General features: G+C 35.9%; 55 protein-coding genes (2 of these 55 only partly in view). 29 read left to right on the top strand and 26 right to left on the bottom strand.

Features of this window, described 5'->3' with window-relative positions:
• Together P177_RS13185 and P177_RS13180 are read right to left on the bottom strand one after the other, a co-directional pair.
• Positions 1-149, bottom strand: the beginning of a protein-coding gene (locus P177_RS13185; protein ID WP_036155466.1) for a universal stress protein. Its footprint begins 685 nt before the window's first position; 149 of the gene's 834 nt are visible here — the first part of the coding sequence; it begins with the start codon at positions 147-149; the stop codon falls past the left edge of the window.
• Between the two features lie 16 nt (positions 150-165).
• Positions 166-1,011, bottom strand: coding sequence for a universal stress protein (locus tag P177_RS13180; protein ID WP_036155464.1), 846 nt, complete (start codon positions 1,009-1,011; stop codon positions 166-168).
• A 167-nt stretch (positions 1,012-1,178) separates the two neighbouring features.
• Between P177_RS13180 and upp the strand changes: the two genes are divergently transcribed.
• Positions 1,179-1,832 carry a uracil phosphoribosyltransferase gene (gene upp / locus P177_RS13175; RefSeq protein ID WP_036155462.1) on the top strand — a complete coding sequence of 218 codons (654 nt, stop codon included), beginning with the start codon at positions 1,179-1,181 and terminating at the stop codon, positions 1,830-1,832.
• Between the two features lie 8 nt (positions 1,833-1,840).
• Here upp and P177_RS13170 read toward each other — a convergent pair whose 3' ends face one another.
• Entirely contained in the window at positions 1,841-2,299 is a 459-nt protein-coding gene (locus tag P177_RS13170; RefSeq protein ID WP_036155460.1) for a pyridoxamine 5'-phosphate oxidase family protein, read from the bottom strand.
• Between the two features lie 194 nt (positions 2,300-2,493).
• Between P177_RS13170 and P177_RS13165 the strand changes: the two genes are divergently transcribed.
• The 4 genes from P177_RS13165 to P177_RS13150 all read left to right on the top strand — a co-directional run bounded on the left by P177_RS13165 (position 2,494) and on the right by P177_RS13150 (position 7,396).
• On the top strand, positions 2,494-4,641 hold the full coding sequence (locus P177_RS13165; protein ID WP_051941834.1) for a VIT and vWA domain-containing protein: 2,148 nt from the start codon (positions 2,494-2,496) through the stop codon (positions 4,639-4,641).
• A gap of 235 nt (positions 4,642-4,876) precedes the next feature.
• Positions 4,877-5,440, top strand: coding sequence for a hypothetical protein (locus P177_RS13160; protein ID WP_036155458.1), 564 nt, complete (start codon positions 4,877-4,879; stop codon positions 5,438-5,440).
• A 21-nt stretch (positions 5,441-5,461) separates the two neighbouring features.
• Positions 5,462-6,355: an SH3 domain-containing protein gene (locus P177_RS13155; RefSeq protein WP_157486561.1), complete on the top strand. Its 894-nt coding sequence runs from the start codon at positions 5,462-5,464 to the stop codon at positions 6,353-6,355.
• 9 nt (positions 6,356-6,364) lie between these two features.
• On the top strand, positions 6,365-7,396 hold the full coding sequence (locus P177_RS13150) for a hypothetical protein (RefSeq protein WP_051941833.1): 1,032 nt from the start codon (positions 6,365-6,367) through the stop codon (positions 7,394-7,396).
• Between the two features lie 84 nt (positions 7,397-7,480).
• On the opposite strand, the gene P177_RS13145 is transcribed toward P177_RS13150, so the two are convergent.
• On the bottom strand, positions 7,481-8,380 hold the full coding sequence (locus tag P177_RS13145) for a hypothetical protein (RefSeq protein WP_157486559.1): 900 nt from the start codon (positions 8,378-8,380) through the stop codon (positions 7,481-7,483).
• Positions 8,381-8,541: 161 nt separating this feature from the next.
• Here P177_RS13145 and P177_RS13140 point away from each other — a divergent pair, with 161 nt between their 5' ends.
• From P177_RS13140 to P177_RS13080, 13 genes are all read left to right on the top strand, one after another.
• A complete protein-coding gene (locus P177_RS13140) occupies positions 8,542-11,574 on the top strand; it encodes a sensor histidine kinase (protein WP_157486558.1) in 3,033 nt (1,010 codons plus the stop codon).
• Positions 11,575-11,580: 6 nt separating this feature from the next.
• Positions 11,581-12,330, top strand: coding sequence for a LytR/AlgR family response regulator transcription factor (locus P177_RS13135; protein WP_036155451.1), 750 nt, complete (start codon positions 11,581-11,583; stop codon positions 12,328-12,330).
• Between the two features lie 103 nt (positions 12,331-12,433).
• Complete coding sequence (locus P177_RS13130) at positions 12,434-12,793, top strand: DUF4844 domain-containing protein (RefSeq protein ID WP_167333113.1); 360 nt, start codon at positions 12,434-12,436, stop codon at positions 12,791-12,793.
• A gap of 180 nt (positions 12,794-12,973) precedes the next feature.
• Entirely contained in the window at positions 12,974-13,270 is a 297-nt protein-coding gene (locus P177_RS13125) for a type II toxin-antitoxin system HigB family toxin (RefSeq protein WP_036155447.1), read from the top strand.
• Between the two features lie 9 nt (positions 13,271-13,279).
• Complete coding sequence (locus P177_RS13120; RefSeq protein ID WP_036155446.1) at positions 13,280-13,651, top strand: helix-turn-helix domain-containing protein; 372 nt, start codon at positions 13,280-13,282, stop codon at positions 13,649-13,651.
• A 361-nt stretch (positions 13,652-14,012) separates the two neighbouring features.
• The gene (locus P177_RS13115; protein ID WP_036155444.1) at positions 14,013-15,653 is read left to right on the top strand and encodes a TldD/PmbA family protein; all 1,641 of its coding nucleotides are present in this window, start codon (positions 14,013-14,015) and stop codon (positions 15,651-15,653) included.
• Between the two features lie 25 nt (positions 15,654-15,678).
• Positions 15,679-16,995: a TldD/PmbA family protein gene (locus P177_RS13110; RefSeq protein WP_036155442.1), complete on the top strand. Its 1,317-nt coding sequence runs from the start codon at positions 15,679-15,681 to the stop codon at positions 16,993-16,995.
• 96 nt (positions 16,996-17,091) lie between these two features.
• On the top strand, positions 17,092-17,712 hold the full coding sequence (locus P177_RS13105) for a DUF4159 domain-containing protein (RefSeq protein WP_036155440.1): 621 nt from the start codon (positions 17,092-17,094) through the stop codon (positions 17,710-17,712).
• Between the two features lie 12 nt (positions 17,713-17,724).
• Positions 17,725-18,729, top strand: coding sequence for an AAA family ATPase (locus tag P177_RS13100; protein ID WP_036155438.1), 1,005 nt, complete (start codon positions 17,725-17,727; stop codon positions 18,727-18,729).
• A 22-nt stretch (positions 18,730-18,751) separates the two neighbouring features.
• Positions 18,752-19,651 (top strand): DUF58 domain-containing protein, encoded by a 900-nt coding sequence (locus tag P177_RS13095; protein WP_036155436.1) that lies wholly within the window; start codon positions 18,752-18,754, stop codon positions 19,649-19,651.
• Between the two features lies 1 nt (position 19,652).
• Entirely contained in the window at positions 19,653-20,945 is a 1,293-nt protein-coding gene (locus P177_RS13090; RefSeq protein WP_036155434.1) for a BatA domain-containing protein, read from the top strand.
• Between the two features lie 23 nt (positions 20,946-20,968).
• Complete coding sequence (locus P177_RS13085) at positions 20,969-23,206, top strand: DUF4175 family protein (RefSeq protein ID WP_245233043.1); 2,238 nt, start codon at positions 20,969-20,971, stop codon at positions 23,204-23,206.
• The gene (locus P177_RS13080) at positions 23,199-24,953 is read left to right on the top strand and encodes a hypothetical protein (RefSeq protein ID WP_036155430.1); all 1,755 of its coding nucleotides are present in this window, start codon (positions 23,199-23,201) and stop codon (positions 24,951-24,953) included. Before P177_RS13085 ends, P177_RS13080 begins: the two co-directional genes overlap by 8 nt.
• Before the next feature lie 7 nt (positions 24,954-24,960).
• Here the strand turns inward: P177_RS13080 and P177_RS13075 are convergent, their stop codons facing one another.
• The 7 genes from P177_RS13075 to P177_RS13040 all read right to left on the bottom strand — a co-directional run bounded on the left by P177_RS13075 (position 24,961) and on the right by P177_RS13040 (position 30,562).
• The gene (locus P177_RS13075; RefSeq protein ID WP_036155429.1) at positions 24,961-25,374 is read right to left on the bottom strand and encodes a DUF6691 family protein; all 414 of its coding nucleotides are present in this window, start codon (positions 25,372-25,374) and stop codon (positions 24,961-24,963) included.
• Position 25,375: 1 nt separating this feature from the next.
• The gene (locus P177_RS13070) at positions 25,376-25,936 is read right to left on the bottom strand and encodes a YeeE/YedE family protein (RefSeq protein WP_036155427.1); all 561 of its coding nucleotides are present in this window, start codon (positions 25,934-25,936) and stop codon (positions 25,376-25,378) included.
• A gap of 428 nt (positions 25,937-26,364) precedes the next feature.
• The gene (locus tag P177_RS13065; RefSeq protein WP_036155425.1) at positions 26,365-26,664 is read right to left on the bottom strand and encodes a hypothetical protein; all 300 of its coding nucleotides are present in this window, start codon (positions 26,662-26,664) and stop codon (positions 26,365-26,367) included.
• Between the two features lie 15 nt (positions 26,665-26,679).
• Positions 26,680-27,753: a cytochrome d ubiquinol oxidase subunit II gene (gene cydB / locus P177_RS13060; RefSeq protein ID WP_036155423.1), complete on the bottom strand. Its 1,074-nt coding sequence runs from the start codon at positions 27,751-27,753 to the stop codon at positions 26,680-26,682.
• Between the two features lie 2 nt (positions 27,754-27,755).
• Positions 27,756-29,087, bottom strand: a complete 1,332-nt coding sequence (locus tag P177_RS13055) for a cytochrome ubiquinol oxidase subunit I (protein WP_036155421.1) — start codon at positions 29,085-29,087, stop codon at positions 27,756-27,758.
• A gap of 269 nt (positions 29,088-29,356) precedes the next feature.
• A complete protein-coding gene (locus tag P177_RS13045; RefSeq protein WP_036155416.1) occupies positions 29,357-29,836 on the bottom strand; it encodes a Dps family protein in 480 nt (159 codons plus the stop codon).
• A 198-nt stretch (positions 29,837-30,034) separates the two neighbouring features.
• Entirely contained in the window at positions 30,035-30,562 is a 528-nt protein-coding gene (locus tag P177_RS13040) for a DsrE family protein (protein WP_051941832.1), read from the bottom strand.
• 186 nt (positions 30,563-30,748) lie between these two features.
• On the opposite strand from P177_RS13040, the gene P177_RS13035 reads away from it, so the two are divergent.
• Complete coding sequence (locus P177_RS13035) at positions 30,749-31,786, top strand: c-type cytochrome (RefSeq protein WP_036155413.1); 1,038 nt, start codon at positions 30,749-30,751, stop codon at positions 31,784-31,786.
• Between the two features lie 5 nt (positions 31,787-31,791).
• A complete protein-coding gene (locus P177_RS13030; protein WP_036155412.1) occupies positions 31,792-33,126 on the top strand; it encodes an OprD family outer membrane porin in 1,335 nt (444 codons plus the stop codon).
• 43 nt (positions 33,127-33,169) lie between these two features.
• Here the strand turns inward: P177_RS13030 and P177_RS13025 are convergent, their stop codons facing one another.
• Positions 33,170-33,376 carry a YgaP family membrane protein gene (locus P177_RS13025; protein ID WP_036155410.1) on the bottom strand — a complete coding sequence of 69 codons (207 nt, stop codon included), beginning with the start codon at positions 33,374-33,376 and terminating at the stop codon, positions 33,170-33,172.
• A 236-nt stretch (positions 33,377-33,612) separates the two neighbouring features.
• Between P177_RS13025 and P177_RS13020 the strand changes: the two genes are divergently transcribed.
• Complete coding sequence (locus P177_RS13020) at positions 33,613-34,488, top strand: sterol desaturase family protein (RefSeq protein WP_036155408.1); 876 nt, start codon at positions 33,613-33,615, stop codon at positions 34,486-34,488.
• Positions 34,489-34,559: 71 nt separating this feature from the next.
• Here P177_RS13020 and P177_RS13015 read toward each other — a convergent pair whose 3' ends face one another.
• The 4 genes from P177_RS13015 to P177_RS13000 all read right to left on the bottom strand — a co-directional run bounded on the left by P177_RS13015 (position 34,560) and on the right by P177_RS13000 (position 37,955).
• Entirely contained in the window at positions 34,560-35,975 is a 1,416-nt protein-coding gene (locus P177_RS13015; protein ID WP_036155406.1) for an MBL fold metallo-hydrolase, read from the bottom strand.
• A gap of 83 nt (positions 35,976-36,058) precedes the next feature.
• Entirely contained in the window at positions 36,059-36,856 is a 798-nt protein-coding gene (locus P177_RS13010; RefSeq protein WP_036155404.1) for a sulfite exporter TauE/SafE family protein, read from the bottom strand.
• 69 nt (positions 36,857-36,925) lie between these two features.
• On the bottom strand, positions 36,926-37,558 hold the full coding sequence (locus tag P177_RS13005; RefSeq protein WP_036155402.1) for a Crp/Fnr family transcriptional regulator: 633 nt from the start codon (positions 37,556-37,558) through the stop codon (positions 36,926-36,928).
• Between the two features lie 7 nt (positions 37,559-37,565).
• Positions 37,566-37,955, bottom strand: a complete 390-nt coding sequence (locus P177_RS13000; protein ID WP_036158386.1) for a DUF983 domain-containing protein — start codon at positions 37,953-37,955, stop codon at positions 37,566-37,568.
• 182 nt (positions 37,956-38,137) lie between these two features.
• On the opposite strand from P177_RS13000, the gene hemN reads away from it, so the two are divergent.
• Entirely contained in the window at positions 38,138-39,499 is a 1,362-nt protein-coding gene (gene hemN / locus P177_RS12995; RefSeq protein ID WP_036155401.1) for an oxygen-independent coproporphyrinogen III oxidase, read from the top strand.
• Between the two features lie 50 nt (positions 39,500-39,549).
• Positions 39,550-40,371 carry a universal stress protein gene (locus tag P177_RS12990; protein ID WP_036155399.1) on the top strand — a complete coding sequence of 274 codons (822 nt, stop codon included), beginning with the start codon at positions 39,550-39,552 and terminating at the stop codon, positions 40,369-40,371.
• Positions 40,372-40,446: 75 nt separating this feature from the next.
• Here P177_RS12990 and P177_RS12985 read toward each other — a convergent pair whose 3' ends face one another.
• The 10 genes from P177_RS12985 to P177_RS12940 form a co-directional block, all read right to left on the bottom strand.
• On the bottom strand, positions 40,447-41,901 hold the full coding sequence (locus P177_RS12985) for a vanadium-dependent haloperoxidase (RefSeq protein ID WP_036155398.1): 1,455 nt from the start codon (positions 41,899-41,901) through the stop codon (positions 40,447-40,449).
• Between the two features lie 62 nt (positions 41,902-41,963).
• Entirely contained in the window at positions 41,964-42,455 is a 492-nt protein-coding gene (locus tag P177_RS12980) for a hypothetical protein (protein WP_036155395.1), read from the bottom strand.
• Positions 42,456-42,480: 25 nt separating this feature from the next.
• Positions 42,481-43,185 (bottom strand): sulfite exporter TauE/SafE family protein, encoded by a 705-nt coding sequence (locus P177_RS12975; protein ID WP_036155393.1) that lies wholly within the window; start codon positions 43,183-43,185, stop codon positions 42,481-42,483.
• A gap of 3 nt (positions 43,186-43,188) precedes the next feature.
• Positions 43,189-43,635: a FixH family protein gene (locus P177_RS12970; RefSeq protein WP_036155391.1), complete on the bottom strand. Its 447-nt coding sequence runs from the start codon at positions 43,633-43,635 to the stop codon at positions 43,189-43,191.
• 13 nt (positions 43,636-43,648) lie between these two features.
• A complete protein-coding gene (gene ccoG / locus P177_RS12965) occupies positions 43,649-45,067 on the bottom strand; it encodes a cytochrome c oxidase accessory protein CcoG (RefSeq protein ID WP_036155389.1) in 1,419 nt (472 codons plus the stop codon).
• 46 nt (positions 45,068-45,113) lie between these two features.
• The gene (locus tag P177_RS12960; protein ID WP_036155387.1) at positions 45,114-46,070 is read right to left on the bottom strand and encodes a cbb3-type cytochrome c oxidase N-terminal domain-containing protein; all 957 of its coding nucleotides are present in this window, start codon (positions 46,068-46,070) and stop codon (positions 45,114-45,116) included.
• Positions 46,067-46,258 (bottom strand): cytochrome c oxidase subunit IV, encoded by a 192-nt coding sequence (locus tag P177_RS12955; protein ID WP_027067528.1) that lies wholly within the window; start codon positions 46,256-46,258, stop codon positions 46,067-46,069. The genes P177_RS12960 and P177_RS12955 overlap by 4 nt, the downstream gene beginning before the upstream one ends.
• Positions 46,259-46,269: 11 nt before the next feature.
• Positions 46,270-48,468 (bottom strand): cytochrome-c oxidase, cbb3-type subunit I, encoded by a 2,199-nt coding sequence (gene ccoN, locus P177_RS12950; RefSeq protein WP_036155385.1) that lies wholly within the window; start codon positions 48,466-48,468, stop codon positions 46,270-46,272.
• A 279-nt stretch (positions 48,469-48,747) separates the two neighbouring features.
• Entirely contained in the window at positions 48,748-48,936 is a 189-nt protein-coding gene (gene ccoS / locus P177_RS12945; RefSeq protein ID WP_036155383.1) for a cbb3-type cytochrome oxidase assembly protein CcoS, read from the bottom strand.
• Between the two features lie 288 nt (positions 48,937-49,224).
• Positions 49,225-51,624, bottom strand: coding sequence for a heavy metal translocating P-type ATPase (locus P177_RS12940; protein ID WP_036155381.1), 2,400 nt, complete (start codon positions 51,622-51,624; stop codon positions 49,225-49,227).
• Between the two features lie 112 nt (positions 51,625-51,736).
• Between P177_RS12940 and P177_RS12935 the strand changes: the two genes are divergently transcribed.
• From P177_RS12935 to fsa, 6 genes are all read left to right on the top strand, one after another.
• Positions 51,737-52,426, top strand: coding sequence for a Crp/Fnr family transcriptional regulator (locus P177_RS12935; RefSeq protein ID WP_036155379.1), 690 nt, complete (start codon positions 51,737-51,739; stop codon positions 52,424-52,426).
• An 80-nt stretch (positions 52,427-52,506) separates the two neighbouring features.
• Positions 52,507-53,379 carry a universal stress protein gene (locus P177_RS12930; protein WP_036155377.1) on the top strand — a complete coding sequence of 291 codons (873 nt, stop codon included), beginning with the start codon at positions 52,507-52,509 and terminating at the stop codon, positions 53,377-53,379.
• Between the two features lie 154 nt (positions 53,380-53,533).
• On the top strand, positions 53,534-54,211 hold the full coding sequence (rpiA, locus tag P177_RS12925) for a ribose-5-phosphate isomerase RpiA (RefSeq protein ID WP_036155375.1): 678 nt from the start codon (positions 53,534-53,536) through the stop codon (positions 54,209-54,211).
• Positions 54,212-54,236: 25 nt separating this feature from the next.
• A complete protein-coding gene (locus tag P177_RS12920) occupies positions 54,237-54,926 on the top strand; it encodes a VIT1/CCC1 transporter family protein (RefSeq protein WP_036155374.1) in 690 nt (229 codons plus the stop codon).
• 382 nt (positions 54,927-55,308) lie between these two features.
• A complete protein-coding gene (locus P177_RS12915; RefSeq protein WP_036155372.1) occupies positions 55,309-57,339 on the top strand; it encodes a transketolase family protein in 2,031 nt (676 codons plus the stop codon).
• Positions 57,340-57,393: 54 nt separating this feature from the next.
• Positions 57,394-57,671, top strand: the beginning of a protein-coding gene (fsa, locus tag P177_RS12910) for a fructose-6-phosphate aldolase (RefSeq protein ID WP_036155370.1). The gene runs 376 nt beyond the window's last position; the window shows 278 of its 654 coding nt (coding positions 1-278); the start codon lies at positions 57,394-57,396; its stop codon lies beyond the right edge, outside the window.

Here is a 57,671-nt window from a genome sequence, read left to right as displayed (position 1 = left end):
CCCATTAAATATTCGGTATGGTATACTGGAGGCATGTAACTATTTAAAAGATAAAAAGTACAATTTATGTCTTTATATAATTTAAGGGCATAACGTATAGCCGTTAAAGAATTTTTAGAGAAATCTGTAGGAATTAGGATTTTAATCATGGACGAAGAATTTTAATTAACGAGGTAGATTTTGCATTACCATAAACGGAGTAGTAGAGGAAAGACCAATTTCATCAATTGTGGATTGGTAGAGTAAATCTTCTAAAAAAGAATGTCTTGAGTTTACCATTACCAGTAAATCTATATCATGCTCTTTTATATATTCGGTAATCGCATTTGCCCTGTTCTTGACACCCGTTCTTGTAAATGATAATCTAGCATGGGGTAAAGATTCTTCTAAGAATTTTTTGTTATCTAGTTGTCTAAGACTTAAATCTTCAAAGTCAGAGATGTATAAACTAATAACTTCTGCTTTGAATTCTCCTGCCATAATATCCAACAGTTTTAATTCTCGACGTTTATAAGGAAGCATATAGTTACTTGGAAACAGTATTTTCTTAGGTTGGTTGTAACTATATTGATCAGGTACAGCCAAAACCGGACATTTCACATACTTAAATACTTGCACGGTATTACTGCCAAAGGAGATTTTAGAGTTGGCAGTTTTACCCTTGGTTCCCATAATTACCAAGTCTATGTTCTTTTTATCGGTGAAGTTGTTTACAGCATCCACCAAAGATTCAAAAGAAGAAATTGCCTCATATTTATGCAATGGGTTATGTGTTTTTGTTTGCGTATCCGCAACAAGCTTTTGTAATTTATTCTCAGATTCCTCGGCAATACTATTTTTTTGTTTGACGAATGTATCCTTGTCTACATTATGATAAGGTCCATATACTTCATCTGCATAAGCATGAATGAAGTAAAAATGGGTACGTTCACATTTGAATATATTTAAGGCATACGAAATGGCATGATCGGCATTTTCAGAAAAATCGGTAGGTAATAATATTTGTTTCATGAGTTTTCATTTGTTGACCACCTAAAAGTAAAAGAGGACACAAAAAAATCCTATGATAAATATCATGATCAAATTTTGTCAAATCTGTGTTCAACAATGTGTATTTTTATGTGCTTTAATTAAAGATTAAGTTTCAAAACATAACTTTAGAATAAATATCTGCATTCATGACCATTCATAATTTAGGAGACCAAAATTCAGTTCTTAATCAGTTTATTTCAGAAATACGCGATATACAGGTTCAAAAAGACCCTATGAGATTTCGTAGAAATATAGAAAGAATAGGAGAGGTGCTAGGTTATGAGTTTAGTAAAGAACTATCTTATAATCCTAAAAATATAGAAACTCCATTAGGTAGTAAATCTATGTATTTAAGTAAAGATCAAGTAGTTATATGCTCTATCTTAAGAGCGGGTTTGCCATTGCATCAAGGGCTTTTAAATTATTTTGATGCGGCTGAAAATGCATTTATATCTGCCTATCGTAAACATGAAAACAACGAAGATGATTTTGAAGTCGTGGTAGATTATTTTGCTGCACCTTCTTTAGAAGGTAAGGTTCTTGTACTTACAGATCCTATGTTAGCAACAGGCAGAACCCTAGAAAATGTATTAAAGGGTTTAAAAGATCATGGAACACCAAAACAAATTCATATTGTATCGGTAATTGGGTCTAAGGCAGGTATAGATTATATAAAAAACATTTTCCCGGAAAGTACACATTTATGGATTGCTGCTGTAGATCCAGAATTGAATGCACGTGGCTACATTATACCGGGCATAGGAGATGCCGGTGATTTGGCATATGGATCTAAAATGTAAATATGAAATCAATTTTTGTTTCTTAGTTTTCCGATTAACTGGTTGATGTTGATTCTAAAAATTATAGGAGCAACTTCAGTGTCTATTTTTGCAGAAAACTCACTTATATATTTAGGGTTTTTACCGTAATTCTCTGATATTACTTCTTTAACGCCTTCAGAGAATTCATGTAGCATATGCTTAGCATCAATACGCGAAAGTTCTTCAAAAGTGCCTTGAACCAACACAGATTTCCAATTAGAAATAGAAGTAATGTTATCTATAGATAAACACACAGATGGGTTTTTTCTCATTTCTTGAATCTTATGACCTTCAGAAGAATAGCTTGTTAAGGTATTGGTATCTGAATCGTAGAAATAGGTGATAGGTACAATATGTGGGCATCCACCAGAAATATAGGCCAGTCTACCAATGTAGTTTTGTTTTAGTAATGCTGCACATTCCTTTTCATCTAAATTCCTTCTCATGACCTATTGTTGTTTGTTGATGCGATAAAAGTATAAATCATTGAATTAGTGGTACATGATATTCGTCAGTAGTTGAAAAGCTATAGTGAACTACGAATTCTAGTTCATACCCAACGAATACTAAAAGGCACCCATTTTACGAGTAGTTCGCAGTTAGATTTGACTTCAAATAATAATAATCTAAAACTACGATCATGAAACTACTTTACACCTTTTTACTGTGTTGCACCATCTTCACAGGCTTTTCTCAAGATAATGACAGTCCGTATTTATTGGTATCTACAGAAGATGCGGTTATTCCTTTAAAATCTTCAAAAACAGAAGTTGAAATATCTGGTACTATTGCTCATGTTCGGGTAACACAGATATATCAAAATAAGGGAGCAGGGGCAGTAGAAGCAAAATATATATTTCCGCTTTCTACACAGGCAGCGGTTCATAAAATGCAGATGACTATTGGCAATAGAATTGTCAATGCCAAAATATTTGAAAAGCAAGAAGCCCAAAAAGTATATGAAACTGCTTTAAGCGAAGGCAAGCGAGCAGCGAAACTAGATCAAGACAGACCCAACGTGTTTAAAATGAATGTGGGTAATATTATGCCTGGCGATGAAATTGCCATGGATATCTATTACACAGAAATATTGGTGCCTGTAAATGGGGAATATCAATTTGTAGCACCAGGTGTTGTGGGTCCAAGGTTTACTGGTGAGAGCACTGAAAATGAAGAGAGCTATAATATGCCATACACGACAAAGGGTATTGCAGATAGTTTTGATTTTGATATGACGGTAACCTTAAATGCGGGTATGATCATTCAGAATATAAACAGTACAAGTCATAAAGTAACTGTAAGGCATCCTGATGCAAAAACAGCTGAAGTCTTTTTATCCGAAGGGAATAAGAATCCGTCGAACAGAGATTTTATCTTGAATTATAACCTAAGAGGTAACCAGATACAAACGGGATTGTTGATGTATGAGGGGGAAGATGAGAACTTTTTTACCTATCAAATGGAGCCAAGTAAAAATGTGGAGTTAGAAGATATTCCGTCACGTGAGTACTTATTTATTGTAGACGTATCAGGTTCTATGAACGGATACCCTTTAGAAGTATCAAGACAATTAATGCGAAACCTACTTTGCAATTTACGAATGAGCGATACCTTCAATGTTCAGTTATTCGCATCTAGTTCAACTGTTTTTAGCCCCACACCGGTAGAATCGACCGAGCAGAATATTGAAGCAGCCATTCGTTTTTTATCCGATGGTCAAGGCGGTGGAGGCACCCAATTATTAAGTGCACTACACGAGGCATATAAACTACCAAGAAAAGATATGGGTAGTGCCCGTTCTATGGTCATTATTACAGACGGCTACGTAAGTGTAGAAAAAGAAGCTTTTGAGCTGATCAGCTCAAATCTAGATAAAGCCAATGTATTTACATTCGGTATCGGTTCTAGCGTCAATAGGTATTTAATAGAAGGTATGGCAAAGGTTTCTAATAGTGAATCCTTTATTGCAACGACATCTGAAGAAGCGGCAGAAGTAGCCAAAGACTTTGCGAAATATATTGCTACACCATTATTGACGAGAGTAAAAGTAGAGGCAAAAGGCTTTGAAATGTATGACCTAGCCCAAAAGAGTATACCAGATGTTTTTGCGGCAAGACCAGTTGTTATCCATGGAAAATATAGGGGCAAGGCAGAAGGGAAAATTATAGTTACCGGTTACCAAGGCAAGAAGCGATTTAGAGAAGTATATAATGTATCTGACGGACAATTAAGTAAGCAGAACAAAGCATTACGTTACTTATGGGCAAGAAAGAAAATAGGGGAGTTAGATGATTACAGCAACTTATTTAATGAAGACGTAAAAGCAGAAGTAATTGAATTGGGATTAAAATACAATTTGCTAACCAACTACACATCTTTTGTAGCGGTAGATGAAGCCATTGTAAATGAAGACGGCACATTGACCAAAGTGAAGCAACCGTTGCCAATGCCTAATAATGTAAATAATTCAGCCGTTGGTGCAGAAGCAGAGGTAAAAGAGAGTAGCAAATTCAAACGTACCTTTACCATAGATTTTGAAAACGAAATAGAGAAGAATGTAAAAAGACAATTGACGATGGAGTTCAAAGTGATGTATACCAAACTAATAACTGAGTACTTAAAAAAGTATGAAAGTTTACGCATAAAATTCAATGCACAAGGCAAGGTTATACGTGTGGAGAAATTAGAAAATGGTAGCTGGACGATAGATAAAACCATACAATTAGAATTGGAGAAAATCAGTTTACAATCCGTTAAAAAAGAAATGACCGTAACTCTGAAAAAATAGGTAGTTAGTTTTTGTTAGTTGGTTCTCCTTATGGAGAAGAAGACCTGTAAGATGTGTAACATTTTGCAGGTTTTTCTTTTGTAATAAACTCAATAAAGAACAGGTACAGAATAAATAATTACAGCATATTCAACGAATACTAGATGAGGTGCTACGAATACTAGAAGACCCCCTTAAAAGCCCTGTCTCTACTGTAATTTAGTAGTGTAGAAAGAAAACAACTAAAAATAACAGTATGAAAAATTTAATCTTATTCGCCTTTTTATTCAGCATTTGTATTACCAATGCACAGGAATTTAAATTAACAGATACGTATGATATCACGAACCAAAGAAGTAGTGGTCAAGAAGACGAAGACACCTGGTTGGTAGACGTAATCGAATCAAACAATCCAGAAAGTCATGTTGCGACATTGTCAATTGCCGATTTAGGTTTATTAGATGAAATACGCATCTCGGTTTTAAGCAATCCGGATTTAGAAGATATCAATGAAATCTTAAAAGTAACACTAGAATATAACGCTTGTTGTTCAAGTACAGAAGAGTTCTATTATTTGGTAAGTAATGACAATGATTTTATCGCGTTGCCAAGTATAAAAAATGAGTATGCCTACGAACCTATTTTGGACATACACTACATTTTTCCTAACCAATTATTCGGTAAAGAAGGAACCATACTAAGAGCAGCATTAGAATACACAGAAACAGCTACTATTAAAGACATTAAAGTACTTAGAAGCATCGCCTGGAACGACGATGATTTTGATACTGAAGACGCTATTACAGCAATTAATTATTAATAACCCTTAAAATTTAGAATTATGAAAAACTTAAAGAAAAGTGCCTTATTCCTATGCTTATTTGCATTTGTAAACATGTTCGCCCAAAGTATAGAACAAGTAGAATTTGAAGTGATGGATAAAGATATTCCTGCAGAAGAATTAACATATGAGTATTTATTGGCTCACAAAGTATTTCTTCGTGAAAAGCCATCTGTTAGAAGTAAAAAAGTAACACTTCTAGATATTGGAACTAAAATGGTACTGTGGGAAAAAAGCATGTACTCTAAAGAAATAGATGGCATCAATAGCCACTGGTACCGAGTAACCACAGGCAATGAAACCGGATGGGTTTGGGGAGGTATGATCGCTCAAAAATCCTTTGGGAGTATTGCAGACAACCAAGTGAAGTTTGTGTATGGTTATGAAAGTAGTGCCAAAAACGAATCAGGTATTACAGAAGTAAAATACCAGTTACGTGCCTTTAAAAACGGACAACAATTAGACAAAATGGTGTTAGATAGTTTGGCTGCGATTCCGGTTCATATTGAAAACCACGGTAGTTTAGGTTTGTTCAATGTTGAAGATGTAATCACAGTAGATTTAGCTGATAAAGACACAGGTTACCAAGTAGGTAAAAGTTACCTGTTTTGGAATAATGGTAGATTCAAGAAAGTGGCGGATTTAATAGATTATGCAGACACCAATTACTTAAAGACCGAGTCTTTTGTTTTTCCGTCGGATATGCAAGGTGTAAAGAGTACTATTTTGTTGAAAACGACCATTACAAAAAACATCAAAACACTTGATGATGCATTAGCTCAAAACAACGTAGAATTCATTACAACTTCGTTTGTGTGGAACGGCTCTAAGTTGACAGAAAAAGAACAAGTTCGTGAGGTTAAGGATGATGCTGTAGTTAGTATAGACTTTTAAAAAATAATTATGAATAAGTGTTTAATTATAGTATTGGTTTATGTATTAATGCTAGGTAGTAAGAAGCCGTTTTCGCAACAGTCGGGAGCGGCACTTGCTTCACCTACCAAAAAAGAAATGGTACAAGAAGCTATTGTTTTTATTGCTGGTTTTGATGAAGGTGATAACACCTATTATAGCAATGCCAAGCAGTATTTTGAAAAGCAAGGAATGCCAATTGTAGATAGTTTGTATGCTATTGATGAGATTTTAAGTTATCTAAATAGTGCAGGAGAAAATCAAGTGCGTTTTAAAGAAATACACATTGTAAGCCATAGCAATGCCTGGTTGGGCATGTCTTTAAAGACTACAAAAACAGGAGAGCGAATTACTGTTTCCACTTTACAAAATGCAATACAAGATTATAGTATAGAAACGATTTGTGAGAACATTGCTAGTAGTTCTAAAATCATATTTCATTCGTGCGGATTAGGAGAAAATCAACCCTTACTTCAAGAATTGAAAAATACGTTTAAAGCAGAGCAAGTAGTGGCGTCCTCATATTTTAATGTATTCGGTGGTAAATATGCAAATCACTATTTGGCAAAGCCCTACTACGGCTATTACCCAACAGCAGAATCTAAAGGACCTGCGCATCTTGCAAAGGAGTTTAAACAAGCATATCCTGATGTAGCTATCGATTGGTTTACTGCGTTAAAGACAAGGCAAGAGTCTTCATTTGGTAAAGCCTATAGTTTCAAGTTTAATATTCCGATAGATTGGGAGTTTACTTTTGATACTGTTACCGATATTCCTACTTTAGAAGACAAAGAAGCAATTATGGATTGGATTTCAGAATCTCCAGAAATGGCTGAGGTACTTTTTAAATTGAACATTCCGATAGAAAAATTCCGTTGGAGAAGTACTGTACAAGGAAATAAATTAATAATAAAAGGAAAAACAACCGTACTCTGCGTATTGGCACCTATTTTGCAGGCTAATGATACCCGTGAGTACCAAAACACAAACATACAAGACCCTATATTATATCAAATATTATAGGATTAAATAAAGTTTAAAAGGTGATTGATTTTTAAAAGATATTCTATTTTATATAGAAAATATACTATTAAATCTAATACTTATTTATTTTTCAAATGTCACTAATTCTGAATCTTTTCCTTCATACATAGTATAAAATGTATATTCGTTTTCTTCTTTGTACCAACGGTATCTCGATTGATTAAACCTAAACATATTTAGTACTTCCTGTACTTGTGTCTGAAACTCTTGTTTGTTTTTATTTGCAGCAAAAACTCCACCACTAAAATTAATGTATTTATTACCTCTACCGTTAGTTGACACATAAATGTCATTCTCCCACATTTTTTTGGCGACAATTTTGGCATATTGAGCTCTCAATTTAGGAAATTCATTTATCTGTATTTTCGAAACTTTTGATTTTAATTCTTTCCCCAAATTTTTAATTTCTAAATTTTCTGAATCTTCAGCATCTTTAATTATTTTTGCCCAACTTCCGAAAATAACTATATCCATTTGAAGTTCTTCAATGGTACTGCCTTTAGCAAAATCAATTCCTACATTTATTGAATTTAGTTCTCGTTCAATTTGTTCTTTTTGCTTTAAAATCTCCTCTTTTTTGGCGTTTTCAATTTTAATTTCATTCGCAGCTAGTTTTTCTTCTGCAGTTAGATTGCTTAGACTATCAGCTTTTTTAATAAGCGTCTGTGCATGGTTATATAGAGAATCAGATTGTTTAATTTTTTGTAATGTTGAAATTGCTTTTGAATAATTTTCTTCATCTATATTTTTATTAGCATTTTTAATACTAGTTTTTGAATCTATAGATGTATCAACAAATATAGCTGCTAGAATTCCAGTAATAATTATACTTAAAAACCAATATCCAATGACTTTTAAACGCGTTGGTTTATTTGTCCAACGTAAGATTAATGATGGTTTTATAATTCCTATAATTAGTGCGATGAATAATAAAACGCTTAATATTCCTAAAATTCCAGCCATAGTATTTGTATTTGAATATTCAAATCTACTTTTTAGTTTTAAAAGAATTTTACGGGTTTCCGTATTAATCAAAAATTTATTGCGATGTTCGTTATTAACGTATCCAAACAAATATTATAGCTGAAATAGCGTTAACTAATTACTTAAAAGACAACCCATTTTTGAATCTGCTTAGTAAATACTTCTTATTGGTATTTTGTTTCTTTGGAACAATGTACGTTGCTGCGCAAAACAGTCAGCTACGAGCATATACCATTGCAGATGGTTTACCACAATCTCAAGTATATGATGTGCTACAAGATGAAATGGGCTACCTGTGGTTAGGAACCCAGGGTGGCGGATTAGCAAATTTTGACGGAGAAAACTTTGAAGTATGGAACGAAAGTGACGGTTTACTTTCTAATTATATTGACGCCTTACATACTGCAAACGACTCCCTTTTTGTGGGAACCAGAAAAGGACTTTCCATAAAAGTAAAGAACAACTTTGTAAATTTTAATTCCCCACAAATACTACAATTCTACACTGCTGAAAATGTGCTGTATGTGGGTACTAAAAAAGGACTTTATAGCTACTCTAAAAATAGTAAACTCAGCAAGATTTCTATAAATGCTGAAATAGATTCTAGTGAAATTAATTCCATCCTTTTTGATGGAAATTACTATTGGTTAGCAACCAATAATGGCTTATGGAAACTTAATGAATTAAGAGATTCAGCAACAGAAAAAACAAAATTAGAAGTCAATAATTTCAAGTCCGTTATTGCAAATCAAAACAAAATTCTTGCGGCTACTTTTGATGATGGTGTATTTATCATCAATCAAGATAATAACGATGACAGGTTTCTAATGCCAGAACCATCGCGTATAAACTCCATGTCAATTCAAAATACAGATGAGTTATGGGTAGCTACTGACAATGAGGGCATTGCTATTGTAGAAACGAATAAATTTGCAGAGGTAAAACAATTGAATACAGCTAGTGGTTTAGCAACTCCGCATATTAGAAAAGTAGTAAAAGATGACAATGGCAATTTATGGGTTGCTACATCTGGTGGCGGATTTTACAAATACTTTCAGAATAACTTTAAGCACTATAATCAAAGATCAGGTCTTAAGGGAAATCGGGTTTATGTAGTGCATAATGCTGCAGACGGATTATGGTTTTCCACATCAGAAGCTGGTTTGGCAAAAATCGATTCCTCGGGTATTCACGCATTACCAAGTAAGGGTACATTTTTCGATGTTAAGATTAAGACAATCGATAGCGATTCAAAAGGCAATATCTGGGCAGGATCAGACAATAGAGGGCTTTTATTTCGAGAAACTAAAATGGTTGATAGTTTAGTGTTCTCATCAAGCGAAACTTTTTTAATTCAGATAGATACCGTTTCCGTTGAAAGAACCACCAATCATATCATTGATGAGAGCAAAGGCTTTCCTTCAGATTGGGTGCGTACCGTAATTGCCGAAGATGATTATATCTGGGCAGCTACGTATGCTCATGGTATTGTGAAATTCAATTACTATTCAGATAATGACAGCCTTGTGGTTAGAAAAACTTTTTCTAAACGAAATGGCATTACCGATATGCTGATAAAAGGCATGGTAAAAGCACCAGATGGTAAGCTATGGTATTCCACGCAAAATGGTCATTTAGGGTATATAGAAAATAACAAGGTTACCAATATTGAAACCGGTTTAGAACAACAAACTGCAGTTAATACCATTTTGTTTTATGATGATACTATTTTCTTAGGTACATCAGGTAAGGGTATTTGGTATGCGAACAGCACTAATCCTGTAAATTTTCAGCAATTAAAAGGAAGCAAGAATTTATCTTCTAATAACATCTATCAGCTCATTTTCGATGACCAAGGATATATATGGGCAGGCTCAGAAAGGGGAGTGGATAAAATAGAATTAAATCCTGATAACGAAATTGTAGACGTCTATCACTTTGGTAGAAATGACGGATTTCTAGGAATAGAAACCTGTTTAAATGCCGTAGATAAAGATGACTCTGGAAATCTATGGTTTGGTGCCATTTACGGATTGACCAAACATGTGCCTAGTGAAAGCAAAAAGGCATCGTTACCACCAACAGTTTATTTTACGGGAGTAGAGGAGCGGTATAAGAATATTGATTCCTTAATTTTAAAAGACTGGACAAATAGTAACAAGGTACTACAACTAACTCCAGAGCAGACACAATTAGGTTTTTCATTCAGAACGGTAGATGTGGATCACCCAAATGAAATTGAGTACAGAACACGATTAGATGAAACGGAGTGGAGTCCGTGGGTAAAAGAGAACAAGCAAAATTTTGCGGGTCTGGCTTATGGATCCCATACTTTTCAAGTACAATCTAGAAATTACAGATGGCAAGAAAGTGATCCTATAGAATTCGGTTTTTTTATTGATAGTCCGCTGTACAAAAAAGACTGGTTTCAATGGTCGGTTTTAGCATTGGCAATTGTTGTATTGTTAGGTATTGGGTGGTTTTACATTCGTAAGATAAAAGCAAAGAACAAAGCGGAGCAAGAACGATTGAAAACACAGAATTATCTACTAACCTTAGAGCAGAAAGCATTGCAATTACAAATGAATCCGCATTTTATATTCAATGTTTTAAATGGGATAAAAGCGATGGCAGGCAACAAGCCAGAAAAGATGGATACCACCATAAATAGCTTCGCCATATTATTGAGAGAAACACTTCAGAATTCAAGGAAAGAATATATTAGTTTAGACCAAGAAATTAAAGCATTACGGCACTATATAGAAGTAGAGCAATTAATGGCACAAAAACCTTTTGTGTATACTATTGATGTAGAAACTGATCCTGATGCAGAAGAGATATTGATTCCGCCAATGTTGATTCAGCCCTTTGTGGAAAATGCAATTAGACATGGTATATTGAAAGGCGAAAAGCCGGGCAAACTTGAGATAGGTTTTAGTACTAGCGAGACCCATTTACAATGTAGTATTATTGATAACGGATTAGGTATTTTTAAGTCGCAAAGCGAAAAGCCAAAAACGGATCATCAATCAATGGCATTAACGGTAACCAAAGAACGATTGGAATCCATTGCAGGTAAAAACAGCTTGCAGATCAGTGAAATCAAAAATGAAGATGGTAGTATTGAAGGTACCAAGATTACTTTTAAAATACCTTTACTAACAGATTATTAAACACCTATGCATACAGCGATAATAGTAGAAGATATGATTGACGCGTTAACCCTTTTAAAGAAGGATATTGAGACGCAACACCCAGAAATTGAAATTATCGCAACGGCACAGAGTGTAGTGGAAGCCGCCAAGGTACTGCGTAAGAATCAACCAGATATTTTGTTCTTGGATATCATGCTGGGTGATGGTACTGGCTTTGATATTTTAGAGATTTTTCCGGATTTAAAATCCAAAATCATATTCGTAACTGCAAGTGATGAATTTGCAATTCGTGCTTTCAAATTCGCAGCAATCGACTATGTATTAAAACCCTATTCAAATGCCGATTTAAGTTTGGCGATAGCAAGGGCAAAAGAGCAATTACAGCCTAATAAAGAACGTTTACAGATTTTAAAGGAGACTATTTCTGCACCCGAGAAAAAACCAAATAAGATATCGTTACACACGCTGGACCAGATTATCATTGTCAGCTTAGATGACATTATTCGGTGCGAATCTGATAGTAACAACACCATTTTTCATCTACAGGATAAACGCAAGATATTCGTAACAAAGACCTTAAAATACTTTGCCGATTTATTAAGCAGTCACGATTTTGTTCGTGTGCACCAAAGTCACTTGGTCAACTTGCAATGCATTAGTGCTTATATAAAAACCGATGGCGGTTATTTAATGCTAAAGAATGGGGAGAATGTTCCGGTTTCTGTCCGTAAGAAAACCGAGATTATTGAGATTTTAGATAAGATGCATAGGTAGGTGATCAGCAATCATTATTAATCACAATTATAAAAAAATGAAATTATTTGTAATTCTATTGACTTTTTGCACGTTTGTAACTAACGCCCAAAAAACAACAAATATGCATACTCCGATAGGTGCAAAAGAAGAAATTGAGAAATTCATTGAAAAAGAAAAATTTGTAAAGGAAAGTCATTATCCGGGTATTGGTATTGAAAAACTAAAGCCCATTTTAACAGATAAAATAAATCTAGCTGCAAAGGATTTTCTTTTTGTTTCCCAAATGGAAAACCCAACTGATTCTATATATCTTGAAAAAATTGCAATAGGAACTAAACGATTTTCTGATGTATATCTAGATATTGACACAGAAGACAGAGAAAGGATTTGCGGGTATTTTATGGAGTTAATGGATATAGTGGAATTACAGAGTTCAAATGGACTTCTTATGAAGTTTATGTATAATATTAGTCTTGAATAATTAAGTTTAAAAATTATTCGGACTTAAGAGCTAATACAAAGTTCTTATTTTCCTTTTAAGACGTAATTTAAAATTCAATTTATCTTTTAACAAGGTTATTAAATAGTCATCCTGTTTGAAGCAAAACATTGATTGTTCGTTATTTGAGAACTTTTAGTATATTTGTTTATAGTTTTATCAATGAAGAGAATAATTGCAAAAAGTACGCTTCGTGAATTCTGGGAAAAGCATGCAGATTCGGAACAGTACTTAAAAACTTGGTATGACACCGCAAAAAGTGCAAAATGGTTTTCTCCAAATGATGTAAAACAGACCTACATTAATGCTAGCATTCTTAAAGATGGTCGAGTTGTTTTTAATATAAAAGGGAACTCTTACCGCCTTATTGTAAAGTTTAATTATGAAAAACAATGGGCATTTATTAGGTTTATTGGTACCCATGCTGAATATGACAAAATAAATGCAGATACAATCTAGATAAGTAGTATGAAATTGAAACCTATAAAATCTGATATTGATTACCGAAACGCACTAAAGCGATTGGAAGTAATTTTTGATGCCCCCATTAATTCAAAAGAAGGAGATGAAGGGGAAATACTTTCTTTGCTTATTGAGAATTATGAAAATGAACATTATAAGATAGAAGCCCCTGACCCTATTGAAGCAATTAAAATTCGTATGGAAGAATTAAATATTCGTCAGAAGGACTTAGTCGGTATTATCGGCGGAAAAAGTAGAGTGTCTGAAATTTTAAATCGAAAGAAAAAATTAACGGTTGATATGATTAGAGAATTAGAACGAATACTTCATATTTCTGCTTCCGTATTGGTTAATAATTATGAACTTTCTAAGAAGTAGAATAGCTTAAAAAGCTAAGTTTATCAATATCTTGATTTCCATTGTGAATCAGTTTAGTTAAATAATAAAAAATACCCCAATCCTAAATTCCCATTTATCACTCTTCCGAAGAACAAAAAATCAATACCACATTTTTATATTATTCTCAAAAGCGGTATTGAATGTTATAATTTATGTTAAGGTTAACATAATAGTTTCAAAAGCCTAACTATTTTTAGAGGGCACGAATTCAGTTACATATTTCAAACTAACCGTAAAAAGGGATATTCGCGAGTTGTCCTTATTACATATGGTAAGCTTTGAAATAGTTGTTTTCTTAAAGAACAACGCTAACAACATTGAAACACTATAAAACTAACAGATGAAAAGAAGAGATTTTGTACAGTACGCCGGGTTGGGTGCCGGAGCACTAATGATGCCATCATTATTGCTAGGAAATGACATCCCCACGGAGGCTTTACTAGAACCTGGTATGGATACCTTGGTGAAAAAGAGAATGGCAGATGTGGCATTGAACACCGCCAAATCTTTAGGAGCAACATATGCAGATACCAGAATTGGTAGGTACCTTAACCAATATGTATTCACTAGGGAAGATAAAGTACAGAATGTAGTAAATACAGAATCTTTCGGTATCGGTATTCGTGTTATTGCTAATGGAACTTGGGGTTTTGCCTCAACCAATAGCGTTACCGAAGACGGTATTAAAAAAGCAACTGAACAAGCTGTTGCAATCGCCAAAGCAAATTCTAAAATTCAAAAAGAGCCGGTAAAACTGGCTCCCGTAAATGCTTACGGAGAAGTTTCTTGGAAAACACCGATTAAGAAAGACTTTAAAGAAGTACCTGTTTCAGAAAAGGTAGACCTTTTGTTAAGCGCAAATGCTGCCGCTTTGGATAACGGAGCAAACTTTGTGAATTCCGCTTTATTCATGGTAAATGAACAAAAATACTTTGCATCTACCGATGGTTCTTATATAGATCAAGACATACATCGTTTGTGGCCTACTTTGAGAGTTACTGCAGTTGATAAAGCTGCGGGTACTTTTAAGACTAGAGAGAATATGAGTGCTCCCGTAGGTATGGGGTATGAGTATTTAGACGGATTAGAATCTGAAAAACTTGAAGGTCCTGCAGGATTACGTTTATACAGAAATAGTTATGACATGGTAGAAGATGCTACTATGGCAGCGAAACAAGCTAAAGAAAAACTAACGGCAAAGTCAGTTGATGCCGGTAAATATGATTTGGTATTAGAACCCAATCACCTTGGATTGACTATTCACGAATCTGTAGGTCACCCATTAGAATTAGATCGTGTATTAGGCTACGAAGCAAATTACGCCGGTACTAGTTTCGCTTCTTTAGATAAATTGAAATCGGGTAATTTTAAATACGGTAGCGATATTGTAAACCTTGTTGCAGATAAGACCCAAGTTGGTTCTTTAGGCGCTGTTGGATATGATGATGAAGGAGTGAAAGCTAAGAAGTGGGATTTGGTACGTAACGGAGTACTGACAAATTTTCAAGCGATACGTGACCAAGCACATATGATCGGAGAAGAGGAATCTCACGGTTGTTGCTACGCACAAAGCTGGGACGATGTTCAGTTTCAGCGTATGCCTAATGTTTCTTTAGAGCCGGGCAAAGAGAAGTATTCTATTTCTGAAATGATCAAAGATGTAGAGAAAGGTATTTATATAGCGGGTCGTGGATCATATTCCATAGATCAGCAACGTTACAACTTCCAATTTGGTGGTACTGTTTTCTATGAAATTAAAAATGGTGAAATCGTGGGTATGTTAGAAGATGTAGCATACCAATCAAATACCCAGGAGTTTTGGAATTCATGTGTTAAGATTTGCGATAAAGATGATTACCGTTTGTTTGGTACATTCTTCGATGGTAAAGGGCAGCCTTCTCAGGTGAGCGCAGTATCTCATGGTAGTTCTACTGCCAGGTTCAATGATGTAAACGTAATTAACACTGGTAGAAACATTTAATTGTTTCACCCAAAAAAGAACAACAATGGCAATTTATACAAAAGAAGAAGCAAGAAAAATATTGGAGAAAGCATTGAGCTTTTCCAAAGCCGATACCTGCGAGATAAATTTAAGCGGTTATAACAGCGGTAATATAAGATATGCACGAAATACGGTATCTACATCTGGGTACAGTTCTAATCAAAGTTTGGCGGTACAATCTAGTTTTGGTAAAAAATCAGGTACGGCAACTATTGATGAATTCGATGATGCATCATTAGAAAAGGTAGTAAGAAGAGCCGAGGAATTGGCGCAATTATCTCCTGAGAATCCTGAGTTTATGGAACCTTTAGGTCCGCAAATGTATGATGAAGCAATTACATATAGTGAATCAACTGCCAATGTAACTCCGGAATATAGAGCAGAAGTAGCGAGCAGCAGTATTGTTCCTGCAGCTGCAAAAGATGTTACCGCAGCAGGTTTTTTAAATGATTCCGCTGGTTTTAATGCAATGATCAATTCTAAGGGATTGTTCGCTTACAACCAATCTACAGATGTCGATTTTACGGTAACCATGCGTACCAATGACGGTACCGGTTCTGGTTGGGTAAAAAGAGATTTTAACGATGTTGATAAGTTTGATGCTGATGAAGCTGCAAAAACCGCAATCGACAAGGCAGTATTATCTAGAGAAGCAAAAGCAATAGAGCCAGGTAAATATACAGTGATATTAGAACCGGCTGCATCGGCAGATTTGTTGCGTAATATGTTTAGATCATTAAATGCACGTTCTGCAGATGAAGGTAGAAGCTTTATGTCTGCACCAGATGGTAAAAATAAAATTGGCGAGAAAATAGTTGACGAACGCGTTAATATTTATTCAGATCCATTGAATCCGGAAGTGCCTACAGCAACTTGGAACGGCGAAGGGCAAGCTATAAAAAAGACAAGCTGGATTGAAAACGGAGTCGTTAAAAACTTGGCTTATGATCGTTTTTGGGCGAAAGAGAAAGGTGTTGAGCCAGTTCCTTTTCCGTCGAATGCGATTATGACCGGTGGCGATGCCAGTTTAGAAGAATTGATCAAGAGTACCAAAAAGGGAATTCTGGTAACACGTTTATGGTACATACGTAGCGTTGACCCGCAGACCTTATTATATACGGGACTAACAAGGGATGGAACGTTTTACATCGAGAACGGAGAAATTAAATACCCTGTAAAAAACTTCAGGTTTAATGAGAGTCCGATCATCATGTTAAACAATTTGGAAACCCTTGGGCAGCAAGTACGTATCAATGGTAATCTAATACCATATATGAAGGTTCGTGACTTTACGTTCACCAGTCTTTCAGATGCCGTATAAATGATATTATGAATATCTAAACTGGTTGTTTGTGACACGTCACGACAACCAGTTTTTTCTTTTTTCTATCGGAATAAAAACACAAATCAATTGCCCTTGAGCAACGAATTTTTCTTCACGAGATTACAGTATGAGTCCGGCGATTGGGATGTGGATCAACGTATGCCTTCTAATTTGTTGAATTCATTGGTAGAGTACACCACCTTGAAAGTAGACACCCAAGAAAAGATAATCACACTAGCGAGCGATGATATTTTTAAGAGTCCGTTTTGCTATATCTCAGGGCATAAATTGGTGGAGTTTACCAAAAAGGAGCAAGAGAATTTTGAGAAATATGTGCGCAACGGAGGCTTCGTTTTCGCAGATGATTGCAATCATGATATAGACGGATTGTTCGCTAAATCTTTTGAAAGGCAAATGGAAGAAATATTTGGTCCGTCAGAATTAAAAAAAATACCCAACGACCACGAAATCTATACCATATTCTTTGACTTTGAAGATGGACCACCAACCACATCACAAGAGCTGAACGGCTGGGGAGATGATTTGGTGCATGATTATTTAAAGGCAATTGTCATCAATGGCAGAATAGGGGTCCTGTACAGTAATAAAGATTACGGCTGCGAATGGGATTATGATTTTAGAAATAAACGTTGGTATAAAATAGACAATACACGGTTTGGGGTAAACATCGTCATGTACGCCTTAACCTCATAAACACATTTTTGAATGGATAAAGAATTACAACGTATTGCAGATGAGGTGGAAATGCTTTCCGGTAAATTGAATGCTTTAAAGCAAGAAATTGGAAAAGTGATTATAGGTCAAGAAGAAACCGTATCGCAATTACTGATTACGTTTTTAGCTGGTGGTCATGCTTTGTTAGAAGGTGTGCCTGGTTTGGCAAAAACCTTAATGATCAGAACATTGGCAAATGCAATAGATTTAAAGTTTAAAAGGATACAGTTTACACCCGATTTAATGCCTTCAGATATTATCGGAACCGAGATATTGGAGGAAGACCATACTACAGGTAAAAAGTTCTTTAAGTTCAATAAAGGACCTATATTTTCTAATATTATACTTGCGGATGAAATAAACCGTACTCCACCAAAAACTCAGGCAGCATTGTTGGAAGCGATGCAAGAATTTGAAGTTACCTATGGCGATAAAACATATCCTTTAGATAAACCATTCTTCATTCTAGCAACACAAAACCCAATTGAACAGTCAGGTACATTTGTACTGCCGGAAGCTCAGCAAGACAGATTTTTACTGTACATCAAAATTGGATATCCTACTCAGAAAGATGAGGAAACCATTTTAAAGGCAACTACGGGAGGTATAAAAAAGAAGCTGAACAAGGTAATTTCTGGTGATGATATTGTACGGTTACAGCAGTTAGTTCGCGAAGTTTCTATAAGCGATGCATTAATCAGTTTTGTGAGTGATATGATTCGTGCTACAAGACCGGAAACCACAACAGATGCTTATGTTAAAGACTGGGTAGACTGGGGTGCAGGTCCGCGTGCAGGTCAAGCAATGATCTTAACGGCAAAGGCTAATGCATTGTTAGAAGGTCGGTTAGCGGTTAGCCTAGACGATATTAAAAGTGTAGCGTTGCCAGTACTTCGCCATAGGGTTTTGGTAAATTTCAGGGCAGAGGCAGAAGGCATAGCTTCAGATAAAGTAGCTAAGCATTTACTGAACACTATTGAAATAAAAGGCAAATAAACAACGCTCCATTATCGAGTATATGGCAAAACAGGACTATCAAGATTTATTAAAACCAGAGGTCATCAATACGGTTGAGGGACTTTCCTTGATATCACGTATTGTGGTCGAGGGCTTTACGTCTGGTTTAAATAGAAGCGCTAGTGTAGGTCCTGGTATGGAGTTTAGTCAGTATAGAGGCTATGAACCCGGTGACGATTTACGCTTGTTGGACTGGAAAATGTTAGCGCGTTCTGGCAGATATTATATAAAGCAATCGGAAATAGAAAGTCAGGTAACCATCAAGTTCATTGTTGATGCCAGTGCTTCAATGCTGCATAAAGAAAAAGACTTGTCGAAAGTTGATTTTGTACGTGTCTTGGTGGCTACACTAGCATATATGGCTCATAAGCAAGGAGATTCAGTTGGTCTTTTTGCACTCAATGAAAATGATGTAGTCAGTATTTACCCCAAGGCAGATAAAAAGCATTACAACAGGTTGCTGTTAGAATTAATTAATCTTTCTAATTCTGGTAAATGGCCAGAAACCCATATTGCTAATAAGCGTATTCCGAATAGAGGCGGTAAAGAATTGATTTTCTTTTTGACCGATATGTATGAAACAGGTGATGAGATTTCAAAGTTTATCAAAGGATTAAAATCCGCCAGAAACGAGGTTGTGGTGTTGCAAGTTATGGGTGCCGCGGAGATGGATTTTAGCTATGGATCAAACGTCACTTTTGAAGATTGGGAAACAGGGGCAAGAATAAAGGTGGATACGCAGCAGGCAAAAACCGAATACTTGAATGCTCTTGAAAACAGATTGAAAAGTATTAAAGAAGAATTACTGTCTAACGGAATAGACCACCATGTCTTTCGTATGGATGCACACTTGGGTGAAGCATTACTATTATTTTTAAAACAACGTAAACGACTCGGTTAATATGTCATTCACACAACCTTCATATTTATGGGCTTTATTGGGACTTTTAGTTCCGATAGCAATCCATTTATGGAGTAAGAAAGAGGCGAAAACTATAAAAATTGGTAGTGTTCAACTGCTATCAGAATCAAAATCAAGACAATCTAGCAGTGTACAATTAAACGAATGGTGGTTGTTGCTACTGCGTATGGCGATTATTTCGCTGATTACTTTGGTCATGGCAAAACCGCAATGGAAATCAAATGTGAACAACAGTAAACTGACCTATGTTATTGAACCTGAATTAGCCCGGAATGAAAATTTCATGGCTCGTTTTATTAATTTACAGGCAGATCAAGATATAAGGCTTTTACAATCAGGCTTGCCTGAAAACCATATTGAATATGCCAATTCACAAGATTTTAGAAGTGCAGATTACTGGTCATTAGCATCAGAAATGAATGCCTTGAAAACTGATAGTATTATTGTTTTTACCCATGGATATGCAAAAGGATTAAAAGGAGCAAGACCAGAAACTAATCATGATATCAATTGGATAGTTTTGGATTCGGCTCAAACTATTGAGAAGCCTTTATTAGCATATCAGAAAGAAAAAAATATAGCTTTATTTACAGCCAATAACAGTCCGGTAGTTTCAAAAATAGCAACGAAGACTATTGAGCTAGGTGATGCATACCAACTAACATCAAATGGAGATAGTTTACAGGTTTCAAGTTCAAGTTCAGTAATAATTCCTTTAATTCAACAATCTGCTTTAGAAGTTTCTTTGGTGTATACCGATAGTCTAAGTACAGATAAAAGGTATATTGAAGCAGCATTGGTAGCTTTATCGACTTACTTAAATAGAGAAATAAAAGTCGAAAGTTTTTTAGATAGCGAACTATTGGAGAATAAGGAAGCGGATTTAATGATTTGGTTGAGCACTAAGCCTGCTCCGGTTTCAGCCAGAAAGACACTTGTATTTAAAAATGATTCCATTTCTAATACGCTGATAATAAAAGGAGAAGATGATGATACCTTTTATATAACAGAAAAAATTACGACAGAAAATGCATTAACTGGGCGATTAACAGAAAGCTTATTAAGCATTTTAGATGTCGATGAAGAGCTACGTGAACTTCAAGCTAATGCTGATATTCGCTCGGTTACGGAAGCAGATTTAGAAACTAATTTTATAGAAAGTAGCTCATCTAAAACCCACCAAGCCAGCTGGAGTCTGAATCCGTATTTGTGGATTGTTCTGCTAGTATTATTGATTGTAGAACGCTTTGTAGCATATAAACGAAAACAGTAATGGAATCAGGTAAATTACACTTGATGAAATTTCACAGGCGATGGCAAATCTTGTCATACGCAGAAGCTGCCTTGTATGCTGTTGGCATTGCCGTTCTTTTCTATTTAGTATCGAAAAATCTATGGCTTGGCGTTTTAAGCTTTGTAGTTGCGGTAGTCGCAGTGCTTTTTATACAGAAGCCTTGGAAACATAATTTAGCTACGACAGGCACTTATATAGATGCACATGTAGATGAAGCATCGTTTAGTACAGGACTATTGTTGCAGCCAGAAGATTCATTATCAAATCTCGCCAAGCTACAACGCTATAAAGTATCAGAAGAGCTTAGTAAAAGGCTAGGTGCTATTCATCCGCCTAACAAATTAAAACAAGCGGTATTGGTTACGCTAGGGCTGGTGTTACTTGGTATTATGGTTCAGAAATTAGACTTGTTTAAAAGCGTAGAAAGCGTTTTAAGGAATGCTACTAACGAAACACAAATTCAGTTTATAGCAACAGATAGTAATAGTGAGAAGTCCATCATTCCAAAAATTTCTAGTCAAGATATTAGTGTTACTTATCCATCCTATACCCGAAAAGGTACAATTGCTGTAAGTGACCCAAACATAAAGACGATTGCTGGTGCTACGGTTCAGTGGCTGTTGGAATTTGATAATCCTGTTCAAGAAGTCTATCTAGACCGAATGGGGGAGCTAATTCCGTTGCAAAAAGGTGAAAAAGGATATCGCATTAAGCAAGTGTTATCAGCATCGGGTTTTTATAGTTTTAAATTCAAGAATGAAGACAATATTGAATTTACATCAGATTTGTTCTCGTTGGAAGCAATACCCGATAATCCGCCAGAAATAGAGATTTTAGGATTGGAGCAGTACACGTATTTTGATTTTTCTGATAAAAAGGTGGTACAACTGCAAAGTGCAATTACCGATGATTACGGAATTGACGAAGCTTATATCATAGCAACCGTAAGTAAAGGATCGGGAGAATCGGTGAAGTTCAGGGAAGAAAAATTGAATTTTAAGGAAACTATTTCAAAAGGAACGAAATCAATACGAGCAACAAAAACATTGGATTTAAATGCCTTAAAGATGGAAATGGGCGATGAACTCTATTTTTATATTGAAGCCTTTGATGAAAAACAGCCTAAACGAAATGTGTCGCGTAGCGAAACCTACTTCGCTGTAATTAAAGATACAGTTGGTGAGCAATATGGTGTAGAAGGAACTTTGGGTGTTGACCAAATGCCGGATTATTTTAGAAGTCAGCGTCAACTTATTATAGATACAGAGAAGCTAATAAAAGACAAACCAAACATTACTAGCAAGGAATTTAAGTCGAGAAGTAATGAACTGGGGTTTGACCAAAAAGCATTGCGTTTAAAGTACGGACAGTTTATGGGCGATGAATCTGAGATGGAAGAAGCTCCAGAAGAGATCGAAAGCGATGAAGAAGGTGAGGACCATGATCATGCTGAAGGTGAGGAACATGACCACGGAGAAGAAGATGAAAATATATTGAAAGATTTTATGCACGACCACGATGGGGATAACGAGCATAACCTGGTAGAACAACATGACCACGAGCATGAAGGTGATACCGAAGAACCTGAAGACCCATTGCACGATTACCTTCATAATCACGATGATCCAGAAGAATCTACCTTATTTGAAGAATCGCTAAAAACGAAGTTGCGAAAGGCATTAAGTATTATGTGGGATGCCGAATTACATTTACGTTTGTATGAGCCAGAAAAGTCTTTACCGTTTCAATATGATGCCTTAAAATACATTCAAGAAATAAAAAACAGTGCCCGTATTTATGTGCACCGAATAGGATTTGACCCGCCACCGATTAAAGAAGATAGCCGACTTACCGGTAAAATAAAGGATATTGAAAATTACAGTAAAAATGAGACTATTACGGCAGAACGACCTTTTGAAGCCATAGAGAAAGCAGTTAGTCGTTTAGAGCAATTGGCGCATAGCGAAAGTGATTACCATGAGTCGGATAATACTCTTTTTACCGCTGCAGGGAATGAGTTGGCTCAATTGGCAATAGAAAACCCTGGGAAGTATTTACAGGTATTGCAAGGGCTAAAAAGTATGGAGAACAACACCGGTAGAACAGTTACAAACTATAGGTTTGTGCAAAAAGGATTGTTGTTGGCATTACCAAAAACACCACAAATACCAGGAGCTGAAAAGGCATATATAGATGAAATCAATTCACTATTTCTAAAACAGTTGGAAGTGTATGATTGATGGCTTGTCATTTGCTCAGAAAGAATTGTTGATACCCGTTGTTTTGGGTGGTCTGCTGGTATTTGTAGCTTTTATTTTTAAGGAATGGAAAACACGAAATAAGGGCAGATTTGTATTCAATTCTATTGTGGCATTCTTAACTGTTCTTGCTTTAGTCCTCATTGTTTTGGAACCAACGAAAGAGGTCAAAATGCAGGACCAACAAGGGCTTTTGTTGACTGATGGCTTTAATGAAAAGCAGAAAGATAGTTTAGAAGCAGTTTTTAAGGGTATTCAACCTATAGAATACAATCCGAAGAAATCGGTTCGTAAAGCTTTGGATTCGCTTACAAGCGCAATTGTAATCGGTAATGGAGTAGAGGAGTTTGATTTCTATGCGTTTGATAGCTTACCAACAACCTATGTGCCTAGTGAAATTCCGTCAGGAATTACACTGTTAAACTTTACAAATCAACTTGTTTTAGGCGATGAATTACGGGTTAAGGGAATGTACTCAAAACCAAAGTTAAGCGCTCAGTTGGTATTACAGGATTCACGTGGTAATGGTTTGGATTCTATACCTTTTAAAGAAAAATCAAATCATCATTTCTCATTGAAAACTGTACCTAAAGCGTGTGGAAATTTTGTCTATCAATTAGCAGAAAAAGATAGTGTGGGTAAATTGTTAGCTTCGAATCCGCTACCGATTACAATTCGAGAAAAAGAACCGGTAAGCATCTTAATTATAAACAACTTCCCCACGTTTGAAACAAAGTACCTAAAGAATTTTTTAGCCGATGCCGGTTATGAAGTTACGGTACGTAGTCAGCTTACCAAAGGCAAGTACAAGTTTGAATATTTTAATACGAAAGCATCACCCGTTTATCAATTTACGGAGGAATCTTTAAATCAGTTTAACGTTGTTATTGCAGATACGGAGACCTATTTCAATTTTGGTAAATCTGTAAAGAATCGATTTGAAAATAGCATACGCGAAAACGGATTGGGATTGTTTATTCAGCCTAGCGAAAGGTTATTTAATCTCGGTGTTAACACTTCATATTTTAGTTTTAAAAGAGATGGTAGAAATGAAATTCAATTATCGAATTCTAATATAACAGTAGAAAAATATCCATTCAGGTTTTCCGAAGCATTTGCTGTAAATCCTATCAATGCCAATGAATTTGGTAATTTATCCTATTACAAACAATTGGGCTTAGGTAGAGTGGCAACTGCAACATTGACAAGTAGTTACCAGTTGCTTCTAAAAGGAGAAGAACAGGCATATTCAAGAATATGGACCCAGATTTTAGATAAGATTGTAAAGCAAAAAGCTTTGGCTGTAGAGTGGAAATCGCAAACCGAATTGCCTATAATAGGAGCACCTTTTAATTTTGAGTTACGAACAGGTTTAGAAGAACTATCTATCAAGAATACAGAAGGAAATCGTGTACCATTGCTTCAAAATTCAACAGTACCCTTTAAATATTCAGGCACTACGTATCCGAAGAAAAAAGGATGGAACAGGTTAAGGATAGAAACTGATAGTACTTTACAATTTTCTTATTACGTGTATGATGATAAGGATTGGAAATCTTTAAGTGCATCAAAAAATAGGGTAGCCAATGCAAAACAGTTTGGTACGGAACTAAAAGAAAATAGGACAGTTATGGTGAACCGCCCTATCTCTCTACTTTTATTTTATATATTGTTTCTATTGGGAATTGGATGGTTGTGGTTATCACCAAAATTATCCGCCCAAAGCTAAATAAGGTTTAATGCGGTAGTTTGTCTTTTATAAATCCGTAAACGAAAGTGCCTAGAATAGCACTCGCAATAACGATTAAGATTGAAAAGTAACCAGCACCTGCAAGCACGTACATTGGTCCTGGGCAAGCACCTGCTAAAGCCCATCCTAAACCGAAAATAATACCACCAACGAGATATCTTGTAATCCCTTTTTGCTTCGGGTGTAAATTCATCTCATTGCCACCAATCGCTTTGATTTTATATTTTTTGATGATTTGCACACCGATAACTCCAATAACAAGGGCAGAACCTATAATCCCATACATATGGAAAGACCCAAATTGGAACATTTCATAAATACGAAACCACGATGCAGCTTCAGATTTGTACATGATGATACCAAAAAATATACCAATGGTCAAATAACTTAAATACTTCATACTAGCTAAAAATTAGGGGGAATAAAAGGTGAATCATAACTAAGCCACCAATAAAGAAACCGATAACGGCAATTAGGGAAGGCAACTGTAAATTACTTAAGCCGGATATGGCATGCCCACTGGTACAACCCCCAGCATAACGCGCGCCAAACCCAACCATGAATCCGCCTAAAATTAAAATAGCCAAAACAAAAGGATCGGAAAGATTTTCAGTAGCAAAAAGTTCTGGCGGTAAATAAGCTTCACCGGCACTTTCAATTCCGTAATCCGTGGAAAGCTGCTGCGCAATTTCAGGATTTATCTTTACGGTATTGTCAGACATAAGTTGAGAAGCAATAAAGCCACCAATGACAGCACCAACTACTACAACTAAATTCCATCGTTGAGCTCTCCAATCGAACTTAAAGAAATCAGAGTATTTGCCTGCACCACCAATAGAACACATGGTTCTAAGGTTGGAAGACATGCCAAATTGTTTGCCAACAGAAAGCAGTACAAACATGGTAAGGGCAATTAAAGGTCCGGCCACATACCATGGCCATGGATCATATAGTAAATTCATAGTATTTTGTTGAAAGAACAAAGTAATGGAATTTTAAGTACTTCTAATGTAACTATTGTTACAGATGCTAATTATATAAAAGTGGAATTGAGGTATATGATTTTATGACATGAACGAACAGCCGTATTATTAATAGCTACGTACGGAAAATGTTATCAAATAAAAATATCAAAAGACAGTCTTAATTATATTGACTAATGTCATATTTCTTTGCTGGAAAGAGACTTAATTTTAAGAATGTGCTTAAAATATGGTAGCTATGAGAGGAAGTTCAAATACACTGATTTATGTTATTGCAGGTATCATCTTACTTCACTTTGTTGTAGGTTTTATTTGGCTTATTTATAAATTCAACAAGAAAAAAGAAGAGAAATAATAAATCTGACCTAAACTGAAAAGTTGGTTCTACAATAAATAGGTTGTGACGTTTAAGATTTATTGAATTTCTGATAGACCTTTTTTGCAATTATAAGACCTAAAACACCGCCAATAGCAGATACTACTAAATTTATGGTTAGGCGAAAACCATCAAAATCTCCATTGTTCATTATAGACCACGGGTTAAAGCCTAAACGACCAAAGGTTTTTATAAATAAGATACTTCCAAAAACACCAATTACAGTATTGCCGGTAAAGCCAAAAGAATACTTCTTTTTAAAATTACCAAAAACGTTAGCGGCAATAATACCTATAAGAATACTGATCAATGATATTAACGTACCTGTCATGATGGTCTCTTTATACTAATGCCCATAATCCATATTGTCGACTTTACCCTTCATCAGTCTTTTTTGAATGATCATGTAAATTAATATAAGGAGGAACCCTAAAATACCCCAATAAATGCCCACAGACAACCCGTATTCTGATGCTGCAGTATTATAAATAGTTAACGGTTCATGAGTATCGTTCACTGAAGGTAATATTACAGGGAACAAAGAAGCCAACGACGATGTAATGCCACCAACAATCAATAAAGACGATAGTATAAATGCGTGACTGTCTTTTTTTATTTTTTTGATAAAAAACAATCCTACCAATCCACTTAAGTAAATTAATGGAAATATGAGTAAATATGGTTTGTCACCAAAGTTATCTAATGAATTCGGATTCACTACTTGCCATACAACTAATGAAAAAACGGTAAGAGTAGCTAAAACAATATTTAGCTTAAAAATGACCCCTTTAAGCTTCGTATTTATAGAGGAATTAGTTTTTAAGATAATCCAGTTTGCACCATGTATAGCTAGGGTTACCACAGCTATTAATCCTATAATAATTGTAAACCAATCTATAACTCCAGGGTGGTCGGTCAAAGGGCTAAAGCTACCATCCCATAACGGTAAAAAGAAATAATGTCCTTCGTGAACAGATATTCCATTATCGACACCACCTAGGTTAACACCTCTTACAATATTGCCTAAAGCAATACCAAAGAATAAGGCTAATAGTAAACTAGAAACTCCAAAAGATGTATCCCAGATATCTTTCCACATTTGAAATTTAAACTGACTCCTTAATTCAAGTCCGATAGCTCTAAAGATTATGAGCCATAAAACGAGTATTAACGGCAAATAGAATCCGCTAAAAACAGAAGCGTAAAATGTGGGGAAAGCCATAAAAAGCATACCACCGGCAGCGACTAACCAAACCTCATTAGAATCCCAGAATAAGCCAGCAGATTTTGCAATTACTTCTTTGTCTTTTTCGGTTTTAGCGAAGAATAAATGAATGATTCCTGTTCCGAAATCATAACCATCTAAAATAAAAAATACAGCTAAAACAACGGCTATTGAAATGTACCAGAATATTTCCATAATTAATGTAATTTAGATTTAGGACCTTCGTTAATAGTTTTACCGACTAAGACTAAAAATAGTAGTCCAAGTAGCATATATAAAGCAACAAAACCTAGTAATGTAAACAAGGTATTACCAGAAGAAACGGTTGGTGAAATACCATCGCTAGTTCTTAATAAGCCATAAACCAAATATGGCTGTCTTCCTAATTCAGCAGTGTACCAACCTGTTAGGTTTGCGATATAAGGGAACGGAACTAGAAACATAATTGTCCAAAGTAGTGGTTTTATATTGTATAATTTTTTACGCCACAGTAGAAAAGCAGCTAATGCCATGATGCCCATAAACACGGTACCCAAACCAACCATAATATGATACGAATAATATAGGGCAGGTACGTTGTCTGGTAATTCCTCTTTTTCAAATTTATCCATTCCATCAATCTGTTTATCCCAATCTTGATAGGTTAAAAAGCTTAATATGTTTGGTACGGCAATTTTGTTGTCCAATTTTTTTTCAACCATATTAGGTTGTCCTATAAGCACTATTTCGGCACCAGCCTCTTCAGTTTCAAAAATACCTTCCATTGCCGCAAAAGCCGCAGGTTGATGTTTAGCAACATTTTTAGCATTCCAGTCTCCCGTAGGGAAAGCAACCAAAATACTAGAAATTAAACCAAAAATGACTCCAGTTTTTAAAAACAGCTTACCATGTTCAATTTGCTTATTTCTTAGAATATAAAAGGCACCTATACTCGCTACAACAAACGAAGAAGTAACAACAGAAGCTAGTTGATTATGTAAGAACGCAGGTAAGAGCCACGGGTTGCTAAACAGTGCAGAGAAGTTTTCTAAAACGAATTTACCGTTTTCTAATATTTCGTAACCAACGGGGTGTTGCATCCAAGCATTGGTCGCTAAAATAAACCAACCACTTGCCCAAGACCCTAAGAATACCAGAAAGCCTGTTAAGAGATGGAGTTTTTGCCCCATTAATTTTTCACCAAAAATAAATAGTGCTAAAAAGGAAGATTCTAGAAAGAAAGAAAACATGCCTTCCATAGCTAAGGTCTGACCAATTATGCCACCTGTAAGTTCAGAGAATTTTGCCCAGTTGGTACCAAATTGAAATTCCATAGGTATGCCGGTTACGACACCCATGGTAAAATTGATAGCAAAAATTTTCATGAAAAATTTAGCCGAATCATTATATTTTTCAATCTTATTTCTAAGGTATTTCCATTTAAAATAGACTATCAATAAAGATAGACCCATTGTTAATTGTGGAAATATATAATGGAATGTGATAGTAAAAGCAAATTGCAATCTATCATAAAAAATCATGTCTTCCATAGTCTATATATTTTATAATATGTAGTATGATGACAAAAGTAACCAACACCTGATTTTTAAAGGTAACCAATGTTACATATTTGAAGAAAAACCAAAATAAATAAGAATTTAAATCAAAATATAAGAGCATATAGAATAATGCATTTAAATTCTTATTTGATGCTATGTATTTATGGGCAGAATTCTCCACTCACAAAATTGGGGGCAAAGAAAAATCCCTAGAAATTGAATGAACAAATTCTAGGGATTCATAGATATCAGCGTTGGACTTAGTCTTTATATGCAGAAAGCATCCAAACTAATTTTTCTTGTTGCGTAATATAATCGCTCATTAAAGAAACGGTACCTTCATCTTCTGCATCGGCAGCAATTTTAAGGGTAGCTCTTTCTTTTTTCAATAAGATACTTAAGCTATCTAAAATATTGTCTACCGCCTTATCGCCATCCACCACATTTTCACTGGCTTTAATTTCAGAATTATCAATATACTTTGTGAACGTATGAATAGGGGTATTGCTTAGCGTTAACACACGCTCTGCAATTTCATCTACTTTGATTAAAGCGTCATTATACAACTCTTCGAATTTAAGGTGAAGTTCAAAAAACTTCTTCCCTTTAATATTCCAATGAAAACCTCTTAGGTTCATGTAGAACATTTGATAATTAGATAATAAATCATTTAAATGATTTGCGATATCGTTAGAATCTTTTTTATCTAGACCGATGTTTGATAAATTTGAATTTGGCATGATTTTTTGTCTTTAAAATATAGAATTGATAATAGACTGTAATTATGAGTACATAATTATTTAATAAATTTAATCTATTGTCGTAAAATTTCCCGCAACCTAAGTTACATAGGTCTATTTTTAACATATTTTAACATGAAAAATATCTTGCAACCAAGAGTTTGGATTAGACTTGAAGTAATATTGTTCATATGATTTTCACGGTATCAAAATATATCCAGCTATTTGGTAATTGGCAAGTACCATCATTGCAGAAAGCCCTAGTTCTGTATTCGGGTTTAAATCTGCAGCGGTAATATTTCTAGCAGCCGTAGCTTGTGCGCACACATAAAATTCCACCCCGTAATCCTTTAATAATTTTATTACCGCTTCATTTGGATTTTCCTTTTCGTATTTAGCCTTGTATTTAGTCTCGTTTAGGGCAGTGAAAGTAGCTCCACCATGTACAGCAGCGATTATATTTACTTTATCGGCAGGAACACCACCTGCACCTAGCATATTTATCATTCTAGCAATTTTAAAATAACCAACATTAATGCCATCTAACTCACGTTCATCTTTAAGATCAAATACAAGATTATATTCTTTGTTAGGGTCTGCCTGAACGGCAACATCCTTAAATTCTTTTATCTTCCCATAACCATCAATAATGGGTGTGGTCCAATCTTGTGCGGTTGTCATTTGTGTTGCCATAAGTACTATTGCAATTAGAAGTGCTTTTTTCATGTGTTCGTCAATTTTAAAAAGAATATAATTTGGTTAAAATAAAATGTTGATTACTACTAATGTCCTCTATTTTTGATTGGAATAAAAGTAAGTTAAAGTATTTAACGTTACTGTAACTAGGGTTACAGTAATAATCATGTGTAAATTATAGTTTCGTTATTTAAATTAGCTTAAGATTACAGATCTATGAAAGATTTACGTGTATTTGCGAAATTACTTTTTAAGCTATTTATTATAATCTTCGTTTTAGTCGGTCTTGTCTTTATATGGTTGTTAACCTATGAACCAAGCACTGAAAATGATGTAATTATTGAAGCTGAAGAAATAGTAGCTAACGATGATTGGCAACCTAAAGATGCCATGGCAGAATTGCCTACTATGTCTGCGACAGTGAAACAGGGGTATTACCTTATTGCTGAATCTTCAAAGTATATGGGACCGAATGCAGCGCGTGCAGAAGATAGATATAGTGGTAATAACTTAGCTTGTGCCAATTGTCATTTGCAAAAAGGGGCGCAGGCAGGTTCAGGTTCTTGGGTAGGAATTTTAGAACGTTTTCCACAATTTGGAGGAAGAGGAAATAAAGTGGGGACTATTGAAGACCGAATTAATGGTTGTATGGAACGCAGTATGAACGGTAGAATGCTTCCGGCAGATTCAGATAAACTTGTAGCTATTGTTGCCTATATGGATTGGTTGAGTGAGGGCTTGCCTGAGGATAGGAAGGCCGAATTTAAAGGATATCCGAAAATTAAGATTCCAGATGAAAAGGTAGATTTAGCAAAAGGTAAGCAAGTGTATACCAAAGAGTGTGTTATTTGCCATGGGGAAAATGGAGCTGGCGTTTTGAGCCTTGAAGATAACAGCGGTTATACGTACCCGCCATTGTGGGGAGAAGATAGTTATAATGATGGAGCAGGAATGAATAGGGTGATTACTTCGGCTGAGTTTATAAAGAGTAACATGCCTTATTTGCAAGCTACTTGGGACAATCCGAAACTTACGGATGAAGAAGCATATCATGTAGCAGGATACATCAACAGTTTTACCAGACCGCATAAATTAAATACCGAAAATGATTATCCCGATAAAAAGTTAAAACCCGTGTCTACGCCGTACGGACCTTGGGCAGATGATTTTACGCCCGAGCAGCATAAATACGGACCTTTTCCTCCTATAATGGACTTTTATCAAAAGGAATACGGCATTACCAAAACGAAATAGCCTACATGCGATTACTATATCTTTTCATTATTTGCTTGCCTATTTTTTCTATGGCACAAGATACTGTAGTGGTGAAGAAAAAAGGAACCCTATCTGGGCAATGGCGAACGTATTACATGATGACGTCAAATAAAGAAGCGTTAAAAGATTTTAATGCTTTAGCGACCGGGGGTAAGTTAAAATATCAATATCAGTTGCTAGAAAATTTAGAAATAGGTGCAGCATTATATAATGCTACCAATTTAGGTTTACAAGATTTAACGATACCAGATGCAACAACCGGAAGAATTAGTAGATACGAGGAAGGACTTTTCGATAGGATAGATTTAGAAAATGATGCCATCTTTTTACTTGGTGAGTTTTATGCTAAATACAATTTAAAACGGCATTCCTTTACCCTGGGTAGAATGAAGATCAACACACCATTGATCAACCCCGAAGATGGTAGAATGATACCTACTTTGGTACAAGGGTTTTGGTATCAGTTTAATGCAGAAGAGGCAAAGTTTCAATTGGGTGTTTTAAACGAAATAGCGCCAAGGTCAACAGGGGAGTTTTATGGTATTGGGGAGAGTATTGGAACGTATCCTGTTGGCAAAAATAAAAATGGTGATGCTTCTCAATATACCAACAGTACATCGTCTGATTATGTAATAATGGCAAATGCCAATCTTGAAATAACAGAAGATTTAAAATTGAATATATGGAATCAATTTGTTGACAATATTTACAATTCGTTCTACATTAAACCCTCTTATAAGTTATCTGAATCTGTACAAATAGAAGGGGAGTGGCTACATCAAAATAAAGTGGGCAATGGGGGTAATAGTATTGATTCCCTTCGTTATTTTAATCAAAACACTGCAGATGTTTTAGGATTGAAAATTGCCTATAAAAATAAAGCAGGAGCAGTTTCTTTGGCATATAACGGAATTTTGCCAAATGGTCAATTTCTATCGCCACGTGAATGGGGTAGAGAAGACTTGTTCAGTTTTCAAAAGCGTGAACGTAGTGAAGGGTCGGCAGATAATCACGCTTTGGTATTGAATTACAAAACCGACTTTTCAGCAGCAAAAGATCTAAACTTAACTTCTATATTAAGTATTGGAAAGCATTGGAAACCAGATGTGACCAACGCTATTTTAAATAAATATGCCATGCCAGATTACACCCATGTTAATTTGGATATTTTCTTTAACATTAAAAAGTTAAAACATTTAAAACCAGAACTATTATTAACTTCTAAAATAGGAAATGGTGATATACCTGATAATCCTAATTTATATTTTAATAAAGTAGATATGTTTCATCTGGATTTGATTTTCAACTACAATTTTTAGATTGTTTTTGAACACAGACTAAGTAATAAATAATGAAAGACCTCTACTTTTTAACCTTACAAGAGTTTATACCCAACAAAGAATAAATAGGGCAAAAGCTTATGAAAGTAGTGAAGATTAAAACACCTGCGACAGCCGCCATAATATAACCTATCGTTCCTGTAACGGTTTCGGTATAAAATGTAGTTAAAAGAGCAACAGCGATAAAAAGTCTAATAAAACGGTCTGTACTTCCTAAATTCTTTCTCATAATACTAATTTTAATAGTTTACGTATTGTAAAATGTAATGTTGGTTAAATTATATAGACCTACCTTTTGGGTAATTAATATTAAAAAATATTACTAAGGCAAAATAGTATTAATCGACCACCTGAAAAATGATATTGGTCATATTCAAAATTACCGATAATCAATCAAGTGTATTGTAACTTTGGTTACAATACCATCAATACTAATACGGTATTTTTGCAAAAAGTGTTGTTAGAATGGAAGCATATGTAGAGGCATTTTTAAAAGCGATAACCGGAACATTAAGTTGGACATGGAAATCTATCATTTTTGATGTTCCCTGGTACCTCAATTATTTCTGGGGTCTTATTTTAATCTCTCTTCTCGTTTGGTTTCTTGAAATTACTTTTCCATGGAGAAAACAGCAGGGTGTTTTCAGAAAGGATTTTTGGTTAGATGGTTTTTATATGTTCTTCAACTTTTTTCTATTTTCCATTGCTATAAGTGGTATTTATAAATTATTGCAAGTGTTTTTTGAAGATATAGGTGTAAAGGCTAATAGTTTGGCCATAATAGATACTTCAAGCTGGCCAATGTGGGGGCAATTATTATTGTTCTTTATTGTTTTAGATTTTGTACAGTGGTTTACCCATGTATTATTACACAAATACGCTTTTCTTTGGAATTTTCACCAAGTACACCATAGTGTAAAGGAAATGGGTTTTGCCGCTCATCTTCGATATCATTGGATGGAGAATATTTTTTACAAACCTTTAAAGACATTCGGGGTAATGATACTTGGCGGATTTGAGCCAGAACAAGCATACATTGTTCATTTTGCGGCTATTGCCATTGGGCATTTTAACCATTCTAACATTAAAATAACTTGGGGACCGTTTAAGTATCTGTTCAACAACCCTGTAATGCATTTATACCATCATGCCTACGATTTGCCACCAGGTACATATGGCGTTAATTTCGGTATTAGTTTAAGCTTATGGGATTATATTTTTAAGACCAATTATATACCTGAAGATAGTGGTAATGTTAAATTAGGATATCCTGGTGATGAAGAGTTGCCAAAAGACTTTTTAAGACAATTAATGCATGGTTTTAAAACAAAGAAGAAGTAATTGGTATTACTTCTTCTTTGTTGTTGTTGAGTCTAATTATTTGACTGATATTCAGTTTGTTAGTAATTATTTTACAATAATGTTGATGGACAAACATAAGCTGTTTTAGGAACCGTTGTTTTAGAAATTGCCTCGAAACCTCCTATAACATCTGTAAAATCTTTCCAACCTCTTTGTTTTAATATAGATGCTGCTATCATACTTCTATAACCGCCAGCACAGTGCAAAACAAAAGATTTGTCTTTTGGAAATTGTGCCAAATGCTCATTAATTTCATTTAAAGGAACATTTATAGCATCAATAACATGTTCAGAATCGAACTCGCTCTTTTTTCTTACGTCTATGATTACGGGTCTGTTATTCTTGTAATCATCCTCTAATTGGGTAGCATCAATTCTTTCGGTTACTTCGAACTCTTTCCCAGAATTTTTCCAAGTATCAAAACCGCCTTCCAAGAAACCTACGGTATTGTCATAGCCAACTCTTGCCAAACGGGTAATGGCTTCTTCTTGTTTGTCCTTATAGGTAACCAATAGAATTTCTTGTTGAATATCTGGTATCATTTCACCTACCCATTGGGCAAAACTACCTTCAAGACCTATATTAATACTATTGGGAATAAAACCTTTTGCGAAATCTTCCGCATTTCTGGTATCTAAAACCAAGGCACCTGTTTCATTGGCAACAGCTTCAAAAGCTTCAGGTGAAAATGGAGTAGTGGCCCTATCCATAATTTTATCTAAAGGTTCATAACCCTTAATATTCATTAAAACATTTTTAGGGAAATAACCAGGGGGAGTAGTTAATCCTGTCAATAGCTCTTTAATAAATTCTTCTTTGGTCATATCTGATCTTAAGGCATAGTTTACTTTCTTTTGATGCCCTAATGTATCTGTAGTTTCTTTACTCATCATTTTACCGCAAGCAGAGCCCGCACCGTGATTAGGGTACACAATTAAATCATCGTTTAATGGCATAATTCGGTTTCGAAGCGAATCGAACAGGTGTCCTGCTAATTTTTCTTCTGTAAGATTTGCTACCACATGTTGGGCAAGATCAGGTCTACCGACATCACCAATAAATAAAGTATCGCCTGTAATAATACCATGTTCTTTGCCATTTTCATCAATTAACAGATAAGTAGTGCTCTCCATAGTATGTCCTGGCGTATGAATTACTTTTACTTTATAATCGCCTATTTCAAATACCTGATTGTCTTTGGCCGTTGTAGCTTCATAAGCAGGTTTTGCACCCGGACCAAATACTATTTCCGCTCCTGCTTTTTTCTGTAAGTCTAAATGGCCGCTTACAAAATCGGCATGAAAATGTGTTTCAAAAACGTATTTGATTTTTGCGCTATCTTTTTTAGCTCTATCTAAATAAGGCTGTACTTCACGTAAGGGGTCAAATACTGCTGCTACTCCGTTACTTTCTATATAATAGGCTGCATGAGCCAAACATCCGGTATAAATTTGTTCTACTTTCATGTTTTTAAAGTTTTAATTAATACTATAAAATTACGTTCCGTTTATAACCCGTACAGTGACTTTAGTCACATAAGAGAAATTTTTTAAAAGAATTCCATATAAAAAATAAAGGCGGCCATAACCAGAATAAAATACCCGAAACCTTTTTTTAGCTTTTTACCATCAATGAAATTACTGAGATAGCTACCAATGAAAATACCTACGAAAGAAAGACTAGTGAAAATGGCTAAAAATTTCCAATCTATAACCATGGTCATAGCATCGCCCAAAAAGAAACCGATTAAAGATTTAATGGCAATAATGATTAGAGAAGTACCTACGGCAATTTTCATTTCAACATTTGCCAAAATAACCAGTGCTGGGATAATTAAGAATCCGCCTCCTGCACCGATTAGTCCGGTTATGCTGCCAACTAATAATCCTTCCAATAAAATTAAAGGGTAGTTATAAGCAACCACTCCGGTATTCGCAGTACTCTTTTCTTTCTTAAGCATAGCGTATGCCGCTGGAATCATTAAAATGGCGAAGAGACCGAACATTGCCATTCTACGTGTAAATTGAAAGTGTTTAATTTGTAATAAAACATCGGGCATTGCAGGGACCACATAGTATCTTACCAGGGTAACACCAATAATAGCAGGAATACCAAAAACGATAGCTGTACGCCAATCTACATACCCTTTTAAATGCTGTTGCCAACCACCAACTATTGCACTTGCACCCACTATAAAAAGCGAATAGGCCGTAGCAGCTTTTTCGTTAATAGAAAAAAGATAGGCTAAAACGGGCACGGCAAGAATGGAGCCACCACCACCAATGAGACCTAATGATATACCTATTATTAAAGCGCTTAGGTATCCAAAAATTTGCAAAACTTCCATGTAATATATTTGATATTACAAAAGTAAATTTGCGTGGACCCCTGCGCAGTAACAATGGTTACAGAAGTCTTATAAATCTAAAATTTCTAAATAATTACGGTGAAGTTTTATTTTTCCCATTTCCTCTAATTTTTTTAAAAGTCTAGAAATTACGACTCTAGAGCTGTGTAGGTCATAGGCAATTTCTTGGTGGGTGCTGTGAATAATATTGTCTTTTGTCACTCTGGCCTTTTCCTTTAGATAACCGATTAAGCGTTCATCCATCTTTTGAAAAGCAATATTATCCAAGGTGCTCAAAAGTTCGTTTAGCCGAAGATGGTAGCTGTTAAAAACGAAATTCCTCCATGATTTGTATTTGGCGGTCCATTCTTCCATTTTTTGAATGGGCACCATAATCAATTTGGCATCGGTTTCGGCAATAGCTCTAATTTCACTTTTATTATCGCCCATACAACAGGCCATGGTCATAGAACAGGTATCTCCTTTTTCAAGATAGTATAGTAACAGTTCATCACCGTCTTCATCTTCCCGTAAAATCTTGATAGCCCCTGAAATCAGCAAAGGCATACCTCTAACAAAATCGCCTATTTCCATAAGTTTAAAACCTTCCGGAACTTCTTTAAAAGTGCCTACCTGAACAATTTCATTGATAAGTTCAGCTTCAAATATTTTTCCATATTCGGCAGTAAGATCTTGGATCATGCTAATACTAATTAATTTTCTGTGCTATTTCTTTATCAAATTTAAAAAACATATTCGCCCAAATAGATTTAGAAACTGCAGCAATCCAAGGCATTGCTAATACCAAAGCGGTAACTATCACTACAAATAATGCGACTATTGAAAGCTCCAAACCAAAAATCAAGGTCAAAACATATGCTGCAACTGCAACCGCAATACCAACACCATACGAAACATACATGGATCCTGTATAAAAACTGGGTTCAATGCTATACTTTAAATCGCACTTTGGGCAACGTTCCTTAACCTTATTAAAGTTACTTAATTTATAAGGATTGGCTTCAAAGAACTCACCTTTATGGCATCTTGGGCATTTTAAAAAAAGAATACTATATAATTTAGAACCTTGAAATAACATAGAAGAAAGCATTTTAAATCAAAATTATGGTATCACAATATTCTTTTCGGTAACATTGGTTACATAGGAATAAGTGCATTTAAAGTTCATGAAAATTATGGGTATTCATTATATATAGAACTGATATAAATCATATTTTTTGGTACTTAAGACATGTATGTTTGTTATTAAACCAGATTTATATGTGTTCGCTTGTTCAAAAATATAATGTACCGGGACCTAGATATACTAGTTACCCTACAGTTCCCTTTTGGGATATCAATACCTTCTCAGGTAAGAAATGGGAAGAAACGGTCAAGAAAAGTTTCCATGCCAGCAATTCTGAAACAGGCATTAGTCTATACATACATTTACCATTTTGTGAAAGTATGTGTACGTTCTGCGGATGTCATAAACGCATAACAAAACGGCACGATGTAGAATTACCTTATATAGCATCCGTTTTAAAAGAATGGCAGTTATACAGTGCCATGTTCGATGAAAAACCGATAATAAAAGAGTTGCATTTAGGAGGCGGAACACCAACGTTCTTTCATCCAGAGAACTTAAAATATTTGATAGACGGTATAGTAAGATTAGCAAACAAAGCAGAAGATGCCGAATTTAGTTTTGAAGGTCATCCGAATAATACCACTAAAGAGCATTTACAGGCATTTTATGATGTAGGTTTTAGAAGAGTAAGTTTTGGTGTTCAAGATTATAATGAAACCGTACAGAAGGCAATTCATAGAATACAACCCTTTATGAATGTAAAGAATGTAACAGAATGGTCTAGGGAAATAGGCTATGAGTCTGTGAGCCATGATATTATATTCGGGCTTCCACACCAGAAACTGGAGCATGTAATAAATACGATAGAAAAGACGAAGGAATTAAAACCAGATCGAATCGCCTTTTATAGTTACGCACATGTACCATGGTTGGCCGGTAATGGTCAAAGGGGCTACAATGATGCAGATTTACCCGCAGGAGAGGAGAAAAGAAAACAGTATGAAGTTGGTAAGGAACTATTATTAAAAAGTGGTTACCATGAAATAGGAATGGATCATTTTGCACTAGAGAGTGACGCACTATTTAAGGCTATGAAAAACGGGAAACTTCATAGAAATTTTATGGGCTATACAAGTTCTAATACCCACTTAATGATAGGGTTGGGAGCTTCAAGTATCAGTGATAGTTGGTACGGCTTTGCACAAAATGTAAAGAATGTAGAAGAATATCAGAACTTAGTAGAGAATAATGTTATCCCTTTGTATAGAGGTCATATTTTAACGGAAGAAGATCAAATAATTAGAAGGCATATCTTAAATTTAATGTGCCAGTTCAAAACATCATGGAGTGCGTATAAGTTACATCTACCACAGATGCAAGACATTTTGGATCGACTTAAAGAATTGGAAGATGATGGCATTGTTGAAATTATGGAGGGTAGTTTAACCATTACAGAAAAGGGGAGACCATTTGTACGTAATGTTTGTATGGCTTTTGATGTGCCCTTACAGAAGAAAAAACCGGATACTAAATTGTTTTCAATGACAGTTTAAACAATCGATACGTATGCTCCCAATTTTACTAATTGCTAAAAATTAAAATCATGAAAAAAATAATTGTACTTACAGATTTTTCAGAACAATCAGAATATGCATTAAAAGCTGCTGCTGATTTAGCTAAGAAACATGATGTAGAACTTTTTGTAGTTCATATGTTAGAGTTGAATCAAGCTATATTACCATCACCAGATGGCATCTATATAGAACAGACCGTATTTTTGGTAAAACTGGCAGAAAAAAACCTGACCGAGTTTTTACAAAAACCATATTTAGATGGTGTTAAAGTAACTCCGGTTATTAAACATTACAAAGTATATAGCGAGTTAGATGTTATAGCCAAAGAACATGATGCAGATTTAATTGTAATGGGTTCTAATGGCGCAAGCGGATTTGAAGAGTTTTTAATTGGATCAAATGCCGAGAAAGTAGTTAGAAATGCAACGGTACCTGTGTTAGTTATTAAGGGTGAGATAAAAGATTTAAGTATTGGTCGCTTTGTTTTTGCATGCGACTTTAATGATGATAATTTACCAGCATTTCAAAAAGCTCGAGAATTTGCCGATATGCTCAATGCAAAAATGGAAGTGGTATTCATTAACACACCTAATGATGCGTTCTTGAGCAATAGAGATGCCTATCAGAAAATAAATAAATTTTTATCGAAGGCGAATGCAGCTGTACAGGTGGAAATTTATAACGATTACAGCGTTGAGCAAGGTATACTAAATTATGGTAATACTATTTTGGCAGATGCTATTGCTATGCCAACCCATGGTCGTAAAGGGATATCTCACTTATTCAATGGCAGTATAGGTGAAGATGTAGTCAACCATGCTAGAATTCCTGTAATTACTTTTAAGATATAGTACTGACCTAATCTATAAACATAAGTAAACCCAAGGTGTATGCCTTGGGTTTATTTGTTTTAATAAAAGGCTTATTTAATTGCCTAAATGTTCGTTGTAAAATGACCAGGCTTGTGCCGCAACGTCTCTACCTAGTTGTAAACCGGCAACATTATCTGCTTGAATATGATAACCGCCCATAACTCTAGACATACCTGCCATGTTTGCGGCTTCTGTAAATGTTGGGAAGGTTATGGTTACAGGTTTTCCGTAGAACGTAGAATCAATTTCAGTTAAAGTTCCGGGAGTTAGTTCTACAGATTCGCCAAAATATTCATCACCTGTAAAAAGCCTTAATACTTCTGCGCATCCACCGCTTATGGTGCTATGACCAGAGGTATAGCTAGGAAATGGCGGGCATAAGAAAATATCTGGTGAGTACGGTCTCCATTCTTGCCCTTTCATTTCTACGATGCCTACTCCGGGTCCGCCCCAAGCTTTTATCGTTTGGTCTTTATAATACTCATGTACCAAGGCATAAGGCCTGGCATAATCATAGAACATTTTAGAATCCCATGATGCTATAAAAGCATCCATAGCGGTGATTTCCGTTAAGAAATACATTTTTACGTCTTGGTCTAGGGTATGGTTGTCACGACGCGAAACATCTTGTGCGAATTTCAGCCAATGTCCCGCTTGTTGTACCGATTGTGGTCCGTCACGCATAAATTCTACCAGTGCTTTATCTTCATCAGAAAGGTTGGCTTGCAAATCGACAACTTCTTTCACTTCTTCTTTTAATTGCTCTGAGCCATACATTGGTGGTGGTCCCGGTCTAAACTGATCGGCAGAAGTCATGGTTATAGGAGTTACTTTTTGCCAATATGGAGTAAGACACCCTGGGGCATATTGACCTCCTTTACCATCAGAGAAATATTTAGGTTGCCAACGGTTAATATCAGTGCTTTCATCCGCAGAATTTACGGGACTGTAATTAGTGTAATCAAAATACGGTTTTCCGTCAGAGCCATCTACTTCACCATATTGATTACTACCATCATTTTTACGAGCTTCAATTGTTGTTTTGGCTGCTAAGTTGCCAACACCTTCAGGCGTGGTTGGGTCTATTGAAGTGTTATCAGGGTCGAGCCCTAATTCTACCATAAATTCTCTGAACATTTCAGTATCTGAATAATAGTATTCTTTCATGGCGCCAAAAGCTGCGTAGCTAATGGCAATTTCCTTATTTGTAAGTGTCCGCTCTTCAAGCGGTCTTCTATCAACATCTTTCAAATACACAGGTATGGCATTTTCATCGTACCTAGACCATGCATCAAAAATGGAGGTGAAAATCAATCCTAAATAACGAGAAGTAATTGTTGGTCTAGGTTTAAATTTTTCGGTATCTGATGCAGTGGCGTCCAAAGCCATTTTACCCCATTTATAGGCAACATTATCAACACCTATTGGTTCTTCTTTTATTTCTTGGGCAATCGTCGATTCAACACTAATAAAGAATAGCGTCAAAGCTAATATTAAAATACGTTTCATGTGTTTGGTAGTTAGTTATTTTGGTGTTATAAATATAATGATGAGTTTAAAACAATTAAAATTTATGCTGTAAGAACATTCTTCATATGATCAAGTAATTGCTGCATTTGCGGTTTTCCTTTCTTTTTACCACTGCGACCAGCAAAATATAGAACAAACCACACGAGAACCAAAAGCACCAAAAGACCCACTTGTATATGATATGTTTTACCTAACGATGCGCTAGAATATGCCCAAATGCCAATAATGATAAACAATGTGGCAACTATAAAGTGTATGAACATAAAGAAAGTCCATAGGGTAGGGTTAGGACCAAAAACGCCATATAGTTTACAACTGATACCGTCTATTTCTTCAAATTCCAAATGTAGCTGAGGTGACCAAAAATGATAATGCTTTTGGTTAAATTTTATAAAGACGTGCTCGTCCAAACGCTTCACTAAAAACGGACTTTTATTTGACTTTTCAAATTTGCTTAGAATAACTTCCTTGTTTTTGGGAATATGCAATTGAAACCTAGGGCGAAGTGCAATTTCGTTCGGTATAGGTTTCATATAAATATAATTTTGGCGGTAGCCGTTAGTTATGACATTCTATAGCGCTAGTTACCAATTGTGTTATTGGGGCAGGGGATATATATGGAATACCCAGACCAAGTCCTCTAAGAATAAAAAGAGCACCAATAATGATGACAAAAACAGGTATTGCCCTTTGTACATTCTGGCGAATGCCTCCTTTCAATAGGTTACTGAAATAAATAGCGGCGGTCATCAACGGTAAAGTACCTACGCCAAATAGCACCATGTATAAACTACCTTGCAGAGCATTACCCATAGCAATGGAGCCAAAAAGTGCCATGTAAACCAATCCGCAGGGAAGAAAACCGTTTAAGAAACCTATGGTTAAAAATGTGTCGGGCGATTTCTTTTTCAGCTCTTTACCTAGTTGGTTCTTAACTTTTGATATGATTTTGTAAATAGGTTTTGACAGGTTGTATTTGTTGAAAGTTTGATACGGAATTAAAACAATCAGAATCATTATAATACCAATAGCGATAGAAAGTTTCTGTTGTATTCCAAAGATGGATAATCCCTTTCCTAGCAGTCCGAAAACAAGACCTATTATTCCGTAAGCAAGTAAGCGACCAAAATGATAGATAAATATTTGACCGAATTTCTTGTAGTTATTTGTTCTATCTACCGGAAGCATAAAAGCAATGGGTCCGCACATGCCTACGCAGTGTAAACTTCCCATAAGACCTAATATGAGGGCAGATAATAACATATGTTAAAGGGTTATACTTTCTTTATGTAAAAATTCTTTTCCTTCGTGTTCCCAGAAGATTTTTATATCCCAGCGACCATCTAACAATTGATTGTCAGGTATGAGCAATTGTGAATCGGACAAACGAATGGGCAAGTTAAAATCCAGATTCTTGTTAGATGGTCTGTAAAGGGATACGATACCTTTTATATTGGTATCATCATAACCAGCAGGGAAAATAACGAGTAAACCCTCTGGCGATTCTTTTAATTCTATTTGTGTAGTTGCGAAACTGGCGTTTCTTTCGGCATCTATTTCCTTTTGATAACCAAGTTCAGCTTTATAATATTCCTCGGTAACCAAATCGTGGTTAGCATCATGACTCGTGGTCATTTTAACCACGAAGAACATAATAAAGCTAATGAATGCGACTATAGCAATTACAATACCGGTACCCCAATTAATTTTCATGATGCTATGTTTATTATTTATAACTACGTGGTGCTAAAAAGCGAGCCGTAGTGGTCTCAATTAATTTATCATTACTATACACCCCAATTTTGAGGTTGTTCTTATCGCCACTTAAGGCAGATGCATTAATTTCTATGAACAAAGTACCTTCTGCCAGCGCTTCTGGTTGAACATCAAAATTCTCATGTCTAACCAGTTTAATTTCCCCTTTAGGAGAAATCAATTCAAAATGAACGTCTTCAACCGTCTTCGTTGTTTTGTTCAATAATTTATAGGTATAGACATTACTAATAATATTGCCATCCTTGTGTTCGTAAAGTTGACCAGGTAACCTTAAAATATTAGCTTCCAGATCATTTCTTAAGAACATCATACCAACAAGCACACCCGTTAAAATAACAAGTACAGCGGTATACCCTTTTAAACGTGGCGTAAACTTGAATTTTTCCTTCTTTGTTATTTCGTCTTCACTGGCATAGCGGATCAAGCCTTTAGGCAGATTCACTTTTTCCATGATGGTATCGCACTCATCGATACATGCTGTACAGTTAACACATTCCAACTGTGTTCCGTTTCTAATATCTATACCTGTAGGGCAAACGTTTACACATTGAAAACAGTCGATACAGTCTCCATGTCCCATTGCTTCGCGGTCCTCATTTTTACGCCATTTTTTTCTGCCGTTTTCAGCCTCACCACGTTTATGGTCATAGGCAACAACAATAGATTTATTGTCTAATAAAACCCCTTGCATACGACCGTAGGGGCAGGCAATGATACAGACCTGCTCTCTAAACCAAGCAAAAACAAAATAGAATACCGCTGTAAATATAAGCAGCGATACCATAGTGCTTACGTGCTGTAATGGTCCGTCGGTGATGTATTGTATCAACCGGTCACTGCCAATTAAATAGGCTAGAAAAACATTTGCGATTATGAATGAAATGATAAAAAAGATGAACCATTTCAATACACGTTTTCTGATCTTTTCAGCATTCCATTCTTGCCTGTCCAAACGCATTTGAGCACCGCGGTCACCATCTATCCAATATTCTATCCTACGGAAAACCATTTCCATGAAAATAGTTTGAGGACACATCCATCCGCAGAAAATACGTCCAAAAGCCACTGTAAACAATGCAATGAAAACCACCCCAATAATCATGGAGATAACAAAGAGATGAAAATCTTGCGGATAAAAAGGGAATCCGAAAATATTAAAACGTCTTTCCAGCACATTGAACATTAAGAACTGGTTGCCATTTATCTTTATAAAAGGAGATGCAATCAAGAAAACAAGAAGTACGTAGCTTACATACTTACGGTACTCGTAAAGTTTGCCACTTGGTTTTTTTGGAAATACCCAGGCACGCTTACCATCTTCTTTGATGGTACCGATGGAATCTCTAAAATTATCTTGGTCTTGTGACATTGTTATCTCTCTTTATAGTTTGAGAAGTTTTACCCTCTCACTGTATTCAGTTCATCGTCACCGCTGCAGAATCAATAACCACCTCAGTAGCATCTGTCTCAACGGGAGCTTCTTGTGCAGGAGCATTTGGGTCTACCCATATATCACCTTCAGGAGCTTTAGGATTTGCAGGCGTAGTACCTTGAAAACTCAACACATAACTAGCCACCTGTGCAATTTCTGCGGGTTTTAAGTTCTGTTTCCATGCAATCATACCTTTACCGTCACGACCACCTTCAGATATAGTATTGAAGACGTTTTTAATACCTCCGCCAAGAATCCAGTTTTGGTCGGTAAGGTTAGGACCAATACCGCCACCGCCGTCTGCCATGTGGCAAGCAACACAGTTACCTTCGAAAATGCCTTTACCGGCACTAATATCAGAAGCGTCGGTCAGCAACTCAACAGTATTGGCATCAACAAGCCCTTTAGCCGTTTTTTTGTAGGCTTCAATTTCTAATTGAGCAGCGGCAACTTCTTGTTCATATTCCAGGTCTTGGTCATAATCATTAAACACGTGAAAACGAGCTAGGTATACGACACCGAAAACGATAGAAGCATAGAACAAATACACCCACCAAGGCGGTAAATTATTGTCAAGCTCACGTATACCATCATAATTGTGGTCAAGAATAATTTCACCTTCGGCTTCTATGGGTTTACTGCCCAGCATTTTGCTGTACATTCTTTTGCCCCAGGTCCATTCCCACTTTTGCTCTTTCTGTGCCAAGTACCTTACTTTGGCTTCTTCATCTAGGGTGTTATAAAGTACATTCTCTATTGCTTGTACTATAAAAGCTATGGCAATTAATAGCAATAGGATAAGTGCCATAAAACCGAACATTAAAGTAGGATATACCAAAAAGGCAGGTTGATCTCCACTATCAATGTAAACTTCCATAAGTACTACGACCAGGAAAAAGGCCACAGTTATTCTTAACCACCAGGCTGTATTGTTTTTCATAATTCGTTGTTTAGTTGGTTATCTTCTTCTAAAGGCAATTCGCTTACTTCTTTGATGTATGATTTTGATGCGGTAATGACCCACCAGAATAACAATGTGAAAAACACAAAGAAGATCAGTAATGATATCATGGGGTAGGTTGCTACGCCATCAATAGTTTCCATGTAACCTTTTACAAATTTGAACATGATTCTTAGTTTTATTTGTTAGATAATAATTCCCCCGTTTCCTTAACTTTTATATCGGTACCTAATCGTTGTAGGTATGCAATTAAGGAAACAATTTCACGGTCTCTCATTTCAATGAATTCCTCTCCGTTTTCAGCGGCATACGTTTTATCTGCCTCATAAGATTTTGCAAAATCTGGATCACTATAAAGATTCTTTTCAATCTGTTCGGCTTGTGCATCCATTGAAGCTTCGGCATTTGCAATGTCATCATCGGTATACGGTACGCCAAGGGTAACCATCGCTTCCATTTTTGCTTGAATATCACTTCTATCATGCTCATCTCTAACTAACCAAGCATATGCAGGCATGATAGAGCCAGATGAGGTACTTTGAGGATCATACATATGGTTCAAGTGCCAGTTGTCGGAGTATTTACCGCCAACCCTCAATAAATCTGGACCGGTACGTTTACTACCCCAAAGGAATGGGTGATCGTAGACGAATTCACCAGCTTTGGCATATTCGCCATAACGCTCCACCTCACTTCTAAACGGACGAACCATTTGTGAGTGACAGCTAACGCAACCTTCACGAATGTAAAGATCCCGACCCTCTAGTTCTAAAGGAGTATATGGTTTAACACTAGTGATTGTAGGTATGTTGGATTTCACCAAAATGGTCGGCACAATCTGTATGATACCACCGATAAGGATAGCGATAGTAGCCAAAATGGTCAATTGTATTGGCTTACGCTCTAACCACGTATGAAAAGTTTCACCCGCAGTTCTTCTTTTAGATACACGAGTAAGTTCTGCAGCTTCAGCCAGCTCATCTTCAATAGTGCTACCAGAACGTACGGTACGTACTACGTTATATATCATAACACAAGCACCAAGTATGTAAAGGCTACCACCAATGGCACGCATCCAGTACATAGGCATTATCTCGTTTACGGTTTCTAGGAAGTTACCATAGACCAAAGTACCATCTGGATTAAAATCTTTCCACATTAAGGCTTGTGTAAAGCCAGCAACATACATAGGCAATGCGTATAGGATTATACCTAAGGTTCCTATCCAGAAGTGGAAGTTTGCTAATGGTGTAGAGAACAATTTGTTTTTGGTCATTTTTGGCACCAACCAGTAGATCATACCAAAGGTTAAGAATCCGTTCCATGCTAAAGCGCCTACGTGCACGTGAGCAATGATCCAATCACTAAAGTGTGCAATAGCATTTACGTTTTTAAGTGAAAGCATAGGACCTTCAAAAGTTGCCATACCGTAACCGGTAATAGCGACAACCATAAATTTTAAAACAGGATCGGTACGTACTTTATCCCATGCACCTCTTAAGGTTAATAGACCGTTGATCATACCACCCCAAGACGGAGCTAAAAGCATGATGGAGAATGCAACCCCTAAATTCTGTGCCCAATCAGGCAATGCAGAATATAGAAGGTGGTGAGGACCTGCCCAGATGTATATGAAAATTAATGACCAGAAGTGAACAATTGACAGTCTATAAGAGTAAACAGGTCTGTTTGCCGCTTTAGGAACAAAGTAATACATAAGCCCTAGGAAAGGAGTAGTCAAGAAAAATGCAACCGCATTATGACCATACCACCATTGAACCAAGGCATCTTGTACACCTGCATAGACAGAATAACTTTTTAAACCTGTAACAGGTAATTCCAAACTATTGAAAATATGAAGTACCGCAACAGTTACAAATGTTGCTAAATAAAACCAGATGGCTACGTAAAGGTGACGTTGTCTTCTTTTGATCATGGTACCGATCAGGTTAACGCCAAAAGCGACCCAAACTAAAGCAATGGCAATATCTATAGGCCATTCTAGTTCAGCATATTCTTTAGAGCTGGTATAGCCTAAAGGAAGCGTTATAGCTGCTGCAACAATGATTAATTGCCAACCCCAGAAGTTGAATTTACTTAGAAAGTCACTATACATACGTGCTTTCAACAAACGTTGCGTAGAGTAGTAGACTCCAGCATAAATTGCGTTACCCACAAATGCAAAAATTACCGCATTGGTATGCAAAGGGCGTAAACGACCAAAGCTTAACCATGATATACCATCGGTTAAGTTGGGAAACATGAACATAAAGGCTAACAATAAGCCTACGGACATACCCACAATGCCCCAGAACATGGTTGCATAAAGGAAATTTTTCACGATTTTGTTATCGTAATAAAACTGCTGTACTTCCATAATTATACTTGTTTATTTAGTTGGATTTTATTTTTATTAAATGAAGAACAGAGAGAAAAGAATTTAGAGAATAGACTCTTATTTATTTGCATATGTTCCACCCGTTCAATTATTTAATTCACTCTTCACTCTTCACTCTTCACTCTTCACTCTTCACTCTTCACTCTTCACTCTTCACTCTTCACTCTTCACTCTTCACTCTTCACTCTTCACTCTTCACTCTTCACTCTTCACTCTTCACTCTTCACTCTTCACTCTTCACTCTTCACTCTTCACTCTTCACTCTTCACTCTTCACTGTATTTCCTGTTTCCTTCACAGGTTTCACCAATTCATCTTCAAAAAGCATTCGTACAGATGGGGTGTAAGCATCATCATATTGTCCTTGCCTGACCGATATGATAAAAGCGGCAAAAAAGATAATTGCCACAACTAGGCTAATCGCTAACAAAACATATATAACACTCATACCTACCTGAATTATTCGGTAAATTTAGGTGGGTTGTACACCTTAGAAAATGACATTTGTCATACTTTAAAACTTTTCCTAAAAATTGTAGGATGACTGTTGTGGTTTGTTTCGTTATGTTGAATTTAACTAATTGATTATCAGTAGTTAAAATTGATATTTTGAAGGATTTAAATTCGTTTGGAAATGTTTTAAATACTGTTGTAAATCGAGAAAATAGGTTGTAGTAATTCGGTATTATAAAACACAGTTAGCTGCTATACAGAAATTTTGGTAACTATACTTTTACTAAGAAAGTTTTCTACCAATAAGGTTGGTCATAATTGTGGTGAAAATGACAATGCTGATAGAGCTTAAAGGCATTAAAATAGCTGCGATAACAGGTTCTAACTGTCCGGTAATAGCGAAATATAACCCGATACAATTATAGAGTAGAGAAAGCATAAAACTCATTTTAATGATACGCATTGCTTTTTTAGACGCCAGTATATAAGAATATAACTGCTGAAATTTTGAGGCATCTAAAATGGCATCGCAAGCAGGGGAGAAGACATTGATATTTTCAGAAATAGCAATACCTACATTACTTTGGGCAAGAGCACCAGCATCATTTAATCCGTCACCTACCATCAACACCTTTTTGCCCTGGTCTTGCAGCGATTTTATAAATTCTAGTTTGTGCTCCGGTTTTTGATTAAAGTAAAGTGGAGTCAGTTTGGGCAACAAAGCTTCCAATCGTGATTTTTCTCCCTCATTATCACCGGATAAAATAGCAAGATGAAGAGAATCGGACATGTTTTTAAAAACAGTAGACAATCCGTCTCTATATTGATTTTTAAAGATATACCTGCCTTTGTATGCATTGTTGGAACTTATGTACATAGACGTATCCTGTAAATTATTGGTCATAGTTTTTCCAACAAAATTAGCGGAACCAATCTTCATATTAATGTCGCCTTTAGAACTTTCCAAACCTTTGCCAACATGTTCTTCATACTCATCTAAGGTGATGATATTCTGTTCTTTAAGCAGGTCATATAAAGATCTGCTTAAAGGGTGGTTAGAAGCCCTAATGGTATTCTTTAAAATAGATTCTTCTTCAGCGGTTAATGGCATGCCTTCATAGTGTGCCGTACTTTTTTGTGTGGTAGTAATCGTACCCGTTTTATCAAAAATGGCAGTATCAATTTTCGCTAGCTGTTCTATGGTTTGGGTGTTCTTAATGTAAAACTTCTTCTTACCAAAAATGCGCAGCATATTACCTAAAGTAAATGGAGAAGCCAAAGCAATAGCACAAGGGCAGGCAATAATTAAAACTGCGGTAAATACATTCATTGCTTTTGATGGGTCGTAGAACAACCAAAAAGCAGTTGAAATAAAAGCGATGGAAAGTACTGCAATGGTAAAGCGTTTTCCAATACTATCCGTAAGGTTTTGAAATGCGGTTGCTTTATCTGTTTTAAATACGGCATTGCCCCACAATTGGGTCAAATAACTCTGTGAGACCGATTTTAAGGCGACTATTTCTATAACACCGTTCAGTTGTTTGCCACCTGCAAAAACTTGCTCTCCAATTTCTTTGGCTACAGGTTCTGATTCACCCGATACAAAACTGTAATCAATTTGCGCATTGCCATACACCAAAGTACCGTCAACGGGAATCATCTCTTCGTTTCTAATTAAAATCCGGTCTCCCTTTTCAATTTCCTGTACAGGTACGGTTTCTTCTTTTCCGCTAGTGGTCAATCTTGTTATGGCAATGGGGAAGTACGACTTGTAATCGCGCTCAAAAGATAAAAAGCTATAGGTTCTTTGTTGAAAGAATTTACCCAGTAAAAGAAAAAATACGAGTCCGGTGAGGGAGTCAAAAAATCCACTACCTAAATCGAAGGCGATATCAAACGTACTTCTAAGAAAAAGTACAAGAATACCTAGTGCAATGGGTACATCTATATTAAGTAGTTTGGCACGTAGTCCTTTATAAGCGGAAACAAAATAATCCCACCCGGCATAGAACACAACAGGTAGAGCGAAGAAGAACATCATCCATCTAAATAAATCTTGATATTTGTTCAGCCAATATTCTCCGCCAGAGGCAGCATTAGAGTTCAAATCAAAATACTCGGGAAAAGAAAGAAACATCACATTACCAAAGGCAAAGCCTGCAACCCCAAGTTTATAAATGAGACTTCTGTCGGAAACCTTTTTCTTGCCCTCAAAATCTTCTAAAGATATATAAGGTTCATACCCAATTTTAGTTAGTAAAAGCACCAGGTTTTTTAAACTGAAATTATCTTGCTTGTATGTGACCCTAATCGTTTTCTTTGGGAAGTCTACTTGAGAATTGGTAACATGTTTGTTTAGTTTATTCAAATTCTCTAAAATCCAAATACATGAGCTACAGTGAATAGTAGGTATATAAAGGTTTATAATTTGAATATTACCATCATTAAATTCTGTTAGTTTGGAAATGATCTCTTCATTATCAAGAAAATCATACTTTCCTTCAATTTCTTTTGGCGTGGTACCAGCGGCATCCTGCAATTCATAATAAAGAGAAAGGTCATTGGTAGAGAATATTTCATACACGGTTTTACAACCTGCACAACAAAAAGACTTTTCGTCAAACGTTATGAGTTGCCTTTCACAAGGATCTCCGCAATGAAAACATGTATCAGCCTTTGTCATTATTAATAATTAGAACTACAAAGGTGAAAATGAAACACTTTCTAAAACATGATAATTGTCAGTTCTTAGCATAATTTGCTTGTTTAGATTTGCTATATCAAATAGTATAGCCATGGAAAGTAGATGTGAGAATTGTATCATAAGACAGTTTAATTCGCTTCGTGCATTAAGCAAAGAAGAGTTACAAAAAGTCTCTAGTTCTAAAGTTTCTAGAAAGGTTAAAAAGGGAGATGCTTTGTTTGTCGAAGGGCAGAAATTAGACGGTGTTTTTTGTGTAAGAAATGGAGTTTCTAAACTTTCTAAGTTAAGTAGCAATGGCAAAGAACAAATTGTAAAACTGACCAATAGGGGAGAAATAATGGGGCAGCGTTCTGTCATAGCAGAAGACTGTACTAACCTAAGTGCTACGGCAATTAATGATATGGAGGTTTGCTTTATTCCCAAAGAAATAATAACGAATACTTTGAATACAAATCCGTATTTCTCGCTTGAAGTTTTAAGGCATATGGCTCACGATTTAAAAGAGGCAGATGACGTCATTGTGAACATGTCTCAGAAAACGGTAAAGCAACGTTTGGCAGAAGCCTTCATTTACTTGAAAAAGAATTATGGAGAAGACGAAGACGGATTTCTTTCCCTAACGCTAAGTAGGGATGATTACGCAAATATTGTGGGCGCAGCCACCGAGTCTCTAATACGAATGATTTCTGATTTCAAGAAAAAAGGGTATATAAAAACCGAAGGAAAGAAGGTAGGCATATTGATGGAATTTACATTGCAAGAACTTGCTGACGGCTTTTAATTAATTATTGATTCTGATAAATGTCATAGTTTCAAAGATGTTGCGCACTTACATTTATCATCAAATGGTTTAATACATTCATGAAAAACATCTTGATACCTACAGATTTTTCTAGTGCTGCTTGGAATGCAACAGAGTTTGCTCTGCATCTTTTTGCAGAGGTTGAATGTAAATTTTACTTCTTAAATGCTTACACACCAGAAATTTATAGTAATCGTTTAATGGCAGGTGGTCCTATAGGAAAGACAAAACAATGCACTGCGCAAAAAACATCTGAAAAAGGACTTCATAATCTTGTTGCCAGAATCAAAAAAAGCTACAAAAATGAACTTCATCAATATAAAAAGATTTCAACGTTCTCATTGCTGATAGAAGAAGTAAAAGAACTGATTTTAAAGCATAAAATCGATTTTATAATAATGGGGGCTACAGGTAGTGCTGAAGACGATGCGCTATTCATGGGTAGAAATGCGGTCAGACTTTTAAATACTATTGATAATTGTGCAGTATTGACTATTCCTAAAAATTATAAATTTAGAAACCTTACTAGTGTGGCCTTTATCTCAGACGCCAATTATCTGTATAATGGAAATGAGTTGTATCCGTTGATCAACTTATGTAGCGTTTTTAAAAGTACTGTTCACATTATAAATATCAATGAGGTACCGGGGTATATGACCACCTTACAAAAACTGAATTTAGAAACAATCGATCATAAGTTAGAAAACGTACCACATCATTTTTACGATGTAACGATAGAAACATCTTTAGCCATGGCTTTAGGTACATTTATTGATCAAACTAATTGTCAGTTGCTTGTAGTGTCTAATAATACAAATGGTTTCATGAAAAATCTACGAGTAAATTTTATTGTAGAGCGTTCCGTATTTAATACTGAAGTACCCATCTTATCATTGCAGGCAAAACAAAATCACATAGCTATTTCTCGTTAGAATGGAAGAATTCATAAACTATAGAATAAGTGTTTTGTGGTTAAGTATATACTCGCCCAAATTGTAAGAACTTAAATATAATAACGGCAACATAGGTCAATTATAAATATCTTTAACCCAAATAACAGACCAAATAAACCTTAATTCAACAATAGTGAGCGCCGTAAACGAGAAAAAAGTAGCAGCATTAGAAGCAGTAAAATATATTAAATCTGGAATGACAGTGGGCTTGGGAACAGGTTCTACGGCATTTTTTATGATTGAGGCCATTGGTGAAATGGTGAAAAATGGGTTACAGATTAAAGCAGTTGCAACTTCAAATGAAACAGAGAAGCTGGCAACTAAGTTGGGTATTAACGTGATAACCTTAGCAGAAGCTAAAAGATTGGATGTAACTATTGATGGTGCAGATGAGGTAGATCGGGATTTTCAATTGATCAAAGGCGGTGGCGGGGCATTATTACGTGAGAAAATTGTAGCGCATAATTCCGACTTAAACGTCATAATTGCCGACTCATCTAAAAGTGTTGCGAAACTTGGTAAATTTAAATTGCCAATAGAAACAATACCTTTTGCTACGCAATTGATTTTAAAAGAGTTAGATGGTGTGGGGTTGAGTCCGGTTCAGCGAATGAAGGGTGATGACGATTACAAAACCGATGAGAATAATGATATTATAGATATTGATATTTGGAACAGTGATATAAAACTCACCGATTTAGAAAAACAATTAAAAAGTATTCCCGGTGTAGTGGAAACAGGGTTATTTTTGACCAGTACCAATGTAGTTATCATTGGTAAAGGCGAAGAAGCAAGTGTAAAGAAAAGATGATCCTTGGTCGTTAACTTTTAAGAGTATGGAAAACGAAATCCATTATGGAACAAGAAGTAACTGGCTACGGGCAGCTGTTCTTGGTGCCAATGATGGTATTTTGTCTACCGCCAGTTTAATTATCGGTGTTGCTGCGGCAAGCACGACAAGAGAGCCGATTATTTTAGCTGGCGTGGCAGGTTTGGTAGCAGGAGCTTTATCAATGGCGGCAGGGGAATATGTATCCGTGAGTTCACAAGAAGATTTGGAAAAGGCGGACTTGGCTCGTGAAAGTGTAGAATTAAAAGAAATGCCAGAAGAAGAACTTCAAGAGCTGGCACAGATATATGAGAAAAGAGGGTTAGAACCTGAATTGGCTTTACAGGTAGCTGAACAGTTAACTGCTCACAATGCTTTAGAAGCCCATGCAAGAGATGAATTGGGAATTAATGATGTATCCAAGACAAATCCTTTACAAGCAGCACTGTCTTCTGGAGCATCATTTATTTTTGGAGGAATTCTACCGGTGTTAGTTTCGTATTTTGCTCCGTTAGAAAATATGGAGTACGTTCAATATGCCTTTGCCGTTATATTTTTGGCCGTATTAGGGGCTATTGCCGCAAAAGCAGGAGGTTCAAATATATATAAAGCCATGTTGCGTATTAGCTTTTGGGGTACGGTAGCAATGGCAATTACCGCGTTGATAGGTCATTGGTTTGGGGTTAGTGTAGCTTGATGAACCACCTATTCTAGGTACAGAAAAGGACGAAAGTGTTATATATGACATCTAATTTATTATAGTCACCTACTTTATACACTTCTAATTTAGATATTGCAGTTTAACAGTTGGTTTAAAGAAATCAACAATATATTTCATAACTGTCTTACTTCTAGGTGGTAATAGGCTTTTGTCTATTGGTTTTTACCGTATATAATTTCCGAAAACCCTTTCGAGAGGGCTATTATGCTATTCCATAAGCGATCAGGGGTTTACTACTTGAATACTATAGAATTATGTTGGTCAAATAATTTTAATTAAAGCCCTATATAAAGTATCTTTGAGGATATTTAAGTAGTTTTAAAATAAACACGAACCTGAAAAATAATCTAATAATATAATGAACAAGGAACTAGATCAATTAGCAGCCGATAATATAAGGGCATTAGCTGTAGCGATGGTAGAAAAGGCAAACTCTGGACACCCAGGTGGGCCAATGGGGGGCGCAGACTACATGCACATTTTATATTCTGAATTTTTCAACTACGATCCTTCTGATATGAAGTGGCCGTTTCGTGATCGTTTTTTCATGGATGCAGGGCACTTATCTACATTAATGTACGCCCAATATTACCTATTGGGTAATTACTCTAAAGACGATGTATCTAATTTTAGACAATGGGGATCGGTAACTCCTGGTCACCCGGAAGTAGATGTTGCTAGAGGAATTGAAAATACATCCGGTCCTTTAGGTCAAGGTCATACTATGGGTGTTGGTGCTGCAGTAGCGGCTAATTTCTTGAAGGCACGTTTTGGAGATTGGATGAACCATAAGATATATGGTTTTATTTCTGATGGTGGTGTACAAGAAGAAATCTCTCAGGGTGCAGGTAGAATTGCAGGTCACTTAGGCTTAAGCAACTTTATCATGTTCTATGATTCTAACGATGTTCAATTATCATCTAAAACAGATGAGGTAACTTCAGAAGATACTGCCAAGAAATATGAAGCATGGGGATGGAAGGTAGTAACTATTGACGGTCATGATCATGATCAAATAAGAAAAGCACTTACAGATGCCAATGTAGAAACAGAAAAGCCAACTTTAATAATCGGTGAAACGATTATGGGTAAAGGTTGTGTAACTGCAGATGGTACTCCGTATGAAGGGTATACAGAACTACACGGTAAGCCAATTGGCGATACAGGTGCAGATTATGAAAAGACCTTATTAAACTTAGGTGCAGACGTAGATAACCCTTTTGATATTTATTCAAAAGTAGAGGAGTACTACGAAGGCATTATCAATAAGAAGAAAGACGAAGCACAAGCTAAGAAAAGAGAGATAGATGCATGGCGTTCAGAAAATGCTGAGCTATCTGCAAAATTAGATGGTTTCTTAGAAGGTAAATTACCAGAATTAGACTTCAGTTCTGTAGCACAGAAAGAAGGTCAGGCAACACGTGCAGCATCCTCTAACGTTTTAGCGTATTTAGCGCAAAATGTAGAGAATATGATCGTATCGTCTGCAGATTTATCCAACAGTGATAAAACAGACGGTTTCTTAAAGAAAACCAGTGTTTTAAAGAAAGGTGATTTCTCTGGAGCATTCTTACAGGCTGGGGTTGCAGAATTGACCATGGCGACTATGGCAAACGGTATTGCGCTTCACGGCGGGGTAATGGCAGTAGTAGCAACATTCTTTGTATTCTCTGATTATATGAAGCCAGCAATTCGTTTAAGCTGTATTCAAGAATTACCGGTGAAGTTTGTTTGGACACATGATGCCTTTAGAGTAGGTGAGGACGGACCAACACACCAACCAATTGAGCAAGAAGCACAAATACGTTTGTTAGAGAAATTAAAGAACCATAGCCACGAGCAAAGTTTCGTAGCATTGCGTCCTGCGGATTCTCAAGAAACCAACGTAGCTTGGAAAATGGCAATGGAAAACCAAAAAACTCCTACCGGACTTATTTTATCTCGTCAAGGGATAAAAGATCTTCCAGTAAAGAGCGGTAACCGTTATGAGGAGGCATTAGGAGCAGAAAAAGGAGGTTATTTGGTACAAGAAGTAGCAGATCCAGATGTAATCTTAATCGCAAATGGTTCTGAAGTAGCAACATTGGTAGCTGCAACAAAATTGTTGGAAGAAAAAGAAGGTTTGAAAATTAACATTGCTTCTATTCCTTCGGAAGGTTTGTTCAGACAACAGTCAGAAGCTTACCAAGAAGCAGTGATTCCGCCAAACAAACCAGTATTCGGACTTACGGCAGGTTTACCTGTAAACTTGGAAGGATTAGCAGGACCAAACGGAAAAGTATTCGGTTTAGAGCATTTCGGTTATTCTGCACCGGCAACTGTACTTGATGAAAAATTCGGATTTACCGGAGAACAAGTATACCAACAAGTAGTAGATTTTTTAAAGTAAAAAAACTTTAGGCCTTGCCTAGAGAGCATTATAATAATTTAAAAGTAGAAAAAGATGAAATTTTTTATAGATACAGCAAATTTAGACGAGATCAAAGAAGCTCAAGATATGGGTATTTTAGATGGTGTTACAACAAACCCGTCTTTAATGGCTAAAGAAGGAATTACAGGTGCAGACAACATATTGGCACATTACAAGAAAATATGTGATGTAGTTGATGGTGACGTAAGCGCTGAGGTTATTTCTACGGATTACGAGGGTATGATTGCAGAAGGCGAGAAGTTGGTTAAAATAAGCCCACAGATCGTAATTAAAGTACCTATGATCAAAGA

Origin of the sequence: Maribacter forsetii DSM 18668, assembly GCF_000744105.1 — a bacterium.
Lineage (GTDB): Bacteria > Bacteroidota > Bacteroidia > Flavobacteriales > Flavobacteriaceae > Maribacter > Maribacter forsetii.
The sequence above is the reverse complement of the archived record's forward strand: the minus strand, read 5'-3'. Positions and strand labels throughout refer to the sequence as shown.

Bases quoted from the DNA above. Each gene is read 5' to 3' on its own strand.
- P177_RS13070 (WP_036155427.1), bottom strand. From the start codon at position 25,936: ATGAATTTACTATATGATCCATGGCCATGGTATGTGGCCGGACCTTTA.
- P177_RS12915 (WP_036155372.1), top strand. From the start codon at position 55,309: ATGAACAAGGAACTAGATCAATTAGCAGCCGATAATATAAGGGCATTA.
- P177_RS13005 (WP_036155402.1), bottom strand. From the start codon at position 37,558: ATGATCCAAGATCTTACTGCCGAATATGGAAAAATATTTGAAGCTGAA.
- P177_RS13085 (WP_245233043.1), top strand. From the start codon at position 20,969: ATGAAATTTCACAGGCGATGGCAAATCTTGTCATACGCAGAAGCTGCC.
- P177_RS13020 (WP_036155408.1), top strand. From the start codon at position 33,613: ATGGAAGCATATGTAGAGGCATTTTTAAAAGCGATAACCGGAACATTA.
- P177_RS12960 (WP_036155387.1), bottom strand. From the start codon at position 46,070: ATGAAAAACAATACAGCCTGGTGGTTAAGAATAACTGTGGCCTTTTTC.
- ccoS (WP_036155383.1), bottom strand. From the start codon at position 48,936: ATGAGTGTTATATATGTTTTGTTAGCGATTAGCCTAGTTGTGGCAATT.
- P177_RS12935 (WP_036155379.1), top strand. From the start codon at position 51,737: ATGGAAAGTAGATGTGAGAATTGTATCATAAGACAGTTTAATTCGCTT.
- cydB (WP_036155423.1), bottom strand. From the start codon at position 27,753: ATGGAAATATTCTGGTACATTTCAATAGCCGTTGTTTTAGCTGTATTT.
- P177_RS13110 (WP_036155442.1), top strand. From the start codon at position 15,679: ATGGCAATTTATACAAAAGAAGAAGCAAGAAAAATATTGGAGAAAGCA.
- P177_RS13100 (WP_036155438.1), top strand. From the start codon at position 17,725: ATGGATAAAGAATTACAACGTATTGCAGATGAGGTGGAAATGCTTTCC.
- P177_RS13135 (WP_036155451.1), top strand. From the start codon at position 11,581: ATGCATACAGCGATAATAGTAGAAGATATGATTGACGCGTTAACCCTT.
- upp (WP_036155462.1), top strand. From the start codon at position 1,179: ATGACCATTCATAATTTAGGAGACCAAAATTCAGTTCTTAATCAGTTT.
- P177_RS13045 (WP_036155416.1), bottom strand. From the start codon at position 29,836: ATGCCAAATTCAAATTTATCAAACATCGGTCTAGATAAAAAAGATTCT.
- P177_RS13010 (WP_036155404.1), bottom strand. From the start codon at position 36,856: ATGGAAGTTTTGCAAATTTTTGGATACCTAAGCGCTTTAATAATAGGT.
- P177_RS12955 (WP_027067528.1), bottom strand. From the start codon at position 46,258: ATGTTCAAATTTGTAAAAGGTTACATGGAAACTATTGATGGCGTAGCA.
- P177_RS13095 (WP_036155436.1), top strand. From the start codon at position 18,752: ATGGCAAAACAGGACTATCAAGATTTATTAAAACCAGAGGTCATCAAT.
- P177_RS13040 (WP_051941832.1), bottom strand. From the start codon at position 30,562: ATGAAAAAAGCACTTCTAATTGCAATAGTACTTATGGCAACACAAATG.
- P177_RS13075 (WP_036155429.1), bottom strand. From the start codon at position 25,374: ATGAAGTATTTAAGTTATTTGACCATTGGTATATTTTTTGGTATCATC.
- P177_RS13115 (WP_036155444.1), top strand. From the start codon at position 14,013: ATGAAAAGAAGAGATTTTGTACAGTACGCCGGGTTGGGTGCCGGAGCA.
- P177_RS12980 (WP_036155395.1), bottom strand. From the start codon at position 42,455: ATGAAACCTATACCGAACGAAATTGCACTTCGCCCTAGGTTTCAATTG.
- P177_RS13125 (WP_036155447.1), top strand. From the start codon at position 12,974: ATGAAGAGAATAATTGCAAAAAGTACGCTTCGTGAATTCTGGGAAAAG.
- P177_RS13155 (WP_157486561.1), top strand. From the start codon at position 5,462: ATGAAAAACTTAAAGAAAAGTGCCTTATTCCTATGCTTATTTGCATTT.
- P177_RS13080 (WP_036155430.1), top strand. From the start codon at position 23,199: ATGATTGATGGCTTGTCATTTGCTCAGAAAGAATTGTTGATACCCGTT.
- P177_RS12930 (WP_036155377.1), top strand. From the start codon at position 52,507: ATGAAAAACATCTTGATACCTACAGATTTTTCTAGTGCTGCTTGGAAT.
- P177_RS13030 (WP_036155412.1), top strand. From the start codon at position 31,792: ATGCGATTACTATATCTTTTCATTATTTGCTTGCCTATTTTTTCTATG.
- ccoG (WP_036155389.1), bottom strand. From the start codon at position 45,067: ATGTCACAAGACCAAGATAATTTTAGAGATTCCATCGGTACCATCAAA.
- P177_RS13120 (WP_036155446.1), top strand. From the start codon at position 13,280: ATGAAATTGAAACCTATAAAATCTGATATTGATTACCGAAACGCACTA.
- P177_RS12940 (WP_036155381.1), bottom strand. From the start codon at position 51,624: ATGACAAAGGCTGATACATGTTTTCATTGCGGAGATCCTTGTGAAAGG.
- P177_RS13180 (WP_036155464.1), bottom strand. From the start codon at position 1,011: ATGAAACAAATATTATTACCTACCGATTTTTCTGAAAATGCCGATCAT.
- P177_RS13170 (WP_036155460.1), bottom strand. From the start codon at position 2,299: ATGAGAAGGAATTTAGATGAAAAGGAATGTGCAGCATTACTAAAACAA.
- P177_RS12985 (WP_036155398.1), bottom strand. From the start codon at position 41,901: ATGAAACGTATTTTAATATTAGCTTTGACGCTATTCTTTATTAGTGTT.
- P177_RS12920 (WP_036155374.1), top strand. From the start codon at position 54,237: ATGGAAAACGAAATCCATTATGGAACAAGAAGTAACTGGCTACGGGCA.
- P177_RS12970 (WP_036155391.1), bottom strand. From the start codon at position 43,635: ATGAAAATTAATTGGGGTACCGGTATTGTAATTGCTATAGTCGCATTC.
- ccoN (WP_036155385.1), bottom strand. From the start codon at position 48,468: ATGGAAGTACAGCAGTTTTATTACGATAACAAAATCGTGAAAAATTTC.
- P177_RS13145 (WP_157486559.1), bottom strand. From the start codon at position 8,380: ATGGCTGGAATTTTAGGAATATTAAGCGTTTTATTATTCATCGCACTA.
- P177_RS13090 (WP_036155434.1), top strand. From the start codon at position 19,653: ATGTCATTCACACAACCTTCATATTTATGGGCTTTATTGGGACTTTTA.
- P177_RS12975 (WP_036155393.1), bottom strand. From the start codon at position 43,185: ATGTTATTATCTGCCCTCATATTAGGTCTTATGGGAAGTTTACACTGC.
- P177_RS13015 (WP_036155406.1), bottom strand. From the start codon at position 35,975: ATGAAAGTAGAACAAATTTATACCGGATGTTTGGCTCATGCAGCCTAT.
- P177_RS13160 (WP_036155458.1), top strand. From the start codon at position 4,877: ATGAAAAATTTAATCTTATTCGCCTTTTTATTCAGCATTTGTATTACC.
- P177_RS13035 (WP_036155413.1), top strand. From the start codon at position 30,749: ATGAAAGATTTACGTGTATTTGCGAAATTACTTTTTAAGCTATTTATT.
- P177_RS13025 (WP_036155410.1), bottom strand. From the start codon at position 33,376: ATGAGAAAGAATTTAGGAAGTACAGACCGTTTTATTAGACTTTTTATC.
- P177_RS13165 (WP_051941834.1), top strand. From the start codon at position 2,494: ATGAAACTACTTTACACCTTTTTACTGTGTTGCACCATCTTCACAGGC.
- P177_RS13130 (WP_167333113.1), top strand. From the start codon at position 12,434: ATGCATACTCCGATAGGTGCAAAAGAAGAAATTGAGAAATTCATTGAA.
- P177_RS13000 (WP_036158386.1), bottom strand. From the start codon at position 37,955: ATGTTATTTCAAGGTTCTAAATTATATAGTATTCTTTTTTTAAAATGC.
- P177_RS13055 (WP_036155421.1), bottom strand. From the start codon at position 29,087: ATGGAAGACATGATTTTTTATGATAGATTGCAATTTGCTTTTACTATC.
- P177_RS13150 (WP_051941833.1), top strand. From the start codon at position 6,365: ATGAATAAGTGTTTAATTATAGTATTGGTTTATGTATTAATGCTAGGT.
- P177_RS13065 (WP_036155425.1), bottom strand. From the start codon at position 26,664: ATGACAGGTACGTTAATATCATTGATCAGTATTCTTATAGGTATTATT.
- P177_RS12990 (WP_036155399.1), top strand. From the start codon at position 39,550: ATGAAAAAAATAATTGTACTTACAGATTTTTCAGAACAATCAGAATAT.
- hemN (WP_036155401.1), top strand. From the start codon at position 38,138: ATGTGTTCGCTTGTTCAAAAATATAATGTACCGGGACCTAGATATACT.